This is a genomic window from Microbacterium oxydans (assembly GCF_900095745.1).
GTDB classification, from domain to species: Bacteria; Actinomycetota; Actinomycetes; order Actinomycetales; family Microbacteriaceae; genus Microbacterium; species Microbacterium oxydans_B.
The window spans coordinates 170,653-226,696 of record NZ_FMIR01000013.1 but is presented as its reverse complement, the minus strand read 5'-3'; the positions used below and the strand labels follow the sequence as shown (position 1 = coordinate 226,696).

Genomic DNA, 56,044 nt, shown 5'->3' with positions numbered 1-56,044 from the left:
GGAGGACCTCGTCGTGTACGGCGGCACGGGCAAGGCCGCCCGCAGCTGGGCGGCGTATGACGCGATCGTGCGCACCCTCGACGAACTCGAACCGGACGAGACCCTGCTCGTGCAGTCGGGCAAGCCGGTCGGCGTGTTCCGCACCCACGAGTGGGCGCCGCGCGTGCTCATCGCCAACTCGAACCTCGTGGGGGACTGGGCGAACTGGCCGGAGTTCCGCCGCCTCGAAGAGCTCGGTCTCATCATGTACGGGCAGATGACCGCGGGCTCCTGGATCTACATCGGCACCCAGGGCATCCTGCAGGGGACCTACGAGACGTTCGCCGCGGTGGCACGCTCCCTCGGCCGGGATTCCCTGCGCGGCACCCTCACCCTCACCGGCGGTGCCGGCGGCATGGGCGGCGCCCAGCCCCTCGCCGTCACCATGAACGACGGCGCGGTGCTGATCGTCGACGTCGACGAGTCGCGTCTCTCTCGGCGGGTGGCGCACGGCTACCTCGACGAGTACACGACCGATCTCGACGCGGCAGTCGCACGGGTCCTCGCAGCCAAGGCTGCCGGAGAGGCCCTTTCCGTCGGCGTCGTGGGTAATGCGGCCGAGGTCTTCCCCGAGCTGCGGCGTCGTGGCGTGCCGATCGACATCGTGACGGATCAGACCAGCGCGCACGATCCGCTCGCGTACCTGCCGATCGGGATCGGGGTCGAGGAGTGGAAGGCCGAAGCCGAACGCGACGCCGAGGAGTTCACTCGCCGGTCCCGCGAATCCATGGCGGCGCACGTCGAGGCGATGGTCGCGTTCCAGGACGCCGGAGCTGCCGTGTTCGACTACGGCAACTCGATCCGCGCCGAGGCGCAGCTGGGCGGCTACGACCGGGCCTTCGCCTTTCCCGGATTCGTGCCGGCTTACATCCGTCCGCAGTTCGAAGAGGGGCGCGGTCCGTTCCGCTGGGCGGCTCTCTCCGGAGATCCGGAGGACATCTACAAGACCGACCGGGCGATCGCCGAGCTCTTCCCCGAGGACGCGGCGCTGCACCGCTGGCTGGAGAAGGCCGCCGAGAAGGTGCACTTCGAAGGCCTTCCTGCGCGCATCTGCTGGCTCGGCTATAAAGAGCGACACCTCGCCGGACTGAAGTTCAACGAGATGGTCGCGTCGGGCGAACTGTCGGCGCCGATCGTGATCGGCCGGGACCACCTCGACTCGGGCTCGGTCGCCTCGCCGTACCGCGAGACCGAGGCCATGAAGGACGGCTCCGATGCGATCGCCGACTGGCCCCTGCTGAACGCCCTGCTGAACACGGCATCCGGCGCCTCCTGGGTGTCGCTCCACCACGGTGGCGGCGTCGGCATCGGCCGCTCGATCCACGCGGGTCAGGTCACCGTCGCCGACGGCTCGGCCCTTGCCGCGGAGAAGCTCGAACGGGTGCTCACCAACGACCCGGGCACCGGTGTGATGCGCCACGTGGATGCCGGGTACGAGCACGCGCGCGAGATCGCGCGCGAGCGCGGCCTCAACATCCCGATGCTCTGACACACTCGAAGGATCTCGAACGGGAGGAACGGCGATGCGCACGCTGCTCACCAACATCGCGGAACTCACCACCAACGTCGCCATCGGAGGCGACCCGTGCGGAACGCTGAGCGATGCGGCGGTCGTGATCGAGGGCGACCGGATCGCCTGGGTCGGCGCGGCCGCGGACGCGCCGGAGTCCGACGAGACGGTGGATGCCGGCGGCCGGGCCGTGATCCCCGGGTTCGTCGACAGCCACAGCCACCTCGTGTTCGCCGGCGACCGCGCGGCGGAGTTCGAGGCGCGCATGGCGGGGCAGAAGTACGCCGCCGGCGGCATCCGCTCCACCGTTGCCGCCACTCGAGCCGCGAGCGACGAGGAGCTGCGCGCGCGACTCCGCGGCTTCCTCGCCGAGATGCTCGCGCAGGGGACGACTACCGTCGAGGTCAAGAGCGGCTATGGGCTCAGCGTCGCCGACGAGGAACGCCTCGTGCGGCTCGCCGCAGAGATCACGCCGGAGGTGACCTTCCTCGGAGCGCACGTCGTTCCGGTGGAGTACGCCGACCGCCCCGACGAATACGTCGACCTGGTCACGGGCCCCATGCTCGACGCCTGCGCACCGTACGCGAAATGGATCGACGTGTTCTGCGAGACCGGTGCGTTCACGGTGACGCAATCACGGCGAGTGCTCGAGGCGGGGATCGCGCGCGGACTCGCTCCTCGCGTCCACGCGAGCCAGCTCGGACCGGGGGAGGGCGTGCGCCTCGCGGTCGAGCTGGGAGCGGCGTCCATCGACCACGGCACCTACCTGACGGATGCCGACATCGACGCGCTCGCCCAGAGCTCCACCGTGCTCACCCTGCTGCCGGGGGTCGAGTTCTCGACCAGGCAGCCCTACCCCGACGCCCGCCGCCTGATCGATGCGGGCGTGACCGTGGCCCTCGCGTGCGACACGAATCCGGGATCGAGCTTCACCTCGTCGATGCCGTTCTGCATCGCGATAGCCGTGCGCGACATGGGCATGACTCCCGCCGAAGCCGTCTGGGCGGCGACGGCCGGGGGCGCCCGAGCACTCCGACGCGACGACGTGGGGGTCATCGCACCGGGCACTCGCGCCGACCTCGTGCTGCTCGATGCCCCGACCCGGGTGCACCTCGCGTACCGTCCGGGCGTGCCCCTGGTGCGTCAGGTGTGGAAGGACGGCATCGCCGTCGTGTGACTCGTTGCCGTCGTGCGACTCAGCGGCGGGAGGCGAGGCCCGCGAGCAGCTCGAGCACGCAGAGCGCCGCGAGCCGGACGGTGCGGGCATCGTCGGCATCGGCCGTGGCGTCGACCTCGGCGATGTCGGCGCTCACGACGCGGCGATCCGAGGCCACCGCGCGGGTGAGCGCGCGCAGCTCCCACGCCTGGAGTCCGCCCGGCACGCTCGCCGGGCAACCCGGTGCGACCGAGCGGTCGCAGACATCCACGTCGATGTCGAGGTGGACACGAGACCCCTCGCCGGCGCCCGCGATCTCGACGGCCTCGGCGACCACGTCATCGATGCCGCGGCGACGCAGCTCATCGAGGGTGATCACCCGGATGCCCCACTCGGCGGCACGCTGGGCGTAGGCGGCGGAGTTCGCGAAGTCGGCGATGCCGATCTGCACGATCCTGGACGGCTCGATGCGCGCGGTGTCGAGCGAAGACGCGGCAGGTGTGTCTTCGACGAGGCGGCGCACCGGCGTGCCGTTGGAGATCCCGTCGCGAAGGTCGAAGTGCGCGTCGAAGGTGATCAGCCCGGTCGCCTCGGCGCCGAGGGCCACCGGATACGTGAGCGAGTTGTCGCCGCCGAGCGCGATCACGAGGTCCGTGGCGTCGGCGAGGTCGCGCACGCGGGAGATCACCCTCGCCTCGCCGGCGGACCCGTCGGGATCGGTCACGTCTCCGGCGTCGGCGATGCGCAGCACGTCGTCGAGTTCGACGGCGGGCGGACCCATCAGGGCAGTGCCATAGCGGGGGAGCGCCTCGCGGATCGCGGTCGGTGTCGCGTGCGCACCGGTCGGCGACAGCGATGTACGCCAGGTCGGGACGCCGAGCAGTGCCGCATCGGCTGTGCCGCTGAAGGCGGGCCAGGATCCGGCGCGCGGCCAGAGCGGGTCGTGACTCAGCTGTCGGGATGCGGGTGCCATGTCAGACTCCGGGGATCAGGGCGTGGGCGATGGTGAAGATGGCGAGGCCGGCGAGGGCGCCGACGAACGTGCCGTTGAGGCGGATGTACTGCAGGTCGCGGCCGACCATGAGTTCGATCTTCTCGGTGGTCTCGGCCGGGTCCCAGCGCTCGACGGTGTCGGTGATGATCGAGGCGATGTCGTGGCGGTAGCGGTCGACGAGGAAGACGGCGGCATCGGACACCCAGGTGTCGACGCGGGTCTGCAGCGCGGCATCCGTCGTCAGGCGTTCTCCGACTTCTTGCAGCGCCTGCACCGCGCGTCGGCGCAGACCGCTCTCGGGGTCGGCGAGGGCCGCGAGCAGCCCGTTCTTCGCGGTGTTCCAAGCCTCGGCGGCCAGGGCACCGACCCGAGGGCTGTCGAACAGCGACGCCTTCGCGTTCTCGAGCTTGGCGCGGGTGGCCGGGTCGTTCTGCAGGTTGTCGGCGAGACGGCCGAGGTAGCCGTCGATGGCGATGCGGGCCGGGTGCCGCGGGTCGGCCTGCACGGCGTGGACGAACTTGATCGCCTCGTTGTAGACGGTGTCGTCGACGAAGCGATGGGCGAGCTTCGGCACCCAGCCGGGAAGGCGGCGCGAGACGAGTCCGGCGAACGACTCGGCGTTGGCCTCGAGCCAGCGTCCGATGCTGTCGACCGCGAGGTCGACGGCGCCGTGATGTGCATCGGCCTCGACGATCTTCTCGAGCCAGGCGCCCGCGGGCGGGCCCCACTCCGGAGCGACGAGGTGCTCGCGCGCGAGGTCGGTGATGAGGTCGCGCACGTCGTCGTCGCTCAGTGCGTTGAGCACCGCCGTCGCGATGGTCGCCCCCTCGGCGCCGACGCGCTCGGCGTGCGGAGCCTCGCGCAGCCACTCACCGGCACGGAGGGCGATCCGTGTGCTCGACAGCTTGGTGCGCACGACATCGCCGGCGAGGAAGTTCGTCTCGACGAACTCGCCGAGGCTCCGGCCGATCTCGTCTTTGCGGCTCGGGATGATCGCGGTGTGCGGGATCGGCAGTCCCAGCGGGCGGCGGAACAGCGCGGTCACGGCGAACCAGTCCGCGAGCGCGCCCACCATGCCGCCTTCCGCCGCGGCCCGGACATAGGCGAGCCAGTCGAATCGCTGCTGGAAGGCGAAGGCGAATACGAAGACCACGGCCATGAACACCAGAGCTCCGAGGGCGACGGCCTTCATTCGGCGGAGCGCGCGCAGGCGTTCCTGGTCAGCAGGCGAGAGCTGCGTCATCGGTGTTCGCGGCATGACGTCATCCTTTCACGGGGCGGTAGCCTCGAGACGTGATCGAAGACATCAAGAAGCGCGCCCTGCATCGCACCAGCATCCTCGAGGGGCAGATGCGCGGCGTCGCGCGGATGATCGAGAACGAGGAGTACTGCATGGACATCATCACGCAGTCGCGTGCGATCCAGCGTTCCCTCGAGTCTCTGAACCGGCTGCTGCTCGAGAATCACCTCCGCACGCACGTCACCCACATGTTCGATGCGGGCGGAGACGAACGCGACAAGGCCGTTGTCGAACTGCTCAAAGCCTTCGACTTCGACTCCAAGTAGACGGTCTCCCGCCACTCCTACGGCGGGCTCGACCCGCTAGAGCACCGACTGCGCGCGCGTCAGCACGTCACGGAGGATCTGCTCGATCTCGCGGAACTCAGCCGGCCCCACGGTGAGCGGTGGCGCGAGCTGGATGACGGGGTCGCCGCGGTCATCGGCGCGGCAGTACAGGCCCGCCTCGAACAGGGCGGGGGAGAGGAATCCGCGCAGCAGCCGCTCGGACTCGGCGCCGTCGAAGGTCTCCTTGGTGGCCTTGTCCTTCACGAGCTCGATGCCGAAGAAGTACCCGTCTCCGCGCACATCACCGACCATGGGCAGATCGAGCAGCTTCTCGAGCTCGGCGCGGAACAGCGGAGAGTTCTCGCGGACATTCGCGTTGAGTCCCTCTTCGTCGAAGATGTCGAGGTTCTCCAGGGCGACGGCCGCAGAGACCGGGTGACCGCCGAACGTGTAGCCGTGCGGGAACGAGACGTCTCCCTTCGAGAACGGCTCGTAGATGCGGTCGCTGATGATCGTCGCGCCGATGGGGGAGTATCCGCTGGTCATGCCCTTGGCGCACGTGATCATGTCGGGCTCGTAGCCCAGGCCCGTGCAGGCGAACGTGTGGCCGAGGCGTCCGAAGGCGCAGATGACCTCGTCGGAGACGAGGAGCACGTCATGGCGGTCGCAGATCTCGCGGACGCGCGCGAAGTACCCGGGAGGCGGCGGGAAGCAGCCGCCGGAGTTCTGCACCGGCTCGAGGAACACCGCGGCGACCGTGTCGGCGCCTTCGAACAGGATCATCTCCTCGATGCGGTCGGCCGCCCAGCGCCCGAAGGCCTCGAGGTCGTCGGCGGGCGCGCCCATCTCGGCCGCACGATAGAAGTTGGTGTTCGGCACGCGGAAGCCGCCCGGGGTGATCGGTTCGAACATCGACTTCATGGCCGGGATGCCGGTGATCGCCAACGCTCCCTGCGGGGTGCCGTGATACGCGACAGCTCGGGAGATCACCTTGTGCTTGGCGGGCTTCCCCTGCAGCTTCCAGTAGTGCTTGGCGAGCTTGAACGCGGTCTCGACGGCCTCGCCGCCGCCGGTGGAGAAGAAAACCCGGTTCAGGTCGCCCGGGGCCTCGTCCGCGAGGCGGTCGGCGAGTTCGATCGCCGCCGGGTGCGCGTAGGACCAGAGTGGGAAGAACGCCAGCTCGGATGCCTGCGCCGCGGCCGCCTCGGCCAGTCGTCGCCGACCGTGACCGGCGTTCACCACGAACAGGCCGGCGAGGCCGTCGAAGTACTCCTTGCCCTTCGCGTCCCAGATCCGATGGCCGTCGCCTTTGACGATGATCGGGACACCGGACTCGGCCATCGTGGACTGCCGGGCGAAGTGCATCCAGAGATGGTCCTTCGCCATCGTCTGCAGCGCGGACTCCGACGGGATGGTGCGTGCGGTGTTCATCTGGTCCCCCAGTTGTAGAGCTGCTTCTGCAGCTTCGCGTAGATGAAGGTCTCGGTGGAGAGGACGCCGTCGATCGGGCGGATGACGTCGTTGATCAGCGACAGCAGGTCGTCGTCGTCCTCGCAGACCACCTCGGCGAGGACGTCGAAGGATCCGACCGTGATGACGACGTAGTCGACGGCATCGATCGCCGCCACCGCCTCGGCGACGTGGCGCGTGTCTCCCGACACGCGGATACCGATCATCGCCTGCCGGGGAAAGCCCAGCTGCATCGGATCGGTCACCGCGACGATCTGCATCACGCCGGACTCCGTCAGACGCTGCACGCGCTGCCGCACGGCGGCCTCGCTCAGGCCGACCACGCGACCGATGTCGGAATACGAGCGGCGGCCGTCTTCCTGGAGCAGCTCGATGATCGTCTTGGAGATCGCGTCGAGCGTGGGATTCTTCTTCACCGGACCCATGGTGCGATCTTCGCACTCGGTGACGTCTCAGGCAACCGATTCCGCGGCCACGACGCACTTCGCCGACGGAACCGGCGGGAATGCGCTCAGGACCCGATCGGACCCAGCAGTGCGCTCGCCGCGGTGGAGTGCGCCGATTCGGGGTCGGAGGGATGGAAGGCACCGGCCAGCACGTCGCGGTACAGGCGGGACAGCTCGTTCGCCGAGAAGTAGGAGCCGCCGCCCGCCACGAGCATCGCCTCATCGACGACGTGCTTGGCCATCGTGATCGCGCGGTGCTTGACGCCCGAGAGCAGCGGGAACCAGCGCGCTCCGTTGTCGACACGGTCGTCCACGTCCCGGGCGAGGGCCGCGATCTGCGGAGGCAGTGCGTCGTAGGCGAGCGCCATGTCGGCGATGCGCCAGCGGATGTCGGGGTCCTGGCTGTAGGCCAGCCCGGTCTTCTTCGAGTGCCGCTTCTGCGCGGTGGCGACCGCCAACTCGAGCGCGCGCCGGGCGATGCCGGTGTAGACCGAGGCCAGGAGGATCTCGAACACCGAGAAGATACCGAAGACGATCGGGTCGGGACTGGGGCCGGGGTCGATACGACGCACGACGTGCGCCGCATCCGCCACTGCGCCGTTCAGCCGCGTGGTGCGGCTCTGCGTGCCCCGCATGCCCAGGGTGTCCCAGTCGTCGGAGGTGGTGACGGCATCCGTCCGCTCGACGAAGGCGAACACCAGCTTCGGCGCGTCCGGGCTCGTGGTGTCGAGGCCGTGCAGGCCGAGCCGCGTCCACACCGGGGCGAGCGAGGTGAAGATCTTGGTACCGGTGAAGGAGTAGCCGCCGGTCCCGTCGGGCACGGCGGCGGTGTCGCTGCCGAACAGCACCAGGTCGTTGCCGCCCTCGCTGATGCCGAAGGCGAAGACCTCGCCGGCGACCGCGCCGTCTTGCACGAACTCGAGGCCCGGAACGCCGCGGTCGGAGAACACCTTCGCCACCCCGGTCCACACCAGGTGCATGTTGATGGCCAGCGCTGTCGCCGGAGCGGCGCCCGCCAGTCGCTGCTGGAGGAGCGCGGCCTCGGCGAGTCCGAGCCCGGCGCCGCCGCGTTCGGTGGGGACCAGGATCGACAGGTAGCCGGCGGCGCGCAGCTCATCGAGGTCCTGCCGGGGGAAGGTGTTCTCGCGGTCGTGGATCGGCGCACGCTCCCTGATCCGTTCGAGAAGGTCGTCGGGCAGGAAGGCCGTGGGATCGAACGTGCTCATACGAGTGCCTCCAGAAGCTGACGGACGGATTCGTCCGGGCGATCGCGGTGCAGCGAATGTCCTGCACCCTCGACGACGGACAGGGTGATCAGGGGGTTCGCGGCGAGGACTTCCGCGGCGAGGTCGCCGGTGAAGATGCTGTAGACGGCGGGGTCGGCGCCGATCACGTGCGTGGGCACGGTGAGACGCGCGGCGTCGGCACGCACATCCCACGGCTGATTCTGGACGCTGGTCTGCTCCACCGCCCATGCGCTGGCACGGAGGACAGCATCGACTTTGAGCTCCTGATCCTGCGGATGCCAGTGCGGATGCTCCTGCTGCACGACCTCGAGCCGGGTGTCGGCGAAGGCGCGCTCCTGGCTTCGGCGGACGATGGCCGCGTCGCGTCCGTCGACCTGGATCGCGGGGTCGATGAGCACGAGCCGTCGGGTCCAGTCGGGGGAGGAAGCGGCCGCGACCGTGCTCGCCGCGCCGCCGAGGGAATGGCCGATGACTGCGTCCCAGGGCCCGCCGTGCTCTGGGTGGGTGGCGGCGAGATCGGCGCCGTACGCGGCGACGGAATAGTCGAGGGAGCGCGGGGCGTCGCCGTGGCCGCGGAGGTCAACGGCCGTCGCATGCCAACCTGCCTCTGCGAGCGCGTCACCCAGGCGCCACATGAGTGCGCCCGATGAGCCGAGACCGTGGACCAGCAGGGCCCGCCGAGGGGCCGACGGAGCGCCCCACGAGAGGCGGGGCAGCGTGAGCGGTGCAGGCATGGCACCAGCCTACGACCGGGGGAGACGTCCGTCCCCGGAAGCGCCCGAGCAGCTCCGACCCGAGCAGCACAGAGGGGATGCACCCGAGCGGATGCATCCCCTCTGCCGGTCGGTCCGCTCAGTCGGTGCTGATCGCGATCAGCCCCGAGGGGAACCGGTCACGCGCCGACACGTAGATCTCGCCGTCGGTGGGGTTCACCGAGACGCCGTAGACCTTGTTGCCGTAGGCATGAGCGCTCAGACGGGCGACCAGCGAGAGGTCGTCGGTAGAGTAGACCGACACCCCGCTCGCATCGAAGGTCGCCGACTGGTGTCCGGCGATGAGCCGTCCGCTCGCGGTGTCAACAGCCAGCGAGCGCAGGTCGGCGTTCGCCATCGGGATGGTCCCGACGAGCTCCCACGTTCCGCCGGCGAACACCCGCACACCGTCGGTCGAGCCCTCGGCGTCCGCCGTGCCGACGTAGAGGCGGTCGTTCACCCCGTCCCAGGCGACGCCATGCGAACGCCAGGGCGACGCGCCCGCCGGTGTGACGGTGATCGGCGCGCCCGTCGCGGCATCCATGATCTCGACACCCGACCCGCGCGTGGCTCCGAACACCAGGCCCGCCTCGGGGTCGACGTCGATGCCGCGCACGTTCGCCGTGAACGCGTACGGACCGCGCTTCAGGTCGCCGCTGGCAGCGTCCATCACGAGCCACTGGTTCGAGTAGGCGACGTACAGCTCACCCGTCGACTCGTCGAGCGCAACGTCTCGCACACCCTCGTCTGCCGCGGTGGGAGCAGGCACGTCGAGCGTGCGCACCAGGGCGTCCGTCTCCGGGTCGATCTCCCAGACGCGCGCCGGGCGCATCTCGTTGCCGACGAAGAGGTTCCCGGTACGACTGTCGACGGCCGACCCGACCGGTCGATCATCCGACTCGGGGACGTCGGTCGCCGAGGGGATCACGGCCAGCGAACGGGCCGTGAACTCCGGGGTCTCCGGGTCGGTCGGGTCCGTGGGGTCGGTCGGGTCCGTGGGATCCGTCGGATCGGTGGGATCGGTCGGGTCCGTGGGGTCGGTCGGGTCCGTGGGATCGGTCGGGTCCGTGGGATCGACCTTGCGGATGCTGACGGTGACGGCGGCGGAGGTGAGTTCCTCCCCTGGCGGGTTGAGGCGGAAGTCGCGGTTGGAGACGAACACGCGCTGGTGCTCCTCGTCGACTGTGATGCCGTAGCCGTCCTTGCCGTACTTCGCCCCGGCGAAGTCGCCGAGCAGTGCGCCTGTCGCCAGGTCATGCACGGAGAATCCGCCGCGGTCAGCCGTCGTGCCGGTGTAGCCGACGTAGAGCAGGCCGTTCGTGGAGTCGATGTCGACCTGACGGGGGTTGGCCCTGCTCGTGCGCTCCCACAGCTTGGCGAACCCGTTCGACGCGTCGAAGGCCTCGACGTTCACGACGTCCGTGAGGTCGTGGAACTTGGTGCTGACGACGGTGCCGGTGGTGGGGTCGGCGGCGACGTAGTAGGCGTCTGCGGTGCCGTTGATGACTCCGAGGGAGGCTCCGGTCTCGGCGTCGAGGACTTCGATGCCGCGGGAGGGGACGGCGACGTAGACGTGTCCGAGTTTCGGGTCGACGTCGATCGAGCGGTTGGACTCGATGGTGGGGAAGGGTCCTCGGACGACTTGTCCGAAGGTGTCGGGGGCGATGGACACGACGAGCCAGTTGCGGTTCTGTTGTCCGACGTAGAGGAGGTTCTTCTCGTCGTCGATGCCGATGTCGCGGATGTTTTCCGGCAGTGTCATCTCGCCCAGGACCTTGTCGGTGTCGGGGTCGATCTCGAAGATCTTCCGGCTGTTCTGGTCACCCAGGTACAGCAGGTCGCGGGACTCGGAGTAGGCCATGCCCGCGGGCAGGCTCGCCTTCGAACGATCCACCGACGCCAGGTGCCCCGCCGATTCGTAGCTCAGCGTCTCCGGAAGCACCCGTTCGCTGACGGTGACGGCGGCCGAGGTGAGTTCCTCTCCCGGCGGGTTGAGGCGGAAGTCCCGGTTGGAGACGAACACGCGCTGGTGCTCTTCATCGACCGCGATGCCGTAACCGTCCTTGCCGTACTTCGGATCCGCGAAGTCGCCGAGCGCCTTCCCGGTGGTGAGATCGTGCACCGAGAATCCGCCCGCGCCCTTGCCTGTGCCGGTGTAGCCGACGTAGAGCAGACCGTTCGTGGAGTCGATGTCGAGCTGCCGCGGGTTCGCGCGAGTGGCCTTGGACCACAGCTTCTTGAAGCCGTTGTCGGCGTCGAAGGCCTCGACGTTCACGACATTCGTGAGGTCGTGGAACTTGGTGCTGACGACGGTGCCGGTGGTGGGGTCGGCGGCGACGTAGTAGGCGTCTGCGGTGCCGTTGATGACTCCGAGGGAGGCTCCGGTCTCGGCGTCGAGGACTTCGATGCCGCGGGAGGGGACGGCGACGTAGACGTGTCCGAGTTTCGGGTCGACGTCGATCGAGCGGTTGGACTCGATGGTGGGGAAGGGGCCTCGGACGACTTGTCCGAAGGTGTCGGGGGCGATGGACACGACGAGCCAGTTGCGGTTCTGTTGTCCGACGTAGAGGAGGTTCTTCTCGTCGTCGATGCCGATGTCGCGGATGTTTTCCGGCAGTGTCATCTCGCCCAGGACCTTGTCGGTGTCGGGGTCGATCTCGAAGATCTTCCGACTGTTCTGGTCACCCAGGTACAGCAGGTCGCGGGACTCGGAGTAGGCCATGCCCGCGGGCAGGCTCGCCTTCGAACGATCCACCGACGCCAGGTTCCCGGTGACCTCGTAGTCGACCTCGCCGGTCGGCACATCAGGCGTGACCTCACCGGGGTCGGGGTTGCCGCCGCAGCCGAGGCACGGTTGCACGGGTCCGGTCGGGATCTCCTGCGGGTCCACGCCGTCGGTGACGAGCTTGCCCTTCTCGTCCTTCTTGATGGTCACACCGTCGAAGAACTCGCCGTCGGCCGTGCGCGACTCGTAGCGCAGCGTACCCTCGGTGACATCGACGAGCTGATAGAACTGCTTGCCGCCGTCGAGGCGACGCAGGTGCGCACCGTTCTCCTTCCACAGGCGCGGGCCGTATTCGTACAGCTTCACGCTCGCGCTCGAGCCGACGTACACCGGTCCGGTCGCGCTCTTCTTCGGGTCGGCGCCGGCCGGAAGGTTCTCCTCCGCGGCGAGGGTGTTGCCCCGGCCGTAGGCGTGGTCGTGGCCCTGGAGCACCAGGTCGACGTTGTACTTCTCCAGGAGCGGACCCCAGACCGTGCGGATGCCCAGGTTGTTGCGGCCCTCGTCGAGGGAGTACACGGGGTGGTGGAACAGCACGACGGTCCACTCGTTCGCGTTGTCGGCGAGCACCCCTTCGAGCCACTCGGCTTGGACGCGCAGGCCCTCCTCGGACGAGATGTTGCTGTTGAGGGAGATGAAGCGCACCCCCTCACGGTCGGTGTAATACACCGTGCCGGCGAGCTCGTCGTAGATGCCGCCCTCGCCGCTCGGACCGTTGTCCGGGTAGGGGAGCTGTGCGCGCCAGGTGCGCGACAGGCCGCCGTCGTACTCGTGGTTGCCGGGCGTCGTGATGAGGTTCTGCGTGCCCAGTGAGTAGGAGAAGGCGTCGAACAGCTCACCCCACTCCTGGTCCGAGTTCGCGTCGTTCACGAGGTCGCCGATCTGCACCACCGCATCCGCGTTCGGCCGGTCGCGGAAGGCATTGCGCAGCACGCGCGAGCCGTCGCTGAGGATGCCGTTCTGGATGTCGCCGAGGAAGATGAACGAGGTCGTCTTGTCGGTCGCGCTGGCCGTGGCGAAGTCCTGCCACTCCGAGAAGTTCGTCCCGTCACCCACGCGGTACATGTACTCGACACCGGGCTGCAGGCCCGTGATGGTGGCGGTGTGCATGTTCTGGGTGTAGCCGATGTCGGTGGTGACCTCGGTGTGGGCGGCTTCCGCCTCGAGCACGCCGCCCGGGTAGGGGGCGGGCGTCATTGTGCGGTACTGCACCAGTCCGCGCTCGGTGCTCGCCGAAGTGCGCCAGGTCACACTCTGCTGCGTGGTGGCGTCGGCGGCGGGAGTGAGGACGATCCGGTCGGGGATCGCGGAAGGCTCCCAGCGGGAGGGGGTGTCCTCCGCGGCCTGCGCACTGGGCGCTGGGGCGGCCAGGACGCCGCCCGACAGGAGCACGGCTCCGGCGAGGGCGCAGGCGACGAGCCGCCACGGGGTGCGGCGCCGCGTGAAGGGGGTGGTCATCGAGATCAATGCCTTTCGGGAAGAGAGGAAGGGGCCGGTCACGCGGCGGAGCGGGAACGGGCGCGGAGGATCACGACGGCACCGGCCGCGGTGATGAGGATGCCGAACAGGGCGAGGCCGCCGCCGGCCCACCCGGTCGCGGCGAGGGAGCCGCCGCCGTCCGTGGGCTGGGTGACGATGATCGCGATGCGTCCGGTGGCGTCGGAGCCGAGACCCGTCACGACGATCTCGTGCTCGCCGGGGGCGGTGTCGGCGGGGATGCGGACGGTCGCCGCCAGTGCGCCGTTCGCGTCGCTCGAGGCGACGGACAGCTGCACGGGTGTCGAGTGCAGCTCGATCGAGGCGCGTTCGCCGGGCTCGAGGCCCTTCGCCTGCAGCTGGATCTCGTCGCCGGGAGCCACCTGCGCGGTGGAGAGGGTGATCGAGACGCCATCCGGATCCACGGGATCCACGGGGTCAACCGGGTCGACGGGATCGACCGGGTCGATGGCGCCCGGCAGGCCGTCACGCGTCGAGCCGGGGCCGGCCGCCCACGCCGTGTCGTCGCTCACGAGCTTGCTGCCGTCCTTCGCCATCTCGATCGTGAAGGAGTCGAACAGGGCGCCGTCGACGGTGCGGGCCTCGACGTGGAACTCGTCGTCGGTGACGTCGACCGTCTGGAACAGCTGCACGTCGCGTCCGACGACGCGGAGGTTCGCGTCGTTGGCGGTCCAGTTGTTGGCATCCTCCGGGTCCGGGATGTACATCTTCGGTCCGGCGACGGAGACGAGGTACACCGGTCCGGTGTGGCTCTTCGCCGGGTCGGCGCCCGCGGGCAGGTCCTTCTCATTGGCGATCAGGTTGCCGCGACCGTAGGCGTGGTCGTGGCCCTGGACGACGAGGTCGACGCCGTACTTCTCGAACATCGGCATCCACGCCTCGCGCAGCACCGCGTTGTCGCGGCCGGACGTGACCGAGAAGACCGGGTGATGGAAGGCCACGACGGTCCAGGTGTTCGGGTTCTCGGCGAGCTGGCCCTCGAGCCATTCGGTCTGCGCCGACAGGCTCGCGGGGTCGAACGCCTGGGTGCTGTTGAGCGTGATGAAGCGCACGCCCTGGTAGTCGACCGAGTAGACGGTCTCGCCCAGGTCAGCGCCCTCGGGGCCGTTGGCCGGGTACTCGAACTGCGCGTCCCAGTGCTTCGAGAGCTCCGGTCCCGGGTAGTACTCGTGGTTGCCGGTGGCGGCGATCACGTTGAGGTACTGGTTCGAGAAGGCGGCGGCCTCGTGCCACTCTCCCCATTCGGCATCCGAGGTCTCGGTGTCGATCAGGTCGCCGGCGTGCACGACCGTGCGCGCGTACGGGCGGGCCTCGAACGCGGCGCGGAGGGCGCGCGAGGTGAACGCCTTGTTGTCGTTCTGCGCGTCTCCTTGCACGAGGAAGCTGAAGTTGCCGGGCTTGTCATCCGCCGTGGTGAACTCGAGCCACTCGCTCCAGGTCGTGCCGTCGCCGACGCGGTAGAGGTACGTCGTCGCGGCCTTCAGCTGATCGACGGTGGCCGAGTGGTGGGCGATCTCGTAGCCGAAGTTCGATTCGAATCCGGTGGTGGTGGCGGTGATCGTGCGCGCTGCGGCCACGTCGACGGGCGTCGCGGTGAGAGGGGCGAGCTGCATCTGCGGCGACGTGACGTCCGAGGACGTGCGCCAGCTGACGCTCTGGCTCGTCTCGGGCGTCGCGGTCGGTGTGAGGATCACGCGATCCGGCACGGCCGACGGGACGAACACCGTCGCGGGGGCGACGGCAGGCGGGTTGAGGCCTCCCGCGGCGACGGCGACGCCGCCTCCGAGGAACGTGAGGCCGACAGCGGCGGCGAGGCCGCCCGCGGTGAAAGCGGCACTGCGCCGCAGGGTCAGGGATCGTGGCAAGCGCGCCATCGCAGGCAGCACCTTTCGTCGGGATTCGAGAGGGGTGATGGCGCGCTGCAACAGGGTGGAGGAGGCGCCATTCGCGAAGCTACTAGCGCGGGGCGCAGCGAAACGGCGGTTCCTGCCACCCGTCATCCGTCGTTCATCGAAAGGCGACGAGCGTTCATCGAGCGGTCGCTTGACGCCGCTCGGCGATCTCTGAACGAGCGTTCAGTGAAAGGGGAGAGTCTTCCCCAGAAGCGATCCCGAGTGTCAGTCGAGCGGCGGCAGGGCCGGCAGGTCCGCCGCGATCAGCAGCACTCTTTCGGCGGCGGCGTGGCCCGCGGAGAGGCGCGCGGCGAGGTCGGCGCCGTCGAGGGTCGCCGCCAGGAAGCCGGAGGCGAAAGCATCGCCCGCGCCGACCGGCTCGACCACGTCGACCACCGGAGCGGGGACGAACACCGGCTCGGCGTCGCCGTCGTATGCGGTCGCGCCGATGTCGCCGTCCTTGACGACGAGCAGTGCGCAGTTCGGCAGGAAGGCCCTGATCTCCGCCGCCGTCGCGGTGCCCCAGATGCGTTCGGCCTCGTCGCGTCCGACGAAGGTGATGTCGGCGGCGTCCGCCAGGCGGGCGAGGGTCTCGGCCGCGTCCTCCCGGCTCCACAGCGGGCGGCGGTCGTTCACGTCGAAGGAGACCAGCGCGCCGGCCGTGCGCGCGTCGGCGACGAGCCGGTCCACCATCTCGCGGCAGGATGCGGAGAGCGCGGGCGTGATCCCGGTGGTGTGCACGATGCGTACGCCATCGAGCCGCTCCGACGTCAGGAACCCCGCCTGCATGTGAGAGGCCGCGGAGCCCCGGCGGTAGTAGTAGACGGAGGAGGACTCGACGCCCGGATCCTTGAACATCACGCCGGTCGGGGTGGTGTCGTCGCGCTCGACCCACAGTTCCACGCCGCGGCGCTCGAGTTCCGACGCGATGCGGTCGCCGAGCGGATCGGCGCCGAGGCGGGATGCCCAGGCCACGCGGTGCCCGGTCGCGGCGACCCCGGCCGAGACGTTCGACTCCGCCCCGGCGATGCCGATCGTCGCGTGACCGGCGGTCGCGAGTTCGGCGTCGCTCGGTGTGATCAGGGCCATGGTCTCGCCGACGCAGACGATCTCGGGTGCAGAGACGGGGGAGGAGGTGGAGCTCATGAGGGGGTGACCGCCAGGGGTTCGGTGTCGGGATACGGGCGCGCGTCGCGATGACGCAGGTCGGGGAAGGAACGGACGAAGACGATGGAGACGAGCAGGCCGACCGCGGCGAAGATCGTGGCGGCCAGGTAGGCGCCACGCCAGTCGCTGGCGTCGACGAGGAAGCCGGCGACGGCGGATCCGGCCGCCGCGCCGATCAGCTGCCCGGTGCCCGCCCAGCCGAAGGCTTCTGCGGTCTCGCTGAACTTCACGCTGGCCGAGGTGATGGCGAAGAGCACGGCGAGGGCGGGGGCGATGCCGATGCCGGCGAGGATCAGGGTGCCGCCCAGCCAGAACACGTTGAGCATGACCATCGTCAGGCCGAGGCCGATCGTCACGATCAGCAGGCGGCGGGCCATAGCCCACGGCCCGATCGGGATGTGGCCGAACGCCAGGCCGCCCGCCAGGCTCCCCGCCGAGAACACGGCGAGCACGAGTCCGGCGGCGAGGCTGCCGTGCTCGAAGGTCGCGACGACGCCCACCTCCACCGCGGAGCAGGCGCCGATCAGCAGGAAGCCGATCACCGTCGCCAGCAGCACGGGAGGTTTGAGGACGACCTTGCCCAGCGCATTGCGGCTGCGCGGGATGCGCACCCGGCCGACCTCGGGGGAGAGGATGAACCAGGCGCCGCCGCCGACGAGGATGATCGCCACCAGCAGCAGGCCCTCCGCCGTGCCGATCTGGGTGGAGACCAGGGTGATGACGACCGGCGCCAGCACCCAGATGATCTCCTGCAGCGAGGCGTCGAGGGAGAACAGCGGCGTGAGGTTCGAGGAGTTCACGAGCTTCGGGTAGATCGTGCGGACGGCGGCCTGCACGGGCGGGGTCGAGAGCCCCGCGACCATCCCGAGCAGCATGTAACCAGGCACGTCGAGCGGAAGCAGGGCGAGTCCGAGGACGGTGACGACGCAGACCGAGAGGGTGAGGGTGATCACCCGGCGCATGCCCCAGACGCCCATCCACCGACTCGTGATCGGGCCGGCGACGGCCTGCCCCACGCTGGTCGCGGCGAGGACGAGGCCGGCGGATCCGTACGACCCGGTCTGCTGCTCGACGTGCAGCAGGATCGCGAGGGACATCATCCCGTTGGGGAAGCGCGCGGTCAGCTGAGCCGCGATCATGCGCGCCACTCCGGGCGTGCGAAGAAGGTCCCGATATCCCGCCACCAGACAACGGTACCGGGCCTCGAGCGCGGTCGTGGAAGAGGCCGTGCGGCGACACGCCCACGACACGCCGAAAGCCCGATTCCACAGGAAACGAAATGTCTGAGGGGCGGCGTAGCGTGCCCCCTGTGGATGGATCGTTCACAGGGGCTTCCCAGCCGCGATTTCTCGCGGTTCGTGAGCCTCGCGAAGGGGCCTCAGCCTGTGGAAGAAACGGTGGAGAACCTGTGTTGTATCTGTAGAGAACGGTGGATAACTACACGGATGTAACTACTACCCCTTGTGGTCGCCCTCAATGTCGGTCCCCATATGTAGTATTGAAGTCCCGGCAGGGGGTCTACCGGGAAACAGCCTGATGAGAAGCAGGCCAGAGATTTGAGGGGTTACGAAAAGATGTCGATCACGGTCTACACAAAGCCTTCCTGCGTTCAGTGCAACGCCACCTACCGTGCGCTCGATGCCAAGGGCATCGAGTACGAGATCCTCGACCTTTCCGAGGACCCGACGGCGCTCGAGCAGGTCAAGGCGCTGGGCTACCTGCAGGCACCCGTCGTCGTCACCGACGAGGGTCACTGGTCGGGCTTCCGTCCCGACAAGATCGACGAGCTCGCCTCCCGTCTGGCGTGACGCCCCATGAGCGCCGTCGCGACCGCTGCGCCGCTCCTGATCTACTTCTCGAGCGTCTCGGGTAACACCGCGCGGTTCATCGAGAAACTCGGGCTCCCGTCCCGACGCATCCCCCTCCACCGGCACGAAGAAGATCTCGTCATCGACGAGCCCTTCGTGCTGGTCACCCCCACCTATGGCGGGGGTGCGGGGCGCGGCGTCGAGAAGGGCGCCGTCCCCAAACAGGTGATCCGGTTTCTCAACGACGAGCGCAACCGGCGCCACATCCGCGGAGTGATCTCCGCGGGCAACACCAACTTCGGCGATGCGTTCTGCCTCGCCGGTGACATCATCAGCCGCAAGTGCCACGTGCCGCACTTGTATCGGCTCGAGATCTTCGGCACACAAGACGATGTGGATCGCGTGAGCGACGGATTGGAACGACGGTGGCAGCTTCAGTGACCGAGACAGTGGCATTCAAGGCGAACCCCTCCTACGAGGGTCTCGACTATCACGCCCTCAACGCGATGCTCAACCTGTACGACGCGAACGGGAAGATCCAGTTCGACGCCGACAAGCGCGCCGCGCGGGAGTACTTCCTGCAGCACGTGAACCAGAACACGGTGTTCTTCCACTCGCTCAAGGAGCGTCTGGACTACCTCGTGGAGAAGGAGTACTACGAGGGTGCCGTCATCGAGCAGTACTCGATGGAGTTCATCCAGAAGCTCAACGACCTCGCCTACGGCAAGAAGTTCCGCTTCGAGACGTTCCTCGGCGCGTTCAAGTACTACACGAGCTACACGCTCAAGACCTTCGACGGCAAGCGTTACCTCGAGCGCTTCGAGGACCGCGTCGTCATGTCCGCCCTCGGCCTCGCCGACGGTGACGAGAAGCTTGCCGTCGCCCTCGTCGAGGAGATCATCTCCGGTCGCTTCCAGCCGGCCACCCCGACCTTCCTCAACGCCGGCAAGGCGCAGCGTGGCGAGCTCGTCAGCTGCTTCCTGCTGCGCATCGAAGACAACATGGAGTCGATCGCCCGCGGCATCAACTCCGCACTGCAGCTCTCCAAGCGCGGCGGCGGCGTGGCACTCCTGCTCTCGAACATCCGCGAGTCGGGTGCGCCGATCAAGCAGATCGAGAACCAGTCCTCGGGCATCATCCCCGTGATGAAGCTGCTCGAAGACAGCTTCAGCTACGCCAACCAGCTCGGTGCCCGTCAGGGTGCCGGTGCGGTGTACCTCAACGCGCACCACCCCGACATCATGCGCTTCCTCGACACCAAGCGTGAGAACGCCGACGAGAAGATCCGCATCAAGACGCTGTCGCTGGGCGTCGTGGTTCCCGACATCACGTTCGAGCTCGCCAAGAACGACGAGGACATGTACCTGTTCTCGCCGTACGACGTCGAGAAGGTCTACGGTGTGCCGTTCGGCGACATCTCGGTCACCGAGAAGTACCGCGAGATGGTCGATGACCCGCGCATCAAGAAGACGAAGATCAACGCGCGTGAGTTCTTCCAGACGGTCGCCGAGATCCAGTTCGAGTCCGGCTACCCGTACGTCATGTTCGAAGACACGGTGAACAAGGCCAACCCGATCAAGGGTCGGATCAACATGTCCAACCTCTGCAGTGAGATCCTGCAGGTGAACACGCCGACGACGTACAACGACGACCTGTCGTACGACAACATCGGCAAGGACATCTCCTGCAACCTCGGTTCGATGAACATCGCGCTGTCGATGGATGCCGATGACCTCGGTCAGACGGTCGAGACCGCCATCCGCGCCCTCACCGCGGTCAGCGACCAGAGCCACATCGGCTCGGTGCGCTCGATCGAGGACGGCAACGACCGCTCGCACGCGATCGGCCTCGGCCAGATGAACCTGCACGGATACCTCGCCCGCGAGCACGTGTACTACGGCTCCGAAGAGGGCATCGACTTCACGAACATCTACTTCTACACGGTGCTGTTCCACGCGCTGCGTGCGTCGAACAACCTCGCCATCGAGCGCGGTACCACGTTCGACGGGTTCGAGGACTCGACCTACGCGTCGGGTACGTTCTTCGACAAGTACATCGAGCAGGCGTGGGTCCCCGCGACCGAGAAGGTCAAGGAGCTCTTCGCCGGCAAGCACATCCCGACGCAGGACGACTGGGCCGAGCTGAAGGCGTCGATCCAGAAGCACGGCATCTACAACCAGAACCTGCAGGCCGTCCCGCCGACCGGCTCGATCTCTTACATCAACAACTCCACGTCGTCGATCCACCCGATCGCGTCGAAGATCGAGATCCGCAAGGAAGGCAAGCTCGGTCGCGTCTACTACCCGGCGGCGTTCATGACGAACGACAACCTGGAGTACTACCAGGACGCATACGAGATCGGCTACGAGAAGGTCATCGACACGTACGCGGCTGCCACGCAGCACGTCGACCAGGGCCTGTCGCTGACGCTGTTCTTCAAGGACACCGCCACCACGCGTGACATCAACAAGGCGCAGATCTACGCATGGCGCAAAGGCATCAAGACGATCTACTACATCCGCCTGCGTCAGCTGGCGCTCGAGGGCACCGACATGGCCGAGTGCGTCTCGTGCATGCTCTGACCCGTTGACCCGCTGCTGACAGCTGAACCCGAGAAACGACGAAGAAAATGACTCCTGAAAGACTCAAGCTGGTCTCCAGCGTGCAGGCGATCAACTGGAACCGCATCCAGGACGACAAGGACCTCGAGGTCTGGAACCGTCTGGTGAACAACTTCTGGCTGCCGGAGAAGGTGCCGCTGTCGAACGACGTGCAGTCGTGGAACACGCTCACTCCCGACGAGCAGCTGCTCACCATGCGGGTGTTCACCGGTCTCACCCTGCTCGACACGATCCAGGGCACCGTGGGTGCGGTATCGCTGATCCCTGACGCGATCACGCCTCACGAAGAGGCCGTGTACACGAACATCGCGTTCATGGAGTCGGTGCACGCGAAGAGCTACTCCTCGATCTTCTCGACACTCGCGTCGACGAAGGAGATCGACGAGGCGTTCCGCTGGTCGACGGAGAATCCGAACCTTCAGAAGAAGGCTCAGATCATCATGGATTACTACCAGGGAGACGACCCGCTCAAGCGCAAGGTGGCCTCCACCCTGCTGGAGTCGTTCCTCTTCTACTCGGGGTTCTACCTGCCGATCTACTGGTCGTCGAAGGCGAAGCTGACGAACACGGCCGACCTGATCCGCCTCATCATCCGTGACGAGGCCGTGCACGGGTACTACATCGGCTACAAGTTCCAGAAGGGCCTCGAGAACGAGACCCAGGAGCGTCGCGATGAGCTCAAGGACTACACGTTCTCGCTCATGTACGAGCTCTACGACAACGAGGTGCAGTACACGCAGGACCTCTACGACGGCGTCGGTCTGACCGAAGACGTCAAGAAGTTCCTGCACTACAACGCCAACAAGGCCCTCATGAACCTGGGCTACGAGGCGATGTTCCCCTCCAGCGTCACCAACGTGAACCCGGCGATCCTGTCGGCGCTCTCGCCGAACGCCGACGAGAACCACGACTTCTTCTCGGGGTCGGGTTCGTCGTACGTCATCGGCAAGGCCGAGGCCACGGAAGACGACGACTGGGACTTCTGACCCGTCCGAGATGAGCTCAGGCGCGCCCGTCGGCCAGGCGGGCGCGCCGCTCCTCCTCGCGCTTCGAGTACGTGGCGGCGCGGATCGCATCGTCGGATTCCAGGCCTGTGCCCAAGGCCCCGCCGAGAGTCGCCGCCGATGCGACGAACCACGTGAGCACGAACAGGTCGCCGACGCCGACTGTTCGGCCGAGGGCTTCGCTCATCACCGTCGTGTCGAGCACGAACAGCGCCCAGGCCAGGTTCACGACGTACAGCGCCAGATAACAGATGATGATGCCGATGGTCAGAGTCAGCAGCGTCGAGGTGTTGTAGAGACGGGATCTCTCCCGCGCTTGAGGTGAGTCGTCGTCGGGGCGGTCCCAGAGCCTGCCGTCGATCACGATCCAGGCGATGATGATCGCGATGGAAGCCAAGGTCGCCGCCGCCAGGCGCCAGCCCGACAGTGAGATGGCGAGCGACCACACCGTCGGTTCGATCGTCGCCACCGCGCCGGTCGCCAGGGCCGCGACCAGGGCGGACTTGAGCCCGGCGGCGAGCAGCCACGGGCGGTTGGCCAGCACCATGCCCAGAAGCACGCGCCCACGGGCGCTGAGCCGGGGGAGAGGCAGACGCTTCTCCTCGGGTGAGGCGGGTTCGGCCATCCCGTTGACGAGCCCTTGCACCGCATGTCGGGCGCGGGCCTGCACCCGGAAGCCGCCCAGAGCGGGCAGCGACAGCACCGCGCACAGGCGTCGAGGATCGATCGCCGCCAGCAGATAGCGCCCGTCATCATCGCGAAGCGGAAGCTCGGTGACGCCGATGACGATATCCCACCGGTTCTGGTCGGCGTGCGCACGAAGCCGTTCCAGGGCGACGTCGACGTCTTCGGAGCCGAGGGTGAACGGCTCGCTGACGAGTTCGACGATCCAGCCGTCGGCGTCAGCCGCGAGCGGTGGCGTGAGGTCGGTCATCCGGCGCGCGACGGCGGTGGGCGAAGCCGGATCGGCCACGAGGCCCACGCGGATCGGCTCCATCTCCGCAACCTACACCTCCCACACGTCGCCCGCACTGGCATCTGCGAGTTCTGCGCTGCCTACTTCTGGTTCGCCGCGTGGTACGCGAGCAGGGCCCTGATCGAGGCGTCTGCCCAACGATGGCCGACGCATCTCCGTCGATGGCGGGAGCGATCTGCATCGCGCCGAGCTGATGCCCCAGATCGTGCCCTGGGTGACGGTGATGTGCTCGTGCAGGGCGATCAGCTGGTCGAGCACCTGCCTTTCTGGTGTAAGCGGCAGCGCCCGCTAGGATAACGGTGCGTCGCTCGCGATGGTTTGCGGAACCCGGTGCGCCAGCCGCATGAACTGCGCCGTCGCCGGGGAGATCGCTCCGTTCCGTCGCGTGATGAAGGCGTAATGCTCCACGAAATCGTGAAGCTCGGTGCCGTTTTCGTCGAGATGCACGCCGGCCTCGACGAGCAGGCCGAGAAAGGCTGCGCGTTCGAGAACCGCCTGCGCGTCGGGAAGGCGTCTGGCGACCCGTTCTCTGTGGCAAGCGGCGTCAACGCTGCGAGCGTCGGCGCGGTACGTGAGTCAGGTGTACTGATCGCTGTGGCCGGGAGTGCGATCTACAGCGCGGATGACGTTGGGGCTGCGGCTGCTCGACTGCGCGCCGGAATCGACGGCAGCTCCACGAGCGACCAGGGCGCTGAAGTGCCGGAATCCGCGAATGCTTGACGAGCGGCATCACGGGCTCGTGTCCAAGGGCTCCCGCGCAACGTTCGCGCGGGTCGAGCTTCAATAGCGAGAAGCTCTGAAAGTCTCCGTTTGCAACCCTGGGATTCCGTCGATCAAGTAGTTGAGCAACGGCCAGGCCTCGCGACGACTTTCAGTTAGACGTAGGTTCTCTGGGTGTTGCTCAGACGCCATGCTCTGTGGTGTACGAGCCGCGGGATCCTACGATGTCGCGGCTCTCCTTGTGGTTGGCCGTCGCAATGACGACGCTGGCCCGCGCCTCGCAGCGCAGCCAGACGTCGACCGGAGCAGCATCGAGCGGAGACCGAGGCGAGGAGTCGCTTCGACGCCGCCGGCGAGCGCGTCGTGACGTAGATCGGCCCGATTTATCTCGGCGCAGTTCGCAAGAATCTCGGTGTGATGTGAACCTCGCAAGAGCAGTCGTGCCATATCGATGACACTGTGCCAACAACGCTGACGATCCACAGAAACGCTGGTCAGCGTAGGATTCGCTGACACCCGCGAAGCCCCCGCCCGGCGGTCATATCGACCACCGTGCGGGGGCTTTCTCGTTCGAGGCCGCCAGCTGCGCCGTTCATCATGGGCGTGGCTACGGGGATACTGTCCTCGAATCCTGTCTCGGTATGAGGACCTGCTTCACGATGAGGAGGATCGAGGCGGTCACCGGAATCGCGATCAGAGCGCCCAGGAGTCCGAGCAGGGTGCCGCCCACGAGCGCCCCGATGACCACGAGTGCCCCGGGCACGGCGATCGCCCGATTCATCACCTTCGGCGTCAGGACGTAGGCCTCGAGCTGCATGTAGATGAGGTACGCCACGGCGAAGATCAGCGCTGGAAGCCATCCGGAGAAGAGTGCGAGCGCGGTCGCGACAGCCCAGTAGAGCACGGATCCCACCAGCGGGATGAGGGTTATGACGAATGCGACGACCGCCATCAGCAGCGCGAAGGGAAGGTTCAGGACGAGGTGCAGGACGAGCGCGACAACACTGTTGAAGAACGCCAACACGACCATTCCCATGAGGTAGCTGCCCACGGAATCCGTGATCTGACTTGTCATCGAGTCGACGCCGGACCGGCTGTATGCGGGGAAGAGACGGTTGAATCCCGCCTTGATCGCCGGCAGGGAGGCCAGAAAATACAAGCTCAGCACGAGCACGATGACCACGCCGGAGGCCGTCGAGACGATCGACACTCCGACCTGCAGCACCCCCTGGCCTATCGCCGCGATGTGGGAGGGCTGCGTGAGAAAAGCCGTGACGTCGTGCACGAGGGTGGTCGCTTCGCTCCCCAACGCATCGTGGAGCCAGCCGTAGAAGCTTGATGCTTCGAAACTCTTGATCAGCTTCGGTCCGTCGGCGATCACCTGAGCGACTTGGCGCACCGCGGTCGGCACGATCAAGAGCAGAGCGCCGACCACCGCCGCAGCGAAGACCGCATACACGATCAGGATTCCCCACGCGCGCCGTACCCCGCGGGTCTCGAGCTTGCGCACCACGGGGTCGAGTCCGAGGGCGGCGAAAAGAGCGAATGCCACGTAGATCAGCACTGTGGAGAGGTGCGTGAACGCCACACCGGTGCCGAAAGCGAGAAGTCCGCCCAACGTCAAGATGTACCCCGACGAGAAGGGACGATTGAGCGATGTCAGGGTCTCGCGAAGCCGGCGCGGATTCTCGTCGACGGCAGGATGATCAGTCATGGTGCATTCGCTCTCCGTCGCTCGGCTTCGTCGGTCGGTTTGTGCCACCCCGTCCGCGCGCTTGCCTCCACCCTCGAGACATCGCCGCGACGTCACGGCTCAGGCCTGCTCCCAGCAGCATCCCGATCGCGATGGCAGTGAGGGAGCCGAAGGTCCGCATGATGGTGTCGGTGGCGCCGGAGGCGCCCGATGCCGCCTCGCTGAGACCGATGAACCCCATCGCGCCGGGTACCAGGAGCCAGTACGCACAGGTGAGCATGACCGCGGTCGAGGGGGATGCGGAGAGGCGGCCGGCGAGCATCACGGCGGGGATGACGATCAGGGCGCCGATGAGCCCCGACAATTCGGCGCCGACCAGCCTGTCGCCCAGCAGCTGTCCCGAATAGGCCACGACGAGCGCATAGAGGATCCACACGAGTGATCGTCGCGGCGCTGCGGAGTACAGGTAGTAGCCGAGTGCGACCAGGACGATCCCCGCCCAGGGCGCCCATGCGCCGAGCTGCATCGGTGCGGTGGTGGGAGCCGGAGGCTCCCCGGCGATGGAGATACCCGCGTACACACCGAAAGTGAGAAGGCCGAGCCGGGCGATACCGGAGACCAAACGGCTCGCCCCCGCCATCATCTGCCCGGAGGTGAGCTCGACGGCGGCGATCGTGAGTGTGAGCCCGGGGAGGAACGAGACCAGCGACGGCGCCACGAGCCGGAGCACGTCGTCGTGCACGAAGGGACGAACGAGCAGCGATATGAGGAGTGTCACGGAGAAGGCGGTGAGCACCGGCAGGATGAGGGACAGCGTGGCGACGCGATTGCCGATCAGAACGATCGACCCCACGACCACCCCGAGCAGCACATAGACCGGAAGAGCGGTCACGGTGGGATTGAGCACCAGGCCGAACCCGACCGTGAGCAGGGTGTACCCGAAGACGGTGAGCACCGGTCCGAACCGTGCGGATTCCGATCGGATCTCGCCGAGTCGGGCGACGACGTCTTGCGGTGGCGTCGTACTCCTCGAGGCCTCACGCACGAGTCGCTCGACGGCGTCGACCTGGTCGAGGCGCAGCGGAGCGCTACCCACGGCGAAGAGGGAAGTGGCGGATGACGAGTTGCGCGGATCCTCGACCATCACGATCGTCGGAAGGACGAACACGCGGAGATCTGCGCGGTCGTATTGCTGCGCGAGACGGTTGAGTGTCTCCTCCACGTCATTCGTCGCCTGCGACGAAGCCAGCAGCGAGGCGCCGAGCATACCGAGCATCGCGATCACGTCGGCACCGGGCTCGGCATCATTCCCGATCACAGAACGCGGGCGCAGGGCCTGGAGAGCGCCCCGCGCCCGCCCGATGATCCCTGGACTCTGATTCGTCTCGCGGTCGAGCGGTGTCATGATCGGGTCGAGACTTCGGCGGCGAGCAGATGCAGTCGGGATGCGATGATGACGGCGTCGTCGCGCGTCGAACACCCGAGCTTGCGGTAAAGCGATCTCAACTGCGACTTGATCGTGTTCGGTGAGACGTGCAACGACGCGGCGAGGGCGGCGGTCGTGGCATGCAGCGGGAGAGCTCGGAGAACCCGGAGTTCACTCGCGGTGAGGGTGGGCGGACGTGGGCGGTCGGTGGCGGCCAGCCCCCCGGTCGCGGCTGCGAAGGAGGTTGCTTCCTCCGGGGAGAGGCGTTCCTGCACCCGGGTGATCAGCTGGAGGGGAATCTGCGAGACGAGTCGCCGCCGCCCTGGCCTCGAAGCGATTCGCGTGACCTGCGCAGCCGTCTCCGAGGCGACCGCATCGGTGAGCGCGCACTCCAACCACGCAGACAGGAGGATCGACTCTGCGCGTGCACCCGGCCCCAACGATCGGGCGGTGGACATCTGACGCAGTCCCGAAGCGGCGACATCCAGGCGCGACTCGAGAAGTGCGTGGCGGATGATCGCCATGCGCGTGAGCGGTCCCGAGCGAGCGGTCTCCTCGGCGATCCGTCTGGCCGCGGTCGTGTCTCCGGTAGACCAGAGTGCGTCGATCGACACGGAGTTGATGACGTCGGTCGCGAACGAGCCGTGCTGATCCGGATGCGCGTCGCGTGCGAGAGCAACGGCCTCGATCGCGTCGTCGGGATGCTGCAGCACGAGCAGTCGCCGTGATCGCGCGAGTAGCGCGAAGGGCCAGGTCAGCTCGATGCTGTCATAGGTCTCGAGCCGGCTGAGGAGCTCGTCCGCGTCCGGGGCCATGCTGTCGACGGCGAGGAGGGCGCGCGCGCATCGCTCCGTCATCGTCGTCGCCGTCAGATGGGCACGGGTGGGCTCAGGCAACGCGGTGAGCTCGTTCAGCGAACTCTCGGCATCGTCGAGCGATCCGCGAACGGCGTGGGTGAGTGCGGTGCGCCCGAGCGCCATCCGTTCCGCATCGGTCTGCTGCGACAATCTCCCGAGGTCCCGGGCGGTGGCGAATTCCAGCAGCGCGGCCGCGGATTCTCCGGCTGCGAGCAGGGTCGACCCGATCTGCTGGTGATAGAACCAGAGCGGTCCGTCGGGGCGCTCGCGGGATTCGACACGGACCTGCAGGATGCGGTCCTGCAGGCGGCGAGCGTAGATCATCGCGGCCGCCACGTCTCCGCTCAAGCGGAAGGCCACCATCTGCACGAGTGTGAAGATGTCGAGCTCGTCCGCGCTCATGCTCCGCGCGTCGTCCGGATAGATGAGGGGTTTGAACGGGCGGTTGGTCCGCGCCAGCACGGGCGTCATGCGGTGCACGATGCGCAGCACCGGGTACCGCTCGAGGAGAGGCGTCGGAAGCGACTCGACGGCGGACACGAGCTCATCGGCGTGCACGCTGTACAACGGCCAGATGTTCATCATGGCCGCGTGAGCCACCGCTTCGCCGCTCTTCGAGAGCACGGCGCTCCGCAGCGCCTCGATCGCCCGCGTGCTGTCCGTCAGGTTCATCGTCTCAGCGCGCGCCGAGGCGCTGCGCGCGTTCTGTGGCATCGGAGACTCAGCTCGGACGGGACGAAGCCACCGCACCGTGTCCGGCGGCGAGACGACGGAGATCGGTGAGCGACAGGAAATGCAGATCACCGCGCTCCTCGAACTTCGTCGAGACGTTGCCCGCCAGGCCTCCTTCGATCGCGAGACCGCTGCCCAGATCGAGGACCAGCGGGGGACTGCCCTCGGCGAAGTCGACATCAGCGAGGTCGACCCACACGATGTTCGGGCGCGTCGTCGATTCGAACACATAGCGGAGGCGGGTGAGATCCGCGACGACCTGCCAGATGGTCTGCGATGCATCCGGTCTGCCTTCGTCCGGCAAGCGGAAGGGCTGGGCGGCGTTGCGGATCACGCTGAACATCGACGCGATGGCCTCGAGCTGGGTCTTCGGCTGCGGCAGACGACGGACGTAGTGGGCGGCACGGGCGAAACGGTCGGGGGCGAGCGTCGTCCCAGGCAGGGGGTTCTCGCCCCCGAACCCGTCGATCTGTGAAAGCAGCGCGAGCTGCTCGTCATACTTCGGCGAGTTCGTCATCACCCGAAACTCCGCCCCGTGGTGGACCTCGACGTCGCCGTCGATGTACTCGATGATCGCGGAATCGCCGGATGCGTCGTCCAGGGCCAGATGAATCGTGGGGACCTCGCCCGTGACGGGGTCCGCGAGCTGGATCACCTGCACGCGGTTCGAGGTGATCCACCCCACGGCTTCTGCCACCGTGGCGAAATTGTCGAGGAAATACTGCAGCCAGACGGCCTGACTCAGCGCTGGTCGTGATGGATCGAGCTCCCCGTAGGAGGACTCGGCGAGCCAGAGCACGTGCCCGGCGAGCCCCGCTTCGTTCACCCCGTCGACCGTGATCATGTCGAAGGCCGTGGCGACGATGCTGCCGTACCGGGCCTGCCAGGTGAGAGCGCCGTCGACTCCGTCGTCGCGGCGCGACCCTCTCGGCAGCTTCCATAGATTGGTGCCCAGATCGCGGTGGTAGTCCATGTTTCGTCCGACGATCACCGCTCCGCCGGCGTCGGGCCAGACCACTCTTGTGCACATGTCGGTGTCTTTCTCTCGGGTTCGTCGGGATCGGCAAGATTGCGCTTCTATGCCGGAGCGGAAATGAAGGTCATCCACGCTTCCGCGGTCGGAACCAGGGGAACAGGGAACCGATGACCACGCCGGCAGCCAGAACCGCGAGAAACCAGCCCCAGGCGGGCATCGTGAACTCCAGGAACAGGAATCTCAGCGTCGCGGGGGCCACATTCGAGAACACGAAGGAGAGCGCGGCGATGGCGATGATGATGGCGATGATCGCCTTCGCGCCGTTCGCTTTCGCCTTCTGTTCCGTACCGCTGCCTGTCGTGCTTTCCTTCTCGGGCATACGTTTCCTCCTCCTGCTCCGCGCGCTCGCGGGCCGCTCCACGGAGGAGACTACTCACCTTTCGTGCCGCTCCACGAGAGGATGAGAGCCGGGTGAAGGGCAGGGGGCGGAGAGGGTCATCACCCGAATGACGGGTCGGGGGAAATCTCTCGTCGGCAGGCATCCACGGCGCGGCCCGCGGCATAGTCTCGCCGCCATGGCCCCAGGGACGCACGCACCTCAGAGAATGATCATTCGCAACGCCCGCGTCTTCGACGGCGTGAACGCGAAGACACAGGACAACGTCGATGTCCTGATCGAAGGTCCCTTCGTCGTGGCCGTATCCTCGGCTCCCGTCGCTGGCGACGCCTCCGACGGCGTCATCGAGATCGACGCGAAAGGGCGCTTCCTGATGCCGGGCCTGAGCGATGCCCACGTGCACCTCATGGGTAACGCCAACAGCATGATGGAGTTCCTCCAGGGGCCGACAGGCGCGCTGTACGGGAACACGATCGCCGAGGCGAAGCGGATGCTGCTGCGCGGGTTCACGACGGTGCGGGATATGGGTGGTGACACCGCTCCGGTGAAGTCGCTCATCGATCGCGGTGTATTCGAGGGGCCGCGCATCTTCCCCAGCCAGGCGATGATCTCGCAGACATCGGGACACGCTGACTTCTCGTTCGTCTACGACGTTCCGGAGGAGTTCGGCGGTGCGCCGAGCCGGACCGAGGACATCCACTTCACCCGCGTCGCCGACGGAGTACCGCGCGTGTTGGCGGCTGTCCGGGAGCAGCTCAAGATGGGGGCGAGCCAGATCAAACTCACCCTCGGCGGTGGCGCTGCGTCGATGTACGACCCGCTGAACACTCTGCAGTACACGCCGGATGAGATCCGAGCCGCCGTGCAGGCAGCGACCGACTACGGCACCTACGTCGCCACCCACGTCTACACGCCCGCCGGAATCACGCGCGCTCTCGATGCCGGCGTCACATCGATCGAACACGGACACCTCGCGGACGAGGCGACGATCGCGCTGATCGCCGAGAAGGGCGCCTGGCTCTCGATGCAGCCCTTCGCCGAGGACGACCACCACTACCCCGACCCGGTGCGTGCCGCCAAGAACACCGAGATCTGCCACGGCACCGATGAGGTCTACGGCTGGGCGAAGCAATACGGCGTGAAGACCGCATGGGGGACCGATCTGCTGCTCGAGCCGCAGTCGGCGGCCCGCCAGAGCGTCATGGCCGCGCGCCTCGGTGACTTCTACAGCAATGTGGACGCCCTCACGATGCTCACCTCCAGCAACGCGTCGCTGTTCGAGCTCGCGGGGGAGCGCAACAGTTACCGAGGTGCGAAGCTCGGCGTCATCGCGGAAGGATCCTGGGCGGACCTGATCCTGGTCAACGGAGACCCGATCGAAGACCTCTCGCTCATCGCCGACCCTGACACGAACTTCGCGCTCATCGTCAAGGGCGGCCAGGTCATCAAGAACGAGGCCTGAGGCCATGTCGGCTCCGATCGGCAATCTCAGGGCGAATCGAAGGGGAAGAGCGATGACAGCTCCGACGGATCAGGGTGAGACCGATGAGGGTCTCGGCACACGCAGTGGGCACAGCGAGACGTTCGGCGAGGTGCTGATCACCGCGACCGGCATCGGTGTCGACGCCTCTTGGGGGCACATCTACGGACCTGTCGATCTCACGGTCCGAGCCGGCGGCGTCACGGTGCTCGTCGGCGCAGGAGGCCGCGGCCGTCAGGCGCTCCTGCTGACGTTGAGCGGGCGGATGAAGCCGACCACCGGACGACTCGAAGCCTTCGGACGCATCGACAAGCCGCATCATCTCTTCGGTCAGGCGGCGATCGCCAACGTCGACGAGGTCGACGGCATCCCGCAGACGATCCGCGTGCACGACATCGTGACCGAACAGGTGCGGTGGGCCGCCAAGTGGTACCAGTGGGTGCCGCAGTCGACCGACGAGGATCTCGAACGCATCTGCCGCCCGGTATTCGGTGACTATTCGCTGCCGACGATGGACGCGATGGTCGAGGAGCTGCCGGAGTTCACGGCAGCCCTCTTCCGCATCGCCGTGGCCAACATCCGAAAGCCCCCGCTACTGGTCGTCGGTGGCGTCGACACCCTCGCCAGCGTCGAGGGCTCCCGGCGTCTCCGTGAGCGCCTCATCGCTCTCGGAGCCGAGCAGACCGTCATCATGGCCGACGTCAACGGCGTCGAGAAGCAGGACGGCATCACCGATGTGATCGAGGTCCACAACCTCACCGACCACGAATTCGCGGTCCTGGAACGAGAGGTCACCGGCCGATGATCGCCGCATTCTCACCCGGTAGCGATTTCAAGCGCTACTACCGCGGGCGCATGCCGCGTCTCGCCGTCGCCGTCATCATCCTGATGCCACTCCTGTACGGCGCGCTGTACCTCTGGGCGTTCTGGAACCCGTTCGGCAACGTGAACCACCTGCCCGTCGCCATCGTCAACCTTGACGAGGGGGCCGACGCGATGGGCGAGCCGCTCGATGCGGGTACCCAGGTCGTGAAGGGGATCGTCGATTCCGGACAGCTCGAGACGCACGTCGTAGATGAGGCCGAGGGCACCGCAGGTCTCGAGCACGGACGATATGCGTTCACGATCACGATCCCTGCGGACTTCAGCGAGGCGATCGCATCGGCGGCGACGGGGGACCCCCGCCAGGCCGACCTGATCTTCACCTACAACGACGCCAACAACTACCTGTCGACGGTGATCGGTCAGGATGCTGCCGCTGAGGTCATCAACGACGTCACCGCGCAGGTGGGGGAGCAGGTCTTCCTCGCCGTCGCGACCGGGATCAAGGGGGAGCTGCCCACGATCCGTCAGGCCGCAGCGGGTATCGAGACGCTCAACTCGGGGGTCGACGAACTCAGCGCAGGGGCCGATCAACTCGCCACGGGGCTGGTGACAGCCAAGTCGGGCGCGGGGACGCTCTCCGCAGCCCTCGACGAACTCGTGGCCAACGTGGACGGTGCCGTCGGGCAGGTCGAGCGAGCCGTCAACGCCAACGGTCTCACGACGGGCGAACTGCAGCAGTTCGCCTCGTCCATTCGCACCAGCACCGACAGCCTCGACGGCGCTCTGGCGGGTATCGCCGAGGCGAACGCGCGGGCGCGGGCAGATCTGCAGGCGGTGATCGACGACGTGCGTGCCTCCGGCGACGATGAGCTGGCTGAGCGGCTGGAGGGCGTGCAGCGATCGATCGAGCAGAGCGGTGTCGGGCAGGAGGTGTCGATCGCGTTCGACCGTCTCCGCAGCGACGTCGACACCCTCGCCGGCGAGTTCGACAACCCGAGCAGTCGCGTGAATGTGATCCTGCGGGCCGTGGAGTCCGGCGGCATCAACAACACCCTGAACCAGGTCACGGGGAAGGCCGACGAACTGCGATCGGGCGCGGACCAGCTCGCGAGCGGCCTGGTCCAGCTCAGCGACGGTGCGAACGAGATCTCCGCGAACATGCCTGCGCTCGTGGCCGGCACCGCGGAACTGGCCAGCGGCGTCGAATCGGGAATGAAGCTGATCCCCAACTGGAACAGCGATCAGCAGTCCAGCTTCATCAAGACGCTGGCCGATCCCGTCGTGATGAAGCAGGTCACGAACAACGAGGCGAAGACCTTCGCCTACGGATTCGCACCGTTCTTCTTCGGGCTCGCGCTGTTCGTCGGCGGCATCATCGCGTGGATGCTCTTCACACCGCTGCAGGCGCGTCCGCTGGCGCAGGGGCTCGGATCCTTCCGAACCGTGCTCGCCTCCTATGCACCCACGCTGGCGGTCGGCTTCCTGCAGGCGACGATCCTGTACCTGGTCGTGCGGTTCGGACTGGGAATGGAGTACGCCAACCCCTGGGGCACGTTCGGGTTCATGCTGCTCATGGTCGCGATGTTCATGGCCATGATCCAGATGTTCAACGCCGTCCTCGGGCCGGCTGTGGGCCGCGTGCTCACGCTCGCCTTCCTCATGGTGCAGCTCACCTCCGCCGGAGGTGTGTACCCGGTCGCGGTGACGACCCTGCCGTTCCAGTACATCCATTGGATCGATCCGATGACGGCCACCGTCACCGGGCTGAGGTTCATGATCCTGGGAGGCGCGGACTACCGGCTGTGGGTTGCGATCGGCACGATCGCCCTTCTCACGGTGGTGTTCCTCGCGATCTCGACGTTGGCCGCCCGGCGCAACAGGCAGTACAACATGGACCGCCTCTACCCACCGGTCGAGGTATAGGAGGAGAGTCACCCTTACGACAAGTCCCGGCACCTCATCCCACTCCACCCGTCCGATCTCTTCGTAGGAGCGAATAGTGACCACCAACACGCACAAAGCCCGTCAGTCGACGAACATCGACTCGACCATCAGCATCAATCCCGTCTTCGTCCGACCGGGCGAGGCCACCGAGTTCGACAAGTTCACGCTGCCGAAGGGCCCCAGCCTGCCGGAGACGGCGTACCAGATCGTGCACGACGAGTCCATTCTCGACGGCAACTCGCGACTCAATCTCGCGACGTTCGTCGGCACCTGGATGGACGACGAGGCCAAGAAGCTGTACCTCGAAGCGGCCGACAAGAACATGATCGATAAGGACGAGTACCCGGCGACCGCGGCGATCGAGGATCGCTGCTGGCGGATTCTCGCCGACCTGTGGAACGTCCCGGACAAGAGCGACACGATCGGCACCTCGACGATCGGCTCGTCGGAGGCGTGCATGCTCGGTGGGCTCGCTCTCAAACGTCTGTGGCAGGAGAAGCGCACCGCTGAGGGCAAGTCGACGGACAAGCCGAACCTGATCATGTCGGCGGCGGTCCAGGTCGTGTGGGAGAAGTTCTGCAACTACTGGGACGTCGAGCCGCGCTACGTGCCGGTGAGCCCGGATCACATCATCCTCGACGGCTACAACCTCGAGGACTACGTCGACGAGAACACGATCGGCGTGGTGTCGATCCTCGGACAGACGTTCACCGGACTGTACGACGACACCATCGCGATCTCCGAGAAGCTCGATGAGATCCAGGCGAAGACCGGCCTCGACGTGAAGATCCACGTCGACGGGGCATCCGGCGCGATGGTCGCACCGTTCTGCCAGCCGGACCTGGTGTGGGACTTCCAGCTGGACCGGGTGAACTCCATCTCCACGTCGGGCCACAAGTACGGCCTCGTCTACCCCGGTGTCGGGTGGGTGGTCTGGCGCAACACCGCCGTGCTGCCCGAGAGCATGATCTTCCACGTGAGCTACCTCGGCGGGGACATGCCCACGCTCGCGCTGAACTTCTCTCGCCCCGGCGCGCAGGTGCTGCTGCAGTACTACCAGTTCCTCCGTCTCGGATTCGAGGGCTATCGCGAGGTGCAGCAGAACTCGATCGACGTCGCCACCTACCTCTCGAGTGAGATCGCGAAGATCGGCCCGTTCGACCTGATCAGCAAGGGCGACACGATCCCCGTTTTCGCCTGGGTGCTCAAGGACGGACACACCGACAAGTGGACTCTGTACGACCTCGCCGATCGTCTGCGAATGAAGGGATGGCTCGTCCCCGCCTACCCGATGGCCGACGACATGTCGGATGTCGTCCTGCAGCGCATCGTCGTGAAGGTCGGACTCAGCCGTGACCTCGCATCGGCTCTGCTTGCGGACATCCGGGGCGAGGTGGCGTTCCTCGAGGCGCTGACGACCCCGCTTCCCGATACCGCGAGCAGCGGATCGCACTTCCACCACTGATCCGCCCGATCGGGGAGGGCGCCATCGCGCGCCCTCCCCGATCGCGCCTTCGAGTCATACCGAGATGAGAGGAGAGCGACGATGACCGTTGCCGCCACCAGCATCGATCCTCCCCGCAGGCTCTTCGTGCCCAGCGTCACGAAGCAGTGCTGGGGGTTCATGATCGGCTCGGCATTCTTCGCCGCCGGCTCCGCACCCGGCCTGAGCGAGGCATTGGGCTCGAGCGGGTCCAATCTGCTCTTCTTCATCGGCGCCTGGTTCTTCACCGGCGCCGGACTGATCCAACTGTTCCTCAGCGGTGCCGTGGCCGTCAGGGTGGCCTACGCACCGGGACGGATGGTCCGGGCGGAGTGGCTCGCCGCTGCCACACAGTCGTTCGGGACGATCCTGTTCAACGTGAGCACGACCGGTGCACTGCACGCGCGGAGCATCGCTGCACAGGAGAAGCTCGTTTGGAATCCCGACGCCGGAGGGTCCGTCGCCTTCCTCCTCAGCGGCATCCTCGCATTCGTGGCCTACGCCCATGCCCGAAGACTCTGGGACCTGGGGCGCCGCGCCTGGTGGTCGGTCTTCATCAACATGGTCGGATGCATCGCGTTCGGTGCCTCGGCCGTGGGCGCGTTCATCCTGCCCAGCGGAGATGCGTTCAACAGCGGTCTCGCGAACTACGGCACCTTCGTCGGGGCGCTCTGCTTCCTGCTGGCCTCTCTCATCGTTCTTCCGTTCTGGGATCGAGCGCGCCGTCATCCGGGTCGGGCGGGCTCCGACCAGGACGACGAGCCCGCCCTCCGATGACGCACACGCAGCGGCCAGTGGCGACGGAGGAGAGGATGGCGATGGGCAGCACGACATCGATCGACGCGAGATCGAATGAAGGGGTGACCGGCACCCGTCGTCGCGTCCGACGCGCGCTCGATGACGAGTCCTTCGCCCTCACCTTCGGCGCGTTCGCCTTCGCGGGAAGCGCCATCGTCGCGATCTTCGTGTTCTGGGGCCGCGAGCTCCCGATCGATGGCCGACACTCTCTCGGCGAGTTCGCGGCGATCGCCGGCGCCGTGGCCGCCGCTGCCGGTTTCGCGACATCCCGTCTGCGTCCGCATCGCGACAGGCCGACCGACATGCGCGCCGCCGACGGCACCAGGTACTGGTGGTTCGACCTCGTCGCGTTGTCGGCCGCCTACGCTGCCATCGCTCTTCTCGGGTGGATCGGCGTGGCGACCATCCTCGATCACAGCTTCGTCGGGGCGACGGTGTTCGCGTCGCCGGCGGTCGTGCTCGCGGCGGCATCCACGGCGCTCAGCGCATATCTCGCCTTCGTGAGCGGGGCGAACCTCACGCCCCGCCATCTGTCCCTCGTCCTCGCGGTGTTCCTCGTGGTCGGCATGGTGACGGCAATGCTGAGTGCGACGGATCCGCAGTGGTGGCAGATGAACCTGTCGGCGCTCGGCATCACCCACGACATCTCGGCGCTGACGTTCAACGTCACCCTGATCGTGTCGGGCGTCATCGTCACGACGATCGCACGGTTCGGGACCGCGACTCTGCCCTCGGCGACGGATGCGGATCGACGGCGGCGAGGTACCGTCCGTGGGCTCTTCGTGCTGATCGGCGCGCTGCTCGCCTGTGTCGGGCTCTTTCCCGTCGACCGTTTCTTCCTCGTGCACAACACGGTCGCCACCGGCATGTGCGTCGCGTTCGCGGTGCTCGTGGTCGGGCTCCCCTGGCTCATCCCGACCATGCCGAAGGTCTTCGTCGCGCTGGGCTTCGTCTACGTGGGGGTGATCGTGATCCTCGCGGTGCTCTTCTCCGCCGGCATCTACAACCTGACGGCCGTCGAGCTCGTCTCGGCTCTGCTCATCTTCAGCTGGATCATCCTGTTCCTGCGTAATGCGCACCCGGCGGTGCGCGCATGATCGCCGTCCTCGCCGATCTGCTGACACTGGGCGTCGCCGTCGCGATCAGCCCGTTGTCGATCGTCGCCGTCATCCTGATGGCGACGTCGGGCAAGGGCCGCACGAACGGCACGGCCTTCATCCTGGGGTGTTATGCGTGGGGCATCCTCTTCGTCGGCGTCCTCGTGCTGATCGGTCGAGCGGCGGGGGCAGAGGACCCGGACTCCGGGCCGCACATCACGATCGACGTCATCGAGATCGTCCTCGGTGCGGGGCTGCTCGTGCTCGCGCTGCTGCAGTGGCGCGGCCGTTCTTCGCACGAGACTCCCAAATGGATGGCCAGTCTCGACGGGCTGACCGCGTGGAAGGCGTTCTTCGTCGGCGTCCTGATATCGGGACCGCTGTCGCCCAAGGATCTGCCGCTGCTCGCCGCCGCGGGCGGCCGCATCTCTCAGGCCGTGCTGCCGGTGGAACAGGTCGTGGCCGTGGTGCTGATCTTCGGCATCTTCGGCATCTCGGCTGTGGCGATTCCGTGGATCATCAGCGTCGTCTCACCGAGCAAGGTCGAGGTGCGCCTCTCCGGCATGCGCAACTGGCTCGTCACCAATCACGCCGTCATCATGGCGGTGCTCTTCGTGATCCTCGGTTTCAAGCTCATCGGCGCCGGCGTCGCCGACCTGGCAGGGTGAGCCGTGGATTCCCCTCGTGAGGATTCTGGATGCCGGTAGAGGTCCTCGTCTTCGTCATCATCGCGGTGTTCGTGATCGTGTTCGCGAGCTCGCTGTCGCAGCGGACGGGCATCGCGGGGCCGCTGATCCTCGTCGCCGTCGGTGTGGGCGTCAGTCTGATTCCCGGGGTGGCGGCAGTGTCCGTGGCTCCGGAACTGATCCTGGTCGGTGTGCTGCCCCCACTGCTGTTCTCGGCCGCCGTCTCCGCCCCGGCGATCGAGTTCCGTCGCGACCTCGCGGCGATCGGCGGCCTGTCCGTGCTCCTCGTGATCGTGAGTGCCGTGGTGCTCGGGCTGTTCTTCTTCTGGGCGATACCCGGTCTCGGCTTCCCCCTGGCGGTGGCGCTCGGTGCGATCCTGAGCCCGACGGATGCCGTCGCGACCTCGATCGTGCGCCGGCTCGGAGTGCCGCGACGCGTGGTGACCGTGCTCGAGGGGGAATCCCTGCTCAACGACGCGACCGCACTCGTGCTTCTGCGCACGGCGATCGTCGCCGCGGCGTCCGGGTTCTCGTTCCTCACCACTCTCGGATCGTTCGCCTGGGCGGTGCTCTCCGCCATCGTCGTCGGCGCGGTCGCCGGGTGGCTGGCGCTGCGCCTGCGGGCATGGACCACGAGCGCGACGGCGAACACCGCTCTGGGCCTGACGATCCCGTACATCGCCTATCTGCCGACGGAAGCACTCGGCGGTTCCGGCCTCGTCGCGGCGGTCGTGGCGGGCGTGGTCTGCGGGCAGGGGTCCGTGCGATGGCTCACACCCGAACAGCGCATCTCCGACAAGATCACGTGGCGCACGATCGCGTTCCTCCTCGAGGGTGCCGTCTTCCTTCTCATGGGACTCGAGTTGTGGGGGATCGTCGAGAGCAATCTCGAAGCAGAAGAAGGGCTGCTCGCCGGCATCACCATTGCTGCGGTGGCGCTCGTGATCCTGATCGCGGTCCGTGCCGCGTACGTCTTCCCCATGATGCATGTGCACGCCGCGAGGGTGACGAGATCGATGCGCCGTCGCCTCTCCGCAGACGGGGGTGGCTCCAGAAGGCGCACTGCGGGACGGATGCGCGCCGACATCGAGTACTTCGACGCGTCGCCGCTGACCTGGAAGCACAATGCGATGATCGTGTGGGCCGGCATGCGTGGTGCGGTCACTCTCGCGGCGGCGCAGACGCTGCCCCCAGACGTGCCGTCGCGCGACCTGCTGGTCTTCATCGCGTTTCTCGTCGCGGCGGGCAGCCTGCTGCTGCAGGGGATGACCCTTCCTGTGCTGGCACGCCTCCTCGGACTCCGGGCGGCAGGGGCGAGCGGCCCGCCGCGCGACGAGATCCGCAGCATCGACGAACAGTTGCGTGACGCCGCGCAAGCCGCGATCGACGGTGGCACTCTGCAGCGTCGCGGGCGCACGCCGTTCTCCGCTGCGATCTCTTCGCTCCCGACGGCGGGATTCGTCGCGCCGCTCGATCCCCGTGGCGGTGCAGACTCCCCGGAGGTGCTCGAGTTCCAGCTCGCCCTGATCGCGGTCATGCGGGAGCGCCTGCATGAACTCGGCCGGTCCGGACGCCACAGCACGACCGCCCTCCGATATGTGCTCGATGAGCTCGATGCCTTCGAGATCAGTGTGAAGCTCCACCTCGAAAGCGAGAGATGACCATGGAACTCGACTCGGCACCGCTGATCGGCATCGCTCTGGCGGTCGGATCTGCCGCTGCGCTCGCGGTCGGCAATCTGCTGCAGGCGCGAGGTGTGCGTGCCATGGAGGCCGCAGCGGAGCGCGGAGTCGACGGTTCGAAGGCCATGAACCTCCTTCGCAACCACTTCTGGCTGCTCGGCACTCTCCTCCTCGGAGTCACCGTGCTTCTGCAGATGGGCAGTCTCACATTCGCGCCCTTGATGGTCGTGCAACCGGTGGGCGTCGTCGCACTGGTGTTCACCGCCCTGTTGACGGCAGTGTTCGCCAAGAGAGCGCCCTCCCGTCAGGTGGTGCGAGCCATCGCCATCTGTGTGCTCGGGGTGGCCGGGTTCGTGACCGTCGCGGCGATGGTGAGCACGCAGCACGCGATCACCGATGTGCAGCTCATCGCGGTGCTGGTCGTGCTGACCGTGCTGCTGGTCACCACGGCGGTGGTCGGGATCGTGGGGCGGCGCCGGCGCACGCCTCCGGTCGTCTGGGTGCTTCTCGGCGGCATCTACTCGGCCTTCGTGGCGACCCTCGGCAAGACCGTCATCCTCCGTGTGCAGTCCGCCTTCCATTCGGGCGGTCTGAAGTGGGATGTCGCCAACCTTCTGACCATCGCCTGCATTCTGGGCATCGGAGTCGCCGGGGGGCTCTCGATCTACTTCGTGCAGAAGGCCCACGCTTTCAACCGCCCGGAGGTCGTCGTCGCGGGGCTCACCGTCGTGGATCCCGCGGTCGCCGTCGTGCTGGGGATCGCGATCCTGGGCGAGGCGAGCGGCGCGCCGATGTGGGCGTTCCTGGCGTTGGCGGCGGCGGGAGTGGTGGCGATGAGCGGGGTGTTCGCCCTGTCGCGGGCGGAGGCTCGCACGGAATGAGCGGTGCGGGTCGGGTCCTCATCGGCCCGGATGCCGGACAGCCTGGGTGGTCGCCCGGGTGTCACCGGGGTGAACACCCGGGTGATGTCCGACGGTGATCTGCGCCCCGAGCCCGCCAATATATTAGGAAGGAGTCAGCGAGGAACCGAGGGGGTTGGTTTCTCGTCTTACAGGACCGGCGCTTCCCCAGAGCGTCGGCAGAGCAGGGGGTAACGATGCTTCGAGCGACCGCTTTTAACGACAAGTGCACGACTGTCCTTCGGCGGGAGCTCCTCCGTCCCGTCGTGGTGCGAACACCTCGAACCTCTCCGGAAAGAGCCTGGGTGGGGCCCGCATGAACCTCACCGACACGGACCGCGCCCGCGATGAGCTCGCGAAGGCAGTGCGTGCCGGACATCCAGAAACCATCGCCCGCACCGTCGTCTCCAACGTCTGGCCTCTCTACACGACGCATCCCGACGCATTGACGGCAGCCGTCGTCGAGCTGCCGAGCAGTCTGCTCGACCGGCATCCCATTCTTCGAGTGATCCATCCGATGACGGCCGTGCTCGCCCGCAGGGCTCGGGCCTATCAGCCGGTCCCGCACGCCCAGGATGCGCGCCTGATGAGCGCCGATGAGCTCGACTTCCTCACTCTTGCCCAAATGCTCTCGTTCCGCGTCAACGGCGACGTCACGGCCGCCATGGTCTACGCGCGGCGGCTCGAGGATCGCCTTCTCGAGACGGCAGCCGAGGGTCGGGAACGCATCGACGGGCCCCTGTGGTTCCTCCATCATCAGATCGGGACCACGATGCTCGCCGCCGGCGACTCGGGGCGGGCGCTGTTGGAGTTCGCGACGGCTCGTCAGCTGGGCAAGTTCTCCGGGCAGGAGTACGCCGAACGTATGGCTCTCGCCCGAACCGCACTCGCACACGCGATCCGCGGCACTCTGAGCGAGGCGGAACGCGCGCTCGCCGAGGCCGAAGAGATGCCGGAGGTGACCGCCCTCCATGCGAGCGCGACGATGTCGTCCGAGCTCATCGCCAGGGCGCTCATCGCCGTGGACCGCCGGTCGGGTGACGTCGACGAGTTGCTGTCGGGAGCGTGCCCGGTCGACAGCATCGAACTCAACTGGCCGTTCGCTCTGCTGGCCCGTTGCCGCGCCTATCTCTCGCGGCATCGGCCGGAGGATGCGCTCGAGGCGATCCGACTGGCTTCGGACGGACATCCGACTCAGCGGGGCTCGTTCGCCGCCGACGTCGTCGCCTCCTCGACCATCGAGGCGCTCATCGCCACGGGTGACTCCGCGTATGCCTGGACGGTCGTCAAGGAAAACCCCAAGGTCGGCGTGCTCACCCTGCTGGCGACCGCCCATCTCGCGCTCCACGACGGTCGGCTGGACACGGCGGCACACGAGCTTCGCGCGCTGGCATCGGATCAGACGCTCGGACCCGCGCAGCGCGCCGAAGCCGTGCTTCTCTCGGGATGGCTCGAGCTCGCGCGAACGGGCGAGATCGATGCGGAGACCGCACGCCAGATCTCGAGGATCTCCCAGCGCGCCGACCGCCGTCGCCTGCTGGAGGTCATGCCGCGACAGCTCGTGGATCGCATCAAGGAAGTGCTGGATGCGGAAGCCGCCGAGCAGTGGGTCGTGGTGACGGAAGGCATCGTGTTCCGTGACCTCCAAGCGCGACCGTCCCTGACCTCGGGCGAACTCCGCATCCTCAACGCGCTGCCGGCGCAGCGTTCGACGGCGAACATGGCATCGAGCTTCCACGTGTCGCCGAACACCGTGAAGTCGCAGTTGCGCTCGATCTATCGCAAGCTGGGGTGTTCGACTCGAGAAGAGGCGATCCGCATCGCGACGCGCATGCGTCTGCTCGCTGCCTCCATGAGCGACTGATCCCGTTCGCCGCATCGACCACGGACGGTCGCGCTGGCCACCTGCAGCCAGCGCGACCGTCCGTGATCAACGCGGAACGCGACCGAACGTGATCGCTCGCACGATGTTCACCACGCCGAGGACGATGAGCGAGATACCCATCAGCATCCACAGCACCATGGCGCCCCACAGCGGTGCGAACAGCAGCACCACTCCGGCCACGATCGAGAAGATCGCGAAGACGATCGACCAGACCCTGGAGCCAGTTTGGGAGAGGGTGCTCAGCGCGACGACACCCTCGACGATCCACAGGATGCCGACGAGCACGCCGAGGAAGGCTCCCAGCCAGACCGCCGTCTGACCGAGGCTCGTGAACGCGATCACCCCGGCGACGATGAAGATCAGGCCGAGCAGCACGTGGCCGACGCGCGCCCATCCGCCCTTCGTCCTGCTCAGCCCGCCGATGGCCGCGTAGATGACACCCGCGACGATCGCGTAGGCGGCGACGAGAGCGGTGACGGCCATCGCGGTCTTGCCCGGCCAGACGAGGATCACCACTCCGACGATGAGGGCGAGCGATCCCCCCACGCCGATGGCGATGCGGATGCCGTCGAAGGCGGTCTTCGTGGACGTGGGTGCAGCGTGCATAGGCGTTTCCTCGAGAGTCGATCGGGCGGTGTCGGGCGTTATGCGGCGTGGGGCTTCTTCTCACCGACCAGGCTCTGAACGGCCTTCGTGATCGCGGCGAACTCGTCCTGCTTGCGCGCCACGAACTCGAGTGCTTCGGTCCCGGTGGCCAGCACCTGCTGGCCGAGCTCTCCGACATCCGCGAAATGGTGGCTGGCGTTGCCGACCAGGCCGCCCTCCAACGCCAGTCGCCCCACCAGGTCGAGCTTGAGGACTTTGGTGCCCTCCGTGAAGCTCATGTCGGCGAAATCGAGCCACACGATGTTCGGTCGGGTCGTCGACTCGAATGCGTAGCGCATGTTGGTGAGGTCGAGCACGACCTGCCAGATGGTCTGCGACGCGTCGGGCTTGCCCTCCTCCGGCGTGCGGAACGGCTGTGCGGCGTTGCGGATGATGCTGAACATCGCCGAGATCGCCTCGATCTGCGTCTTCGGCTGTTTCTGGTGAGCCACATAGAAGGAGGCGCGCGCGAAGCGATCGCTGGCCAAGGTCGATCCGGGGAGCGGCTTGTCACCGCCGAGACCTTCGACCTCCTTCACGAGCTCGAGCTGCTTGTCGAACGTCGGGGAGTTGGTCATCACCTGGTACTCGCGGCTGTGGTAGACCTTCGGCTTACCGTCGGTGTACTCGATGATCGCCGAGTCGCCGCTCGCGTCGTTTATCGCCAGGTGCAGCGTGGGAACGAGGTGCCCCGTCGGGTCGAAGAGCTGAGCGATCTGCACCTGCGACTCGTTCGTCCACGCGACGGCTTCGGCGACCGTGGCGAAGTTGTCGAGATAGTACTGCAGCCACACCGCCTGGCTCAGCTGAGTCGCATCCGCTTCGGGTTTGCCGTAGTCGGATTCGGCAAGCCACAGGATGTGACCCGCGAACCCCTTCTCGTTCATGCCGTCGCACGCGATGAGGTCGAACGCCGTCGCGATGATGCTTCCGTACTTGGCCTTCCAGGTGAGTGTGCCATGGACGCCGTCGGAGCGCTCGATGCCACGGGGGAGCTTCCAGAGGTTGGAGAGCAGGTCCATATGGAAGTCCATGTTTCGGCCAACGATGACTGCACCATTGGCATCGGGCCAGACAACTCGTGTGCACATGAGCGCCGCACGTCCTCTCGTCGATGATTCGCCCGCGGCCGGAGGGGTCACGGGCTCTCTGGTGATTATTGGTCGCGCGCGCCCGTGCGAGCGTGGCGACGACGCGAAATCACCCGTAACGCTCACCCGGGTGCCACCCGCACCTTCACCCGCTTCCGACCCGCCTCGTGCTGACTCGCTCCGCAGTGGTTGCCCGTGAGGAAACTACGTGTTAGTTTCTTTACAGGAAACGAACTCTCGGAGGGAATCATGGACAGCAACGAAGCGGCGGCCCGCCTCGCGGCCGTGAAGCAGACGAAGAGCGTGTCAGTGCGGAACGGGGCATGGATCGCCTCCCTCGTGGCGTCGGCGGGAGCACTGGCGATCGGGCTGATGCTCGACATGGATATGGTCTACCTCTCGGCGTTCATCGTGCTGGGGATCGTCGGTCTCTTCTCGATGCTGTCGATCCGGCTGCGGTTGACCTGGTCCGACCGTCGCGGCGCATGGCTGGTCTGGGGTGGTGCCCTGCTGGCGCTCGCCGCATTCGCCGCCGCACAGTTCCCGGTCCGGGCGGCGGGATGGATCCTCCCCAACACCATCGGAGCGCTGGCTGCCGTCGTCGTGATCCTCCTCGTCTGCCGACCGGGTCTGCAGCGCCTCGCGAGCGTTCCGGCCGCGGCGGCATCCGGGAAGCGAGATGAGTGAGGCGCAGGGAGAGGACGCGGTGGCGCCGCGGCTCGATCCGCTGTTGCATGAGCCGGTGCGATTGAGCGTTCTTTCCGCACTGGCCCCCGCGGACTACATCGAGTTCTCGACGCTGCTCCGCCTGGTCGGCGTGAGCAAGTCGGCGCTGTCGAAGCATGTATCGGCTCTGACGGATGCGGGAGTGGTCGTCGTGACGAACAGCCCCACCGATCAGCGGGCCCGTCGCATCGCCCTGACCGAGGCGGGGCGGGAGTCCTTCGACGCCTATCTCCGCCGGCTCGAGGAGATCGTCCGCTCGGCACGAGGGCAGGGGCGCTGATCCCGATGACGGAGAACACCACCGCCGACGCGCGGGTGCGCACCACAGTGACCCGGAAACTGGTGCGCAACCCGCTCCTCTGGGGCGCGGTGCTGCTGCTCGCCGCCGTCGGCTTCACGCTCGCCGGCGACGATCTGAGCTTCTTCCCCTTCCTGCTCATGCTGATCGGCGGCTGGTGCTTCGGCTTCGCGTTCGTGAATGCGACGTTCGACATGGTGCCCGCCCGCAACGGCGCGATCCTCCACGTGATCGTGGCCGTTGTTCTGGGCGTGCTCGTCGCCTCGGTGATCGAGTTCGGGGGAGACCTGCTCGACCCGTTCCCGAACGCTGTTCGCGGTGTCGCCGTGGTGCTGCAGATGGCGGCGATCCCCGCGGTCGGGTGGATCTGGCTCGGGCTGCTCAGTCGCGTCACCGATCTGCTCGCGCGCCGCGATGCGAAGAAGCGGCCGCTGCCCGTGACCCCGGAGTGGGAACGCGAGGAGAGCGGCGACGGTTCGGTCGTGCGGTTCCCCGGCATCGAGCTGCGGATGCGCAGTCTCACCCAGGCGATCGTGGCGAGCGTCCTGGTCTTCGGGCTCCTCGGCGTCGTCGCGCTGATCGCGCTCGATGACATCGTGATGCGGATGGGGCCGCGGATCGCCATCCTCCTCCTCGGGATCGTGGTCGGACTGCCCGTGTACCTGGCGTTCACGGCGATCCTGCGCCGCCGCACGCAGCAGTGCGCGGTCGCCTTCGGCAACGACGAACTCCGCGTGCGCGTGGGTGAGGCCCACCACACCATCCCGTTCCGCGAACTCGAGCTCCTGCGCTGGCGGACCCGGAGCGACTACGCACGCTTCGAAGTGCGCGGCGGGTCGGGCGTCGACCTCTCCGTGGTCACCGGGATCGCGAAGCCGCCCCGAGGGTTCTCCGCCGAGCTTCCGCCACTGCCGAAGCGGGTGTATCGACGCCTCGAGCTCGCTGGTCTGACGCTCGAGAAATCGCGCCGGGATGAGGTCATCACCTTCCGTCGGTGATCCGACCCGCGATACGTCGGTGCCTCGTGGGACCATCCGTGCATGGAATCCCTCAGGCTCCGACTCTGGTCCGAGAACGACCTCGAACTGCTGCATGCCGCCAATACCCCGGAGATGACGGCCCATCTGAACGGTCCCGAGACCGAAGAGCAGGTCGTCGAACGTCAGGCCCGCTACCTGCGGCTCGTGGCATCCGGCGAGGCGAGGATGTTCGTGATCGAAGATGCCGCGGGGGCCTCACTCGGTTCGATCGGCTACTGGCGCATGGACTGGCGGGACGAACCCGCCCTCGAGACCGGCTGGTTCGTCCGCCCCGAGGCGCAGGGGCGCGGCGTCGCATCGAAAGCCCTCGCCCTGCTCATCGACGATGCCCGCGCACATCGAGGTGACAGGCGCTTCCTGACGGCATTCCCCGGCGTCGACAACCCCGCGTCGAACGGCGTCTGTCGTCGGAACGGATTCGCGCTGGTCGGCACGAAGACGGAGGAGTTCCGAGGCGCCGACCTCTCCGAGAACGAGTGGGTGCTCGACCTCAGCTCGCCGGGTACTCCTGCGCCTTGAGCAGCCGGGCGAGGTGCGCGGCGTTCCGCGCCGCCGTCCCGATCGAGGAGGCGACCTTCTCGGGGGTCTCGTCGAGGTCCTTGTAATCGGTGGTGTGCATCGCCTCCCCGTTCCAGTAGACCGAGCCCTGGGCCGGGATGGTGAAACCGACGTCGTTCAGCGACTGGAAGAGGATCGCCGCGATGTGGTGGGCTCCGTCCTCGTTGCCGACGATGCCCGCGATCGCGACCTTGTCGAAGAGGGTGGGCCGTCCTCGCGCGTCTGTCTCGCCGAGCTCGGCGTCGAGGCGTTCGAGCACGCGCTGCGCGACGCTGGAGTGCTGTCCCATCCACGTGGGAGTGGCGAACACGAGGATGTCGGCGTCGAGGATGCGTCGGCGCACGCTCGGCCACTCGTCGCCGTCACCCATGTCCTTCTGCACTCCGGGGCTGATCGACAGGTCGACGGCGCGCACGAGGCTTCCCGTGACGCCGTGCCCGGCGAGTGCATCGAGCAGCTGCGTCGCGAGGAGGTCGGAACTGGAGGAGGCGGGCGACGGCTTCAGCGTGCACGAGACGGCGACCGCGGTCAGTGGTGTCTTCATGATCACAGCAGAGCAGGCGAGCACACGCGTGCACAGGGGGTTTCCGCGTCGGGGCTATCCTGGTAGATGGTACCGACGACAGGAGATCCCGTGATCCTCAGCTTCCTCTTCTTCATGATCCTCTTCATCGGAGGCATCCTGCTGATGGGCATCTCGTTCGGGCTGCCGGCCCTCAACGCGCTCGCCTTCTGCGGCGGCCTCCTGCTCGTCACGCTGGCCATGGCATTCATCTTCCGCCAGCGGGGCTCGGCCACGCGTCGGGCGAACAACTGGTCGGGCAACGCCACCGAGTGATCCGTCGCGGACGGCAACGCCGTCCGCTCAGCGTCGTTTAGCGAGCCGCGCCTCGAGGTTGGCCCTTACCGCGGGCCACTCCGGTTCGATGATCGAGTACTCCACACTGTCGCGCAGCGCGCCGTTGCGGTAGCGGCTCATGGCCCGCATCACGCCGTCCTGCTTGGCTCCGAGCCGCTCGATCGCCGTGCGGGACTGGAAATTGACCCACTGTGTGGTCAGGCCGACGCGGAACACCCCGAGCGTCTCGAAGGCGTGCCGGAGCAGCAGCAGCTTGGACTCCGCGTTCGTGCCCGTGCCGTGAGCGGACGGACGGTTCCAGGTATAACCGATGTGCAGCCGCGGGACATCCGCGACGATGTCGTAGTACGAGGTGAGCCCGAGAACGCGTCCGTCGGCACCGAAAGCGGTGAACGGCACCATCTCGCCCTTCTCGATGAGCGAGAGGCGTCGGTCGACCTCCGCGGCCACGCCGTCCGGCGCCGGAACCGAGGTGTACCAGGCCGTCTTCCACAGGTCGCCCTCCTGCACCGCATCGATGAGACCGTCGACGTGCGAGCGTTCGAGCGGACGGAGTTCGACGAGTTCGCCGGTGAGGGTGACGGGGGCGGGAGCGACGAGGAAAGCCATGACGGTATTCAACCAGCGACCGGGACGGCACCCTGACGCAGGAGCTGCTGGAAGGCGGTGACCAGCTCGATCGTGACCCCCAGCTCGAAGGCCAGACTGGCCAGGTGCGGCCCGCGGAGCTCTTCTGCCTCGGCATAGGCACGTGGGGTGATCAGCCGACAGGCCGCCCACTCGTCGGCCTGGCGCTCCTGCTGCGCACGGATGACGGGCACGCGCGCGGGAGTGTGCCCGAACTGCGCGTGCCCGAGCTCATGGGCGAGCACGCTGCGTGTGGTGCGCGCGCTCATGCCGGGACTGAGTCGGATCGTGCGGGTCAGGGGATCGAAGCCGCCGCGCGTGCGGCCGGGTCGCTCGACGATGCGCAGTCGCTGTTCCTCGGCGAGGTGGAGAAGGTCGTCCATCGCTCTCCTCCTCACCGTGCCGGGGCGGCAGTGTGTGCGCCGCTAGTCGTAGAGGTCGTCCGTATCCGAGTCGTGCGACGTGCGGGATTCGAAGGCGACCTCGCGGGTATCTTCTCGCGGACCGGCGACATCGGGGGTGGGGCGGATCGGGGTGATGCGCGCGGTCGTCTCCCCGTCTGCTCTGAGGCGTTCCTCTGCGCGAGCGAAGAGCACGTGGGGCTCGAGGTCGAGAGCGGCGCAGACCGAGTAGACGACCGGGACCGGTATGGCGCGCTTGCCGGTGACGTAGTTGTCCAGGGCGCTGCGCGCGATGCCGATGGTCCGCGCCATCGCCGCGATGCTGCTCCTGGAGGCGGCGATCTCGCCGCGGATCTGGCGCCCCACGGCGTTGTTGAATTCCTCGGCCGGTGTCTTCACCCGGCTCACGATAGCAGCGCGCCGACTCCAGAATGCTGCCATTATGGTGCAATCGACAGGTCTGCGTGTCCGTGCGGGGTACTAGCGTAGGCGTATGGGGACAGAACTGCGTCAGATGTTGGCATCGACCGTGAACGGCGCGCGAATTCACGCGGGGCTGTCATTCTCTCGACTGGCCGACCTCTCGAGCATCGCTCCGGACGCGCTCGCGGAGCTGCTGGAGGGTCAGGCCGACTTCACGGTGGTCGACCTCGCCGCCATCGCCGCTGCGCTCGACATCCCGATCACGAGACTCCTCCCGGCGTCGACCACCGACGACGGCTGACGTCGGCGGCGCACAGTAGCGTGGTGCGCATGAAGACCGTGCCGTTCGGATCGTCCACCGCCCCCGCCGTCATCGCCGGCATGATGCGTATCAACGACAAAGACGAGGCGCACATCCGGGCGCTCTACGCCACCGCGCGGGAGTCCGGCATCGACTTCTTCGACCACGCCGACATCTACGGCGGGAGCATGCACCACTGCGAAGCGCGCTTCGCCGGTGCCCTGCAGCTCAGCGCCTCCGAGCGCGACGAGATCGTGCTGCAGACCAAGTGCGGGATCGTGCCGGCGCAGGGGATGTTCGACTTCTCGTACGAGCACATCGTGGCCCAGGCCGAAGGGTCGCTCGCCGCCCTGCAGACCGACCGCCTCGACGTGCTGCTGCTCCACCGCCCCGACATCCTCGTCGAGCCCGAAGAGGTCGCCCGCGCGTTCGACGACCTGGAGGCCGCGGGCAAGGTCCGCGCCTTCGGCGTCTCGAACCACACGCCGCGGCAGATCGATCTGCTCCGCACAGCTGTCCGGCAGCCGCTGGTCGCCAACCAGCTGCAGTTGTCGATCACCCATGCGCCGATCCTCGCTCAGCCGGTCGCGGCGAACATCGCCAGCCACGAGCAGAGCGCCGTGCGCGACGGTGGCGGCATCGTGGAGTACTGCCGCATCAACGGCATCACGATCCAGGCCTGGTCGCCGTTCCAGGACGGCCGCGGTCTCGGGGTGTTCCTCGGCAATCCCGAGTACCCCGAGCTGAACGCGGTGATCGATCGCCTCGCGACGTCGCACGGCGTGACTCCGATCGCCATCGCGACCGCCTGGATCACCCGTCACCCCGCCGGCATGCAGGTGGTCCTCGGCACGACCACACCCCAGCGCGTGCGCGAGGCCGCGATGGGCGCCGACCTCGAGCTCACCCGGCCCGAATGGTACGAGCTGTTCCGCGCCGCCGGACACCTGCTGCCGTAGAACCGGCTCGGCCCGCGCGCCACGTCACACCGTCGTCTACCCTGAACTCATGCCGTTCCTGTTCTCGCTCCTCGTCATCGCGTTGATGATCGGCGCACTGATCGACATCATCACCCGCGACAGCGCCCTGGTGAAGCACCTGCCGAAGATGGTGTGGATCATCATCGTGATCCTGCTGCCGTTCATCGGCAGCGTGCTGTGGTTCGCGATCGGGCGCGAGTACGGAGAGGCGGGCGTTCCCATTCCCCGCATGCGCAGGGCGGAGCGGCCGACCGCGACCCGCACCGACGTGCGACCCTCGCCGCCGGCGGACACCCGCACGACCGAGCAGCAGATCGCCGATCTCGACCGCGAGATCGAGGAATGGCGGCTCCGCGAAGAGGTCGAGAGGCGTCGCCGCGAGGGGGACGCCCCCTCCGGTTCCGCCGGCGCCGCCTCCTAGACGGAGACCCCGCCGCGGTCGAACGACTCGCGGATCGCCTCTTCCAGCTGCGGGTGACGGAACTCGAAGCCCGCGGTGGTGAGCTTCTCCGGTAGCACCCATCGGCTCTTCAGCACGAGTTCGGTCTCGGTGCGGATGCCGATGGCGCCGAGCTCCAGCATCCACCGGGGTAGCGGCGGGCCGATGCGAGCACCCAGCACTCGCCTGATCGTCGCCATGAACTCGACGTTCTCGACCGGATTCGGGGATGCGACGTTGACGGGACCGTCGAGTGACGGCGTCTGCTCGATGAAGTCGATGATGCGCGCGACGTCGTCGATGTGCACCCAGCTGAACTGCTGACTCCCGCGGCGCGCGCGGAAGTGGTGAACGGTACCGGCCCGGCGTCGCGCCGCACTCGCGGGCCACCGGCCGTCGTACTGCGGGCCGCCGAGCCCGAGCCTGGCGAGGTTCTTCAGGGGCCCGAGCACGCCGCCGTGGCCGAGCACGATCGCGCTGCGAAGAGCGATGCGGCGGGTGGCGGGCAGCTCGTCGGCGAACAGTGCCTTCTCCCAGGCCTTCGCGACCTCGACCGAGAAGCCGGTGCCGAGCTCGCCGGTCGACTCGGTCATCGGACGGTCTTCGGCGTGCCGGTAGATCGTGGCCGTCGAGGAGTTCACCCACAGCGCCGGGGGTGCCGACGCGCGGGCGATCGCCGTGCTCAGCGAGGTGGTGGTGTCGAGCCGCGACCGGAAGATCTCCGCGCGGTTCTCCGGCGTGTACCGGCAGTTGACGCTCTTGCCGGCGAGGCCGATGACCAGGGATGCGCCGTCGACCGCGCGGTCGATCTCGACCTGATCGCCCCAGCGGATGTCGGCGCCGGAGCGGGAGATCGTGACGACCTCGCGGCCCTCGGCGCGGAACCGGGAGACGAGGTGGCTGCCCATGAAGCCCGTGGATCCACCGATCACGACTCGGCCTGCGTTCATGCGGACTGCTCCTTATCTGCGATGCGGGGGACCTCTGCGAGGGGCGGGACGCGGTACTCGAAATCGCCGCGGTATTCATACACGCGGCCGAGGAGAGGCGCGTCGATCGTGAGTGCCACCTGCTGCCGGTCGATGGCGTCGTCGAAGCGCTCCGTGAGGCGGACGACGGGTGCGATCAGGCGGGGGATGCGCATTCGGAGCCGCCCCAGTCGCACACCGACGGCCCGGCTGGTGAGCCGGAGCGCGCCGTCGCGCACATCGACGTCGAAGCAGGCCGCGATGAGTCCGGGTTCACCGAGTTCGTCGAGCACGCGGCCGTGCCGGGTGAGTGCGACCGCATCGCGCATGACCCACGGGCCGCGGGCGAAATGGAACGTGCGCTCGCCTATGGCTCGGGACGCGATCGTGCGGTTCTCGACGCGGAACGGCACGTCGCGCTCCCAGACGGCGGCGACGACGCCGCGACGTTCGAGGACGCGGAGGACGGGCCAGAGCCACCGCCGCGGCGTACCGACGACGTGGAACACGCCCTCGCCGATGCCGACGGCGCCGTCGGGGACCGCCGAGAAGTAGGCGCGCAGCCGAGGGTGCAGCTCGTCGATGCGCTCGCCGAGTGCCCGGGCGTAGGGGGATTGCGGCACGGGCGTCACGTTTCGAGCCTAGCTCGACGGTGGGTGCGCCCGGCCGGTCCGCCGCCGCTCAGGCGGGTGGGCGCAGGAGCCGATCGAGCAGCGCGAGCGCCTCGTGCTGTGGTGCGGTCTCATCGAGCAGCCACTGCGTCTGGAGGCCGTCCGACGCCGCGACGACGAGAGCCGCGACGGCATCCGCGTCGACGTCTTTCCGGATCTGCCCGTCTTCCTGCTGTCGTCGAACGGTCTCGGCGAGCCGTTCGCGCAGACGTGCGAAACGGCCGGTGGCGAACGTGCGCGCCGCCGGGTGGCCCTCCTCGAGCGCCGATGCGACGAGCGTGGAATACAACTGCACGAGACCGGGGATCGCGCGGTTGAAGCGTGCCGACTCGATCATCATCTCGACCGGCGTCGCGTCGGCCGACGGAGGATCCGGCTGCCGTCCCGGGGCGTTGCTCTCTTCGTAGACGGCGACGAGCAGCTCTTCGAGAGACCCGAAGTAGTGGGTGAGGGCGGCGTGCGTGACGCCCACTTCGCGCGCGATCGCTCGCAGGCTCGTGCGGTCGGAACCGCGTTCGGCGAAGACCTCGATGGCGCGATCGAGGATCTCCTGTCGGCGAGCGATCCCCTTGGCGTAGGTGCCCCGCGGGCGGGGCTGCTCGGCAGGCTCTGGCGTGTCGGCGGGCATGGGGGGAGTCTAGCGAATCAAAACTTCCACGTGGAGGTATTTGGTGGTAGCGTGCCTGCACGGGGTAGTGACCCCCACATGTCACCGAAGACCGAAGGAGCACGACCGATGACGATTCAGACCTCCCTGCAGCTGTTCACGATCAAGGAGCAGTTGGAGGCCGACCTCGAGGGCACGCTCTCGGCGGTCGCCGCACGCGGCTTCACCGCCGTGGAGCCCTACGACTTCGTCCGCCGTGCCGAGCCACTCGCCGCCGCGCTCTCGGCCGCCGGGCTCACCGCCCCGTCCGGGCACGCCTTCCTCGCTTCGGAGTCGTTCGTGAACCCCGACGGCAGCGGCACGACCATCCCCGTCCCCACGCCTGATGTCGTCTTCGCCGCCGCCAAGGTGCTGGGGATGGACACGGTCATCGACCCGTACACCGAGCCCGCACGCTGGGAATCGATCGCGCAGATCGAGGAGACGGCCCGCCTGCTGAACGCGGCCGCCGAGATCGGCGCGACCGTCGGCGTCCGCGTCGGATATCACAACCACGCCCATGAGCTGGAGGCCGTCTTCGACGGGGTGACCGGGCTCGAGGTCCTCGCCGGGCTGCTCGACGAGCGCGTCGTGCTCGAGGTGGACCTGTACTGGGTGGCTCGTGGCGGTGTCGACCCCGTCGCGCTGCTGCAGCGCCTGGGTGACCGCGTGATCGCCGTGCACGCGAAGGACGGCACGCTCGACCCGGCGCTCGCCGGCGCCTACCCGCCCGCCGACCAGGTGGCCGCGGGTGAGGGATCCGTTCCGCTGGTCGAAGCCATCGCCGCCGCCCCGGCGCTCGAACTCGCGATCGTCGAGTTCGACCACTATGAAGGCGACCTGTTCGACGCGATCGAGCGCAGCCGTGTCTTCCTCGACGAGAAGGTCGCCGGCTGATGGCGGGTCCCGTCGGAGTCGGCATCATCGGTGCCGGGAACATCAGCGACCAGTACCTGTCGAACCTCACCACCTTCCCGGATGTCCGTGTGATCGCGGTCGCCGACGTCATCGAGGAGCGTGCGAAGGCGCAGGCCGCGAAGTACGGCGTTCCGCGTGCCGGCGGCGTCGACGTGGTGCTCGACGACCCCGAGATCGACATCGTCGTGAACCTGACGATCCCGGCCGTGCATGTCGAGGTCTCCGAGGCGATCATCGCCGCGGGCAAGCATGTCTGGACCGAGAAGCCGATCGGCGTCAGCCGCGAGGAGTCGCGTCGGCTGCTGGAGACGGCGGATGCCGCCGGCCTCCGCGTCGGCGTGGCCCCGGACACCGTGCTCGGACCGGGCGTGCAGACCGCCAAGCGGGCGATCGCGCGCGGCGACATCGGGCGCCCGCTGTTCGGGCAGACCACCTTCCAGTGGCAGGGGCCCGAGATCTTCCACCCGAATCCCGCGTTCCTCTACGCCAAGGGCGCCGGGCCGCTGCTCGACATGGGCCCGTACTACGTGTCGACCCTTGTGCACGTGTTCGGACCGGTCGCCGCCGTCGCCGCCCTCGGGCTGCAGGGGACGCCGACGCGCCGTGTGCAGGTCGGCGAGCTGGCCGGACAGGAGTTCCCGGTCGAGATCCCCTCCACGCTCAGCGTGCTGATGGACTTCGAGGAGGGCGGCCAGGCGCAGAGCCTGTACAGCACCGACTCACCGCTGCTGCGGCAGGGGATCGTGGAGATCACCGGCACCGAGGGCACGATCGTGATCCCCGACCCGAACACCTTCGGCGGCCCGATCACCATCACGCGTCCGCTCACCCGTCAGTTCGTTCCGCCGGAGCCGATGACGCAGGAGATCGTCGACATCGCGCAGGAGGGTGTGCTCTCCGGGCGCGGAGTGGGGCTGCTCGACATGGCCCGCTCGATCGCCGCCGGGCGACCGCACGTCGCCACCGGGGAGTTCGGCTACCACGTGCTCGACACGCTGCTGTCGATCGAGGAAGCCGCCGAATCGCGGAGCTTCGTCCCGGTCGAGAGCACGCTGGATCAGGTGGGCGCGATCGCCGCCGACTTCGATCCGTTCGAAGCCACACTCTGACCGTCGCTGCGCGGGGCGGCGGGGGTGCGGATCAGCGCGCCTTCGCCGCCACGTAGCGGTCGACGCTCGCGGGGGAGAGCACCTCGCGCGCGACCATGATCGCGGCCCCCAGCACGGCCGCGCGGTCGCCCGCCTGGGACTGCACGATCGCCAGATGCTGCGTCGCGAGCGGGATCGAGCGGCGGTAGACGACCTCGCGCACGCCCGCGAGCAGATGCTCACCGGCTCGGGCGATGCTGCCGCCCAGCACGATGATCGACGGGTTCAGGAGGTTGACGACGGTCGCGAGGACCTCGCCGACGTCACGCCCCGCCTGACGAGTCGCCTCGATCGCGGCGGCGTTCCCGGCGCGGACCAGATCGACGACATCCGACGGGCCGTGCACGTCGAGACCTTCCTCGCGGAGCGCGATCGCGAGAGCGGAGCCGCTGGCGAGAGCCTCGAGATCGCGCTCATCTCCCGGCTCGCGGGTCGACCCCGCGCCCGCGGGCACCTGCACGTGGCCCATGTCTCCCGCGGATCCCTGCGCGCCGCGCTGCAGCTGGCCGCCCGCGATGATGCCGGCGCCGATGCCGGTCGAGACCTTGACGAAGACGAGGTCTTCGACCTGTGGCCAGCTCATCGCCTGCTCGCCGAGGGCGAGGATGTTGACGTCGTTGTCGACGAGAACGGGCACGTCGAAGGTCTTCTGCACGTAGGCGGGCACGTCGAACCTGTCCCAGCCGGGCATGATCGGCGGATTGGTGGGTCGGCCGGTGGAGTGCTCGACGGGGCCGGGGACGCCGATGCCGACGCCGACGAGCGGGAGGCCGCCGGCGGTCGAGTCGAGCAGGTCGG

At 67.6% G+C, this 56,044-nt stretch carries 54 protein-coding genes (2 of these 54 running past the window's edge); 28 read left to right on the top strand and 26 right to left on the bottom strand.

Annotated elements, in window-relative coordinates:
* Both hutU and hutI read left to right on the top strand, forming a co-directional pair.
* Positions 1–1,528: the 3' portion of a urocanate hydratase gene (hutU, locus tag BQ2383_RS06395; protein WP_091031266.1), read on the top strand. It extends 137 nt beyond the left edge of the window; the window shows 1,528 of its 1,665 coding nt (coding positions 138–1,665); the start codon falls outside the window, past its left edge; the stop codon is at positions 1,526–1,528.
* 34 nt (positions 1,529–1,562) lie between these two features.
* Positions 1,563–2,726 carry an imidazolonepropionase gene (gene hutI, locus BQ2383_RS06390; protein WP_091031263.1) on the top strand — a complete coding sequence of 388 codons (1,164 nt, stop codon included), beginning with the start codon at positions 1,563–1,565 and terminating at the stop codon, positions 2,724–2,726.
* A gap of 19 nt (positions 2,727–2,745) precedes the next feature.
* Here hutI and BQ2383_RS06385 read toward each other — a convergent pair whose 3' ends face one another.
* The gene (locus tag BQ2383_RS06385; RefSeq protein ID WP_091031260.1) at positions 2,746–3,678 is read right to left on the bottom strand and encodes an arginase family protein; all 933 of its coding nucleotides are present in this window, start codon (positions 3,676–3,678) and stop codon (positions 2,746–2,748) included.
* Position 3,679: 1 nt separating this feature from the next.
* Positions 3,680–4,957, bottom strand: coding sequence for a DUF445 domain-containing protein (locus BQ2383_RS06380; protein ID WP_091031258.1), 1,278 nt, complete (start codon positions 4,955–4,957; stop codon positions 3,680–3,682).
* A 35-nt stretch (positions 4,958–4,992) separates the two neighbouring features.
* On the opposite strand from BQ2383_RS06380, the gene BQ2383_RS06375 reads away from it, so the two are divergent.
* Positions 4,993–5,265: a metal-sensitive transcriptional regulator gene (locus BQ2383_RS06375; protein WP_029262067.1), complete on the top strand. Its 273-nt coding sequence runs from the start codon at positions 4,993–4,995 to the stop codon at positions 5,263–5,265.
* A gap of 36 nt (positions 5,266–5,301) precedes the next feature.
* Here BQ2383_RS06375 and BQ2383_RS06370 read toward each other — a convergent pair whose 3' ends face one another.
* From BQ2383_RS06370 to BQ2383_RS06335, 8 genes are all read right to left on the bottom strand, one after another.
* Positions 5,302–6,696 carry an aspartate aminotransferase family protein gene (locus BQ2383_RS06370; RefSeq protein ID WP_091031255.1) on the bottom strand — a complete coding sequence of 465 codons (1,395 nt, stop codon included), beginning with the start codon at positions 6,694–6,696 and terminating at the stop codon, positions 5,302–5,304.
* Positions 6,693–7,160, bottom strand: a complete 468-nt coding sequence (locus BQ2383_RS06365) for an Lrp/AsnC family transcriptional regulator (RefSeq protein WP_029262065.1) — start codon at positions 7,158–7,160, stop codon at positions 6,693–6,695. Before BQ2383_RS06365 ends, BQ2383_RS06370 begins: the two co-directional genes overlap by 4 nt.
* A gap of 86 nt (positions 7,161–7,246) precedes the next feature.
* The gene (locus BQ2383_RS06360) at positions 7,247–8,407 is read right to left on the bottom strand and encodes an acyl-CoA dehydrogenase family protein (RefSeq protein ID WP_091031251.1); all 1,161 of its coding nucleotides are present in this window, start codon (positions 8,405–8,407) and stop codon (positions 7,247–7,249) included.
* A complete protein-coding gene (locus tag BQ2383_RS06355; RefSeq protein WP_091031249.1) occupies positions 8,404–9,162 on the bottom strand; it encodes an alpha/beta fold hydrolase in 759 nt (252 codons plus the stop codon). Before BQ2383_RS06355 ends, BQ2383_RS06360 begins: the two co-directional genes overlap by 4 nt.
* A gap of 118 nt (positions 9,163–9,280) precedes the next feature.
* Positions 9,281–13,420, bottom strand: a complete 4,140-nt coding sequence (locus tag BQ2383_RS06350) for a metallophosphoesterase (RefSeq protein WP_140403309.1) — start codon at positions 13,418–13,420, stop codon at positions 9,281–9,283.
* A 38-nt stretch (positions 13,421–13,458) separates the two neighbouring features.
* A complete protein-coding gene (locus BQ2383_RS06345) occupies positions 13,459–15,333 on the bottom strand; it encodes a purple acid phosphatase family protein (RefSeq protein WP_167381550.1) in 1,875 nt (624 codons plus the stop codon).
* 243 nt (positions 15,334–15,576) lie between these two features.
* The gene (locus BQ2383_RS06340; RefSeq protein ID WP_091031238.1) at positions 15,577–16,497 is read right to left on the bottom strand and encodes a sugar kinase; all 921 of its coding nucleotides are present in this window, start codon (positions 16,495–16,497) and stop codon (positions 15,577–15,579) included.
* On the bottom strand, positions 16,494–17,702 hold the full coding sequence (locus BQ2383_RS06335) for an MFS transporter (protein WP_208617629.1): 1,209 nt from the start codon (positions 17,700–17,702) through the stop codon (positions 16,494–16,496). Before BQ2383_RS06335 ends, BQ2383_RS06340 begins: the two co-directional genes overlap by 4 nt.
* Positions 17,703–18,092: 390 nt before the next feature.
* Between BQ2383_RS06335 and nrdH the strand changes: the two genes are divergently transcribed.
* From nrdH to nrdF, 4 genes are read left to right on the top strand one after another with little or no spacing between them, the layout of a single operon-like run.
* Positions 18,093–18,326, top strand: a complete 234-nt coding sequence (nrdH, locus tag BQ2383_RS06330) for a glutaredoxin-like protein NrdH (RefSeq protein WP_028503264.1) — start codon at positions 18,093–18,095, stop codon at positions 18,324–18,326.
* Positions 18,327–18,332: 6 nt separating this feature from the next.
* Complete coding sequence (nrdI, locus tag BQ2383_RS06325; protein ID WP_029262703.1) at positions 18,333–18,767, top strand: class Ib ribonucleoside-diphosphate reductase assembly flavoprotein NrdI; 435 nt, start codon at positions 18,333–18,335, stop codon at positions 18,765–18,767.
* Positions 18,764–20,908, top strand: a complete 2,145-nt coding sequence (gene nrdE / locus BQ2383_RS06320; protein WP_091031232.1) for a class 1b ribonucleoside-diphosphate reductase subunit alpha — start codon at positions 18,764–18,766, stop codon at positions 20,906–20,908. The genes nrdI and nrdE overlap by 4 nt, the downstream gene beginning before the upstream one ends.
* A 47-nt stretch (positions 20,909–20,955) precedes the next feature.
* A complete protein-coding gene (nrdF, locus tag BQ2383_RS06315; RefSeq protein ID WP_017828866.1) occupies positions 20,956–21,933 on the top strand; it encodes a class 1b ribonucleoside-diphosphate reductase subunit beta in 978 nt (325 codons plus the stop codon).
* A gap of 16 nt (positions 21,934–21,949) precedes the next feature.
* Here the strand turns inward: nrdF and BQ2383_RS06310 are convergent, their stop codons facing one another.
* Entirely contained in the window at positions 21,950–22,948 is a 999-nt protein-coding gene (locus BQ2383_RS06310; RefSeq protein WP_167381549.1) for a hypothetical protein, read from the bottom strand.
* A 378-nt stretch (positions 22,949–23,326) separates the two neighbouring features.
* Between BQ2383_RS06310 and BQ2383_RS06305 the strand changes: the two genes are divergently transcribed.
* Entirely contained in the window at positions 23,327–23,647 is a 321-nt protein-coding gene (locus BQ2383_RS06305; protein ID WP_091031228.1) for a hypothetical protein, read from the top strand.
* 607 nt (positions 23,648–24,254) lie between these two features.
* Here the strand turns inward: BQ2383_RS06305 and BQ2383_RS06300 are convergent.
* The 5 genes from BQ2383_RS06300 to BQ2383_RS06280 form a co-directional block, all read right to left on the bottom strand.
* Entirely contained in the window at positions 24,255–25,361 is a 1,107-nt protein-coding gene (locus BQ2383_RS06300) for an AI-2E family transporter (RefSeq protein WP_091031227.1), read from the bottom strand.
* Complete coding sequence (locus tag BQ2383_RS06295; protein WP_091031224.1) at positions 25,354–26,745, bottom strand: threonine/serine ThrE exporter family protein; 1,392 nt, start codon at positions 26,743–26,745, stop codon at positions 25,354–25,356. Before BQ2383_RS06295 ends, BQ2383_RS06300 begins: the two co-directional genes overlap by 8 nt.
* Positions 26,742–28,337, bottom strand: a complete 1,596-nt coding sequence (locus tag BQ2383_RS06290; protein ID WP_091031222.1) for a helix-turn-helix transcriptional regulator — start codon at positions 28,335–28,337, stop codon at positions 26,742–26,744. Before BQ2383_RS06290 ends, BQ2383_RS06295 begins: the two co-directional genes overlap by 4 nt.
* A gap of 7 nt (positions 28,338–28,344) precedes the next feature.
* Positions 28,345–29,385 carry a linear amide C-N hydrolase gene (locus tag BQ2383_RS06285; protein ID WP_091031220.1) on the bottom strand — a complete coding sequence of 347 codons (1,041 nt, stop codon included), beginning with the start codon at positions 29,383–29,385 and terminating at the stop codon, positions 28,345–28,347.
* 70 nt (positions 29,386–29,455) lie between these two features.
* Positions 29,456–29,710 (bottom strand): LapA family protein, encoded by a 255-nt coding sequence (locus BQ2383_RS06280; RefSeq protein ID WP_029262697.1) that lies wholly within the window; start codon positions 29,708–29,710, stop codon positions 29,456–29,458.
* 226 nt (positions 29,711–29,936) lie between these two features.
* On the opposite strand from BQ2383_RS06280, the gene BQ2383_RS06275 reads away from it, so the two are divergent.
* From BQ2383_RS06275 to BQ2383_RS06230, 10 genes are all read left to right on the top strand, one after another.
* Positions 29,937–31,190, top strand: a complete 1,254-nt coding sequence (locus tag BQ2383_RS06275; protein WP_091031217.1) for a metal-dependent hydrolase family protein — start codon at positions 29,937–29,939, stop codon at positions 31,188–31,190.
* A 52-nt stretch (positions 31,191–31,242) separates the two neighbouring features.
* Positions 31,243–32,013, top strand: coding sequence for a hypothetical protein (locus BQ2383_RS06270; RefSeq protein ID WP_205829366.1), 771 nt, complete (start codon positions 31,243–31,245; stop codon positions 32,011–32,013).
* On the top strand, positions 32,010–33,956 hold the full coding sequence (locus tag BQ2383_RS06265) for a YhgE/Pip domain-containing protein (RefSeq protein ID WP_091031215.1): 1,947 nt from the start codon (positions 32,010–32,012) through the stop codon (positions 33,954–33,956). Before BQ2383_RS06270 ends, BQ2383_RS06265 begins: the two co-directional genes overlap by 4 nt.
* Positions 33,957–34,032: 76 nt before the next feature.
* The gene (locus BQ2383_RS06260; protein ID WP_208617628.1) at positions 34,033–35,442 is read left to right on the top strand and encodes a glutamate decarboxylase; all 1,410 of its coding nucleotides are present in this window, start codon (positions 34,033–34,035) and stop codon (positions 35,440–35,442) included.
* A gap of 81 nt (positions 35,443–35,523) precedes the next feature.
* Positions 35,524–36,237, top strand: coding sequence for a hypothetical protein (locus tag BQ2383_RS06255; protein WP_091031211.1), 714 nt, complete (start codon positions 35,524–35,526; stop codon positions 36,235–36,237).
* Between the two features lie 83 nt (positions 36,238–36,320).
* Complete coding sequence (locus BQ2383_RS06250; RefSeq protein WP_167381548.1) at positions 36,321–37,355, top strand: hypothetical protein; 1,035 nt, start codon at positions 36,321–36,323, stop codon at positions 37,353–37,355.
* Entirely contained in the window at positions 37,352–38,023 is a 672-nt protein-coding gene (locus BQ2383_RS06245; RefSeq protein ID WP_091031208.1) for a GAP family protein, read from the top strand. Before BQ2383_RS06250 ends, BQ2383_RS06245 begins: the two co-directional genes overlap by 4 nt.
* Before the next feature lie 29 nt (positions 38,024–38,052).
* Positions 38,053–39,702: a cation:proton antiporter gene (locus BQ2383_RS06240; protein ID WP_091031205.1), complete on the top strand. Its 1,650-nt coding sequence runs from the start codon at positions 38,053–38,055 to the stop codon at positions 39,700–39,702.
* Positions 39,699–40,604: a DMT family transporter gene (locus BQ2383_RS06235; protein ID WP_140403307.1), complete on the top strand. Its 906-nt coding sequence runs from the start codon at positions 39,699–39,701 to the stop codon at positions 40,602–40,604. The genes BQ2383_RS06240 and BQ2383_RS06235 overlap by 4 nt, the downstream gene beginning before the upstream one ends.
* A 334-nt stretch (positions 40,605–40,938) precedes the next feature.
* Positions 40,939–42,486 (top strand): helix-turn-helix transcriptional regulator, encoded by a 1,548-nt coding sequence (locus BQ2383_RS06230; protein WP_091031201.1) that lies wholly within the window; start codon positions 40,939–40,941, stop codon positions 42,484–42,486.
* Between the two features lie 66 nt (positions 42,487–42,552).
* On the opposite strand, the gene BQ2383_RS06225 is transcribed toward BQ2383_RS06230, so the two are convergent.
* Positions 42,553–43,113 carry an HdeD family acid-resistance protein gene (locus BQ2383_RS06225; RefSeq protein WP_091031199.1) on the bottom strand — a complete coding sequence of 187 codons (561 nt, stop codon included), beginning with the start codon at positions 43,111–43,113 and terminating at the stop codon, positions 42,553–42,555.
* Between the two features lie 38 nt (positions 43,114–43,151).
* Positions 43,152–44,243 (bottom strand): linear amide C-N hydrolase, encoded by a 1,092-nt coding sequence (locus BQ2383_RS06220; protein ID WP_091031197.1) that lies wholly within the window; start codon positions 44,241–44,243, stop codon positions 43,152–43,154.
* 249 nt (positions 44,244–44,492) lie between these two features.
* On the opposite strand from BQ2383_RS06220, the gene BQ2383_RS06215 reads away from it, so the two are divergent.
* From BQ2383_RS06215 to BQ2383_RS06200, 4 genes are read left to right on the top strand one after another with little or no spacing between them, the layout of a single operon-like run.
* Positions 44,493–44,930 carry a hypothetical protein gene (locus tag BQ2383_RS06215; protein ID WP_091031195.1) on the top strand — a complete coding sequence of 146 codons (438 nt, stop codon included), beginning with the start codon at positions 44,493–44,495 and terminating at the stop codon, positions 44,928–44,930.
* Positions 44,923–45,249, top strand: a complete 327-nt coding sequence (locus tag BQ2383_RS06210) for a transcriptional regulator (RefSeq protein ID WP_091031193.1) — start codon at positions 44,923–44,925, stop codon at positions 45,247–45,249. The genes BQ2383_RS06215 and BQ2383_RS06210 overlap by 8 nt, the downstream gene beginning before the upstream one ends.
* A 5-nt stretch (positions 45,250–45,254) precedes the next feature.
* Positions 45,255–46,265 carry a hypothetical protein gene (locus BQ2383_RS06205; RefSeq protein ID WP_091031191.1) on the top strand — a complete coding sequence of 337 codons (1,011 nt, stop codon included), beginning with the start codon at positions 45,255–45,257 and terminating at the stop codon, positions 46,263–46,265.
* Positions 46,266–46,307: 42 nt separating this feature from the next.
* Positions 46,308–46,826, top strand: a complete 519-nt coding sequence (locus tag BQ2383_RS06200) for a GNAT family N-acetyltransferase (RefSeq protein WP_091031188.1) — start codon at positions 46,308–46,310, stop codon at positions 46,824–46,826.
* Here the strand turns inward: BQ2383_RS06200 and BQ2383_RS06195 are convergent.
* Positions 46,798–47,409, bottom strand: a complete 612-nt coding sequence (locus tag BQ2383_RS06195; RefSeq protein WP_091031323.1) for a flavodoxin family protein — start codon at positions 47,407–47,409, stop codon at positions 46,798–46,800. The genes BQ2383_RS06200 and BQ2383_RS06195 overlap by 29 nt on opposite strands.
* A 90-nt stretch (positions 47,410–47,499) precedes the next feature.
* Here BQ2383_RS06195 and BQ2383_RS06190 point away from each other — a divergent pair, with 90 nt between their 5' ends.
* On the top strand, positions 47,500–47,703 hold the full coding sequence (locus tag BQ2383_RS06190; RefSeq protein ID WP_091031186.1) for a hypothetical protein: 204 nt from the start codon (positions 47,500–47,502) through the stop codon (positions 47,701–47,703).
* Positions 47,704–47,730: 27 nt separating this feature from the next.
* On the opposite strand, the gene BQ2383_RS06185 is transcribed toward BQ2383_RS06190, so the two are convergent.
* Genes BQ2383_RS06185 through BQ2383_RS06175 form a run of 3 tightly spaced genes read right to left on the bottom strand, consistent with a single transcriptional unit; the run spans position 47,731 to position 49,151 of the window.
* Complete coding sequence (locus BQ2383_RS06185) at positions 47,731–48,333, bottom strand: GNAT family N-acetyltransferase (protein ID WP_091031184.1); 603 nt, start codon at positions 48,331–48,333, stop codon at positions 47,731–47,733.
* Positions 48,334–48,341: 8 nt separating this feature from the next.
* On the bottom strand, positions 48,342–48,734 hold the full coding sequence (locus BQ2383_RS06180; RefSeq protein ID WP_091031182.1) for an ImmA/IrrE family metallo-endopeptidase: 393 nt from the start codon (positions 48,732–48,734) through the stop codon (positions 48,342–48,344).
* Between the two features lie 42 nt (positions 48,735–48,776).
* The gene (locus tag BQ2383_RS06175) at positions 48,777–49,151 is read right to left on the bottom strand and encodes a helix-turn-helix domain-containing protein (RefSeq protein WP_244175917.1); all 375 of its coding nucleotides are present in this window, start codon (positions 49,149–49,151) and stop codon (positions 48,777–48,779) included.
* Positions 49,152–49,245: 94 nt separating this feature from the next.
* Between BQ2383_RS06175 and BQ2383_RS06170 the strand changes: the two genes are divergently transcribed.
* The 3 genes from BQ2383_RS06170 to BQ2383_RS06160 are packed head-to-tail and all read left to right on the top strand — an operon-like array spanning position 49,246 to position 50,877.
* Positions 49,246–49,476, top strand: a complete 231-nt coding sequence (locus BQ2383_RS06170; RefSeq protein ID WP_237682571.1) for an XRE family transcriptional regulator — start codon at positions 49,246–49,248, stop codon at positions 49,474–49,476.
* A 29-nt stretch (positions 49,477–49,505) separates the two neighbouring features.
* On the top strand, positions 49,506–50,435 hold the full coding sequence (locus BQ2383_RS06165; RefSeq protein WP_091031317.1) for an aldo/keto reductase: 930 nt from the start codon (positions 49,506–49,508) through the stop codon (positions 50,433–50,435).
* Positions 50,436–50,484: 49 nt separating this feature from the next.
* Complete coding sequence (locus BQ2383_RS06160; protein ID WP_091031179.1) at positions 50,485–50,877, top strand: PLD nuclease N-terminal domain-containing protein; 393 nt, start codon at positions 50,485–50,487, stop codon at positions 50,875–50,877.
* On the opposite strand, the gene BQ2383_RS06155 is transcribed toward BQ2383_RS06160, so the two are convergent.
* From BQ2383_RS06155 to BQ2383_RS06145, 3 genes are read right to left on the bottom strand one after another with little or no spacing between them, the layout of a single operon-like run.
* Positions 50,874–51,845 (bottom strand): epimerase, encoded by a 972-nt coding sequence (locus BQ2383_RS06155; RefSeq protein WP_091031177.1) that lies wholly within the window; start codon positions 51,843–51,845, stop codon positions 50,874–50,876. The genes BQ2383_RS06160 and BQ2383_RS06155 overlap by 4 nt on opposite strands.
* Positions 51,842–52,495 (bottom strand): DUF4166 domain-containing protein, encoded by a 654-nt coding sequence (locus BQ2383_RS06150; RefSeq protein WP_091031175.1) that lies wholly within the window; start codon positions 52,493–52,495, stop codon positions 51,842–51,844. Before BQ2383_RS06150 ends, BQ2383_RS06155 begins: the two co-directional genes overlap by 4 nt.
* Positions 52,496–52,544: 49 nt before the next feature.
* Positions 52,545–53,162 (bottom strand): TetR/AcrR family transcriptional regulator, encoded by a 618-nt coding sequence (locus BQ2383_RS06145; RefSeq protein ID WP_091031171.1) that lies wholly within the window; start codon positions 53,160–53,162, stop codon positions 52,545–52,547.
* 108 nt (positions 53,163–53,270) lie between these two features.
* Here BQ2383_RS06145 and BQ2383_RS06140 point away from each other — a divergent pair, with 108 nt between their 5' ends.
* Together BQ2383_RS06140 and BQ2383_RS06135 are read left to right on the top strand one after the other, a co-directional pair.
* Positions 53,271–54,077: a sugar phosphate isomerase/epimerase family protein gene (locus tag BQ2383_RS06140; RefSeq protein ID WP_091031168.1), complete on the top strand. Its 807-nt coding sequence runs from the start codon at positions 53,271–53,273 to the stop codon at positions 54,075–54,077.
* Positions 54,077–55,207, top strand: coding sequence for a Gfo/Idh/MocA family protein (locus BQ2383_RS06135; protein WP_091031164.1), 1,131 nt, complete (start codon positions 54,077–54,079; stop codon positions 55,205–55,207). The genes BQ2383_RS06140 and BQ2383_RS06135 overlap by 1 nt, the downstream gene beginning before the upstream one ends.
* Before the next feature lie 31 nt (positions 55,208–55,238).
* Here BQ2383_RS06135 and BQ2383_RS06130 read toward each other — a convergent pair whose 3' ends face one another.
* Positions 55,239–56,044 carry the 3' portion of an ROK family protein gene (locus BQ2383_RS06130; RefSeq protein WP_091031161.1) on the bottom strand. The gene runs 388 nt beyond the window's last position, so the window shows 806 of its 1,194 coding nt (coding positions 389–1,194); its start codon lies off the right edge, out of view; it ends in the stop codon at positions 55,239–55,241.

Coding starts and splice junctions, on each gene's coding strand:
- hutI (WP_091031263.1), top strand. CDS start 1,563: ATGCGCACGCTGCTCACCAACATCGCGGAACTCACCACCAACGTCGCC.
- BQ2383_RS06385 (WP_091031260.1), bottom strand. CDS start 3,678: ATGGCACCCGCATCCCGACAGCTGAGTCACGACCCGCTCTGGCCGCGC.
- BQ2383_RS06380 (WP_091031258.1), bottom strand. CDS start 4,957: ATGCCGCGAACACCGATGACGCAGCTCTCGCCTGCTGACCAGGAACGC.
- BQ2383_RS06370 (WP_091031255.1), bottom strand. CDS start 6,696: ATGAACACCGCACGCACCATCCCGTCGGAGTCCGCGCTGCAGACGATG.
- BQ2383_RS06365 (WP_029262065.1), bottom strand. CDS start 7,160: ATGGGTCCGGTGAAGAAGAATCCCACGCTCGACGCGATCTCCAAGACG.
- BQ2383_RS06360 (WP_091031251.1), bottom strand. CDS start 8,407: ATGAGCACGTTCGATCCCACGGCCTTCCTGCCCGACGACCTTCTCGAA.
- BQ2383_RS06355 (WP_091031249.1), bottom strand. CDS start 9,162: ATGCCTGCACCGCTCACGCTGCCCCGCCTCTCGTGGGGCGCTCCGTCG.
- BQ2383_RS06350 (WP_140403309.1), bottom strand. CDS start 13,420: ATGACCACCCCCTTCACGCGGCGCCGCACCCCGTGGCGGCTCGTCGCC.
- BQ2383_RS06345 (WP_167381550.1), bottom strand. CDS start 15,333: ATGGCGCGCTTGCCACGATCCCTGACCCTGCGGCGCAGTGCCGCTTTC.
- BQ2383_RS06340 (WP_091031238.1), bottom strand. CDS start 16,497: ATGAGCTCCACCTCCTCCCCCGTCTCTGCACCCGAGATCGTCTGCGTC.
- nrdH (WP_028503264.1), top strand. CDS start 18,093: ATGTCGATCACGGTCTACACAAAGCCTTCCTGCGTTCAGTGCAACGCC.
- nrdI (WP_029262703.1), top strand. CDS start 18,333: ATGAGCGCCGTCGCGACCGCTGCGCCGCTCCTGATCTACTTCTCGAGC.
- nrdF (WP_017828866.1), top strand. CDS start 20,956: ATGACTCCTGAAAGACTCAAGCTGGTCTCCAGCGTGCAGGCGATCAAC.
- BQ2383_RS06310 (WP_167381549.1), bottom strand. CDS start 22,948: ATGGAGCCGATCCGCGTGGGCCTCGTGGCCGATCCGGCTTCGCCCACC.
- BQ2383_RS06305 (WP_091031228.1), top strand. CDS start 23,327: ATGCTCCACGAAATCGTGAAGCTCGGTGCCGTTTTCGTCGAGATGCAC.
- BQ2383_RS06300 (WP_091031227.1), bottom strand. CDS start 25,361: ATGACTGATCATCCTGCCGTCGACGAGAATCCGCGCCGGCTTCGCGAG.
- BQ2383_RS06295 (WP_091031224.1), bottom strand. CDS start 26,745: ATGACACCGCTCGACCGCGAGACGAATCAGAGTCCAGGGATCATCGGG.
- BQ2383_RS06290 (WP_091031222.1), bottom strand. CDS start 28,337: ATGCCACAGAACGCGCGCAGCGCCTCGGCGCGCGCTGAGACGATGAAC.
- BQ2383_RS06285 (WP_091031220.1), bottom strand. CDS start 29,385: ATGTGCACAAGAGTGGTCTGGCCCGACGCCGGCGGAGCGGTGATCGTC.
- BQ2383_RS06280 (WP_029262697.1), bottom strand. CDS start 29,710: ATGCCCGAGAAGGAAAGCACGACAGGCAGCGGTACGGAACAGAAGGCG.
- BQ2383_RS06275 (WP_091031217.1), top strand. CDS start 29,937: ATGATCATTCGCAACGCCCGCGTCTTCGACGGCGTGAACGCGAAGACA.
- BQ2383_RS06270 (WP_205829366.1), top strand. CDS start 31,243: ATGACAGCTCCGACGGATCAGGGTGAGACCGATGAGGGTCTCGGCACA.
- BQ2383_RS06265 (WP_091031215.1), top strand. CDS start 32,010: ATGATCGCCGCATTCTCACCCGGTAGCGATTTCAAGCGCTACTACCGC.
- BQ2383_RS06255 (WP_091031211.1), top strand. CDS start 35,524: ATGACCGTTGCCGCCACCAGCATCGATCCTCCCCGCAGGCTCTTCGTG.
- BQ2383_RS06245 (WP_091031208.1), top strand. CDS start 37,352: ATGATCGCCGTCCTCGCCGATCTGCTGACACTGGGCGTCGCCGTCGCG.
- BQ2383_RS06240 (WP_091031205.1), top strand. CDS start 38,053: ATGCCGGTAGAGGTCCTCGTCTTCGTCATCATCGCGGTGTTCGTGATC.
- BQ2383_RS06235 (WP_140403307.1), top strand. CDS start 39,699: ATGACCATGGAACTCGACTCGGCACCGCTGATCGGCATCGCTCTGGCG.
- BQ2383_RS06230 (WP_091031201.1), top strand. CDS start 40,939: ATGAACCTCACCGACACGGACCGCGCCCGCGATGAGCTCGCGAAGGCA.
- BQ2383_RS06225 (WP_091031199.1), bottom strand. CDS start 43,113: ATGCACGCTGCACCCACGTCCACGAAGACCGCCTTCGACGGCATCCGC.
- BQ2383_RS06220 (WP_091031197.1), bottom strand. CDS start 44,243: ATGTGCACACGAGTTGTCTGGCCCGATGCCAATGGTGCAGTCATCGTT.
- BQ2383_RS06215 (WP_091031195.1), top strand. CDS start 44,493: ATGGACAGCAACGAAGCGGCGGCCCGCCTCGCGGCCGTGAAGCAGACG.
- BQ2383_RS06210 (WP_091031193.1), top strand. CDS start 44,923: ATGAGTGAGGCGCAGGGAGAGGACGCGGTGGCGCCGCGGCTCGATCCG.
- BQ2383_RS06205 (WP_091031191.1), top strand. CDS start 45,255: ATGACGGAGAACACCACCGCCGACGCGCGGGTGCGCACCACAGTGACC.
- BQ2383_RS06200 (WP_091031188.1), top strand. CDS start 46,308: ATGGAATCCCTCAGGCTCCGACTCTGGTCCGAGAACGACCTCGAACTG.
- BQ2383_RS06195 (WP_091031323.1), bottom strand. CDS start 47,409: ATGAAGACACCACTGACCGCGGTCGCCGTCTCGTGCACGCTGAAGCCG.
- BQ2383_RS06185 (WP_091031184.1), bottom strand. CDS start 48,333: ATGGCTTTCCTCGTCGCTCCCGCCCCCGTCACCCTCACCGGCGAACTC.
- BQ2383_RS06180 (WP_091031182.1), bottom strand. CDS start 48,734: ATGGACGACCTTCTCCACCTCGCCGAGGAACAGCGACTGCGCATCGTC.
- BQ2383_RS06170 (WP_237682571.1), top strand. CDS start 49,246: ATGGGGACAGAACTGCGTCAGATGTTGGCATCGACCGTGAACGGCGCG.
- BQ2383_RS06165 (WP_091031317.1), top strand. CDS start 49,506: ATGAAGACCGTGCCGTTCGGATCGTCCACCGCCCCCGCCGTCATCGCC.
- BQ2383_RS06160 (WP_091031179.1), top strand. CDS start 50,485: ATGCCGTTCCTGTTCTCGCTCCTCGTCATCGCGTTGATGATCGGCGCA.
- BQ2383_RS06155 (WP_091031177.1), bottom strand. CDS start 51,845: ATGAACGCAGGCCGAGTCGTGATCGGTGGATCCACGGGCTTCATGGGC.
- BQ2383_RS06145 (WP_091031171.1), bottom strand. CDS start 53,162: ATGCCCGCCGACACGCCAGAGCCTGCCGAGCAGCCCCGCCCGCGGGGC.
- BQ2383_RS06140 (WP_091031168.1), top strand. CDS start 53,271: ATGACGATTCAGACCTCCCTGCAGCTGTTCACGATCAAGGAGCAGTTG.
- BQ2383_RS06135 (WP_091031164.1), top strand. CDS start 54,077: ATGGCGGGTCCCGTCGGAGTCGGCATCATCGGTGCCGGGAACATCAGC.